Origin of the sequence: Sphingomonas lenta (assembly GCF_002288825.1) — a bacterium.
Lineage (GTDB): Bacteria > Pseudomonadota > Alphaproteobacteria > Sphingomonadales > Sphingomonadaceae > Sphingomonas > Sphingomonas lenta.
On sequence record NZ_NSLI01000002.1, the window covers coordinates 388,752 to 443,522 of the forward strand.

General features: G+C 70.3%; 54 protein-coding genes and 1 tRNA gene (1 of these 55 cut by a window edge). 23 read left to right on the forward strand and 32 right to left on the reverse strand.

What is annotated here, in order from left to right; translation table 11 throughout:
* The 4 genes from CKY28_RS05110 to CKY28_RS05125 form a co-directional block, all read right to left on the reverse strand.
* Positions 1-450, reverse strand: the 5' portion of a protein-coding gene (locus tag CKY28_RS05110; RefSeq protein WP_245841607.1) for an RcnB family protein. 477 nt of this gene lie to the left of the window's left edge; the window shows 450 of its 927 coding nt (coding positions 1-450); its start codon is at positions 448-450; the stop codon falls past the left edge of the window.
* Between the two features lie 103 nt (positions 451-553).
* On the reverse strand, positions 554-1,036 hold the full coding sequence (locus CKY28_RS05115; protein ID WP_095997254.1) for a GAF domain-containing protein: 483 nt from the start codon (positions 1,034-1,036) through the stop codon (positions 554-556).
* Positions 1,037-1,435: an alternative ribosome rescue aminoacyl-tRNA hydrolase ArfB gene (gene arfB, locus CKY28_RS05120; RefSeq protein ID WP_095997255.1), complete on the reverse strand. Its 399-nt coding sequence runs from the start codon at positions 1,433-1,435 to the stop codon at positions 1,037-1,039. It lies immediately after the preceding gene.
* On the reverse strand, positions 1,432-2,076 hold the full coding sequence (locus tag CKY28_RS05125) for an RluA family pseudouridine synthase (protein ID WP_095997256.1): 645 nt from the start codon (positions 2,074-2,076) through the stop codon (positions 1,432-1,434). Before CKY28_RS05125 ends, arfB begins: the two co-directional genes overlap by 4 nt.
* On the opposite strand from CKY28_RS05125, the gene CKY28_RS05130 reads away from it, so the two are divergent.
* Positions 2,071-2,841: a M15 family metallopeptidase gene (locus tag CKY28_RS05130; RefSeq protein WP_245841609.1), complete on the forward strand. Its 771-nt coding sequence runs from the start codon at positions 2,071-2,073 to the stop codon at positions 2,839-2,841. The genes CKY28_RS05125 and CKY28_RS05130 overlap by 6 nt on opposite strands.
* A gap of 147 nt (positions 2,842-2,988) precedes the next feature.
* On the opposite strand, the gene wrbA is transcribed toward CKY28_RS05130, so the two are convergent.
* Positions 2,989-3,591: an NAD(P)H:quinone oxidoreductase gene (wrbA, locus tag CKY28_RS05135; RefSeq protein WP_095997257.1), complete on the reverse strand. Its 603-nt coding sequence runs from the start codon at positions 3,589-3,591 to the stop codon at positions 2,989-2,991.
* 114 nt (positions 3,592-3,705) lie between these two features.
* Positions 3,706-4,425, reverse strand: coding sequence for a pirin family protein (locus tag CKY28_RS05140; protein ID WP_095997644.1), 720 nt, complete (start codon positions 4,423-4,425; stop codon positions 3,706-3,708).
* Between the two features lie 121 nt (positions 4,426-4,546).
* Between CKY28_RS05140 and CKY28_RS05145 the strand changes: the two genes are divergently transcribed.
* The 3 genes from CKY28_RS05145 to ctrA all read left to right on the forward strand — a co-directional run bounded on the left by CKY28_RS05145 (position 4,547) and on the right by ctrA (position 7,530).
* On the forward strand, positions 4,547-5,440 hold the full coding sequence (locus tag CKY28_RS05145; RefSeq protein WP_095997258.1) for a LysR family transcriptional regulator: 894 nt from the start codon (positions 4,547-4,549) through the stop codon (positions 5,438-5,440).
* A 215-nt stretch (positions 5,441-5,655) separates the two neighbouring features.
* A complete protein-coding gene (locus CKY28_RS05150; protein ID WP_095997259.1) occupies positions 5,656-6,741 on the forward strand; it encodes an AI-2E family transporter in 1,086 nt (361 codons plus the stop codon).
* Between the two features lie 84 nt (positions 6,742-6,825).
* A complete protein-coding gene (gene ctrA / locus CKY28_RS05155; RefSeq protein WP_095997260.1) occupies positions 6,826-7,530 on the forward strand; it encodes a response regulator transcription factor CtrA in 705 nt (234 codons plus the stop codon).
* 198 nt (positions 7,531-7,728) lie between these two features.
* Here the strand turns inward: ctrA and CKY28_RS05160 are convergent, their stop codons facing one another.
* A complete protein-coding gene (locus CKY28_RS05160) occupies positions 7,729-9,375 on the reverse strand; it encodes an amidohydrolase (protein ID WP_425442484.1) in 1,647 nt (548 codons plus the stop codon).
* A 1-nt stretch (position 9,376) separates the two neighbouring features.
* On the reverse strand, positions 9,377-10,237 hold the full coding sequence (locus CKY28_RS05165; RefSeq protein ID WP_095997262.1) for an NAD(P)-dependent oxidoreductase: 861 nt from the start codon (positions 10,235-10,237) through the stop codon (positions 9,377-9,379).
* Positions 10,238-10,293: 56 nt separating this feature from the next.
* Between CKY28_RS05165 and CKY28_RS05170 the strand changes: the two genes are divergently transcribed.
* Both CKY28_RS05170 and CKY28_RS05175 read left to right on the forward strand, forming a co-directional pair.
* On the forward strand, positions 10,294-11,541 hold the full coding sequence (locus CKY28_RS05170; protein WP_095997263.1) for a threonine ammonia-lyase: 1,248 nt from the start codon (positions 10,294-10,296) through the stop codon (positions 11,539-11,541).
* Between the two features lie 294 nt (positions 11,542-11,835).
* Positions 11,836-12,615 carry an arginyltransferase gene (locus CKY28_RS05175; protein ID WP_095997264.1) on the forward strand — a complete coding sequence of 260 codons (780 nt, stop codon included), beginning with the start codon at positions 11,836-11,838 and terminating at the stop codon, positions 12,613-12,615.
* A 153-nt stretch (positions 12,616-12,768) separates the two neighbouring features.
* Here CKY28_RS05175 and CKY28_RS05180 read toward each other — a convergent pair whose 3' ends face one another.
* Both CKY28_RS05180 and CKY28_RS05185 read right to left on the reverse strand, forming a co-directional pair.
* Entirely contained in the window at positions 12,769-13,374 is a 606-nt protein-coding gene (locus CKY28_RS05180) for a thioredoxin family protein (RefSeq protein WP_095997265.1), read from the reverse strand.
* 17 nt (positions 13,375-13,391) lie between these two features.
* A complete protein-coding gene (locus CKY28_RS05185) occupies positions 13,392-15,416 on the reverse strand; it encodes a protein-disulfide reductase DsbD family protein (RefSeq protein WP_095997266.1) in 2,025 nt (674 codons plus the stop codon).
* A 147-nt stretch (positions 15,417-15,563) separates the two neighbouring features.
* On the opposite strand from CKY28_RS05185, the gene CKY28_RS05190 reads away from it, so the two are divergent.
* On the forward strand, positions 15,564-17,201 hold the full coding sequence (locus CKY28_RS05190) for an alkaline phosphatase family protein (RefSeq protein ID WP_095997267.1): 1,638 nt from the start codon (positions 15,564-15,566) through the stop codon (positions 17,199-17,201).
* A 1-nt stretch (position 17,202) separates the two neighbouring features.
* Here the strand turns inward: CKY28_RS05190 and metH are convergent, their stop codons facing one another.
* From metH to CKY28_RS05210, 4 genes are all read right to left on the reverse strand, one after another.
* On the reverse strand, positions 17,203-19,788 hold the full coding sequence (gene metH, locus CKY28_RS05195; protein WP_095997268.1) for a methionine synthase: 2,586 nt from the start codon (positions 19,786-19,788) through the stop codon (positions 17,203-17,205).
* A 121-nt stretch (positions 19,789-19,909) separates the two neighbouring features.
* Entirely contained in the window at positions 19,910-20,956 is a 1,047-nt protein-coding gene (locus CKY28_RS05200; RefSeq protein ID WP_095997269.1) for a homocysteine S-methyltransferase family protein, read from the reverse strand.
* The gene (gene metF, locus CKY28_RS05205; RefSeq protein WP_095997270.1) at positions 20,956-21,897 is read right to left on the reverse strand and encodes a methylenetetrahydrofolate reductase; all 942 of its coding nucleotides are present in this window, start codon (positions 21,895-21,897) and stop codon (positions 20,956-20,958) included. Before metF ends, CKY28_RS05200 begins: the two co-directional genes overlap by 1 nt.
* The gene (locus CKY28_RS05210; RefSeq protein ID WP_095997271.1) at positions 21,894-22,847 is read right to left on the reverse strand and encodes an ArsR/SmtB family transcription factor; all 954 of its coding nucleotides are present in this window, start codon (positions 22,845-22,847) and stop codon (positions 21,894-21,896) included. Before CKY28_RS05210 ends, metF begins: the two co-directional genes overlap by 4 nt.
* A 125-nt stretch (positions 22,848-22,972) precedes the next feature.
* Between CKY28_RS05210 and CKY28_RS05215 the strand changes: the two genes are divergently transcribed.
* From CKY28_RS05215 to CKY28_RS05225, 4 genes are all read left to right on the forward strand, one after another.
* Entirely contained in the window at positions 22,973-23,299 is a 327-nt protein-coding gene (locus CKY28_RS05215; protein WP_095997272.1) for a hypothetical protein, read from the forward strand.
* Positions 23,300-23,455: 156 nt separating this feature from the next.
* Positions 23,456-23,629, forward strand: coding sequence for a hypothetical protein (locus tag CKY28_RS18550; protein WP_176472960.1), 174 nt, complete (start codon positions 23,456-23,458; stop codon positions 23,627-23,629).
* Positions 23,626-24,579 carry an aldo/keto reductase gene (locus tag CKY28_RS05220; protein ID WP_095997273.1) on the forward strand — a complete coding sequence of 318 codons (954 nt, stop codon included), beginning with the start codon at positions 23,626-23,628 and terminating at the stop codon, positions 24,577-24,579. The genes CKY28_RS18550 and CKY28_RS05220 overlap by 4 nt, the downstream gene beginning before the upstream one ends.
* Before the next feature lie 58 nt (positions 24,580-24,637).
* A complete protein-coding gene (locus CKY28_RS05225; protein ID WP_095997274.1) occupies positions 24,638-26,701 on the forward strand; it encodes a putative bifunctional diguanylate cyclase/phosphodiesterase in 2,064 nt (687 codons plus the stop codon).
* Between the two features lie 7 nt (positions 26,702-26,708).
* Here CKY28_RS05225 and CKY28_RS05230 read toward each other — a convergent pair whose 3' ends face one another.
* The 5 genes from CKY28_RS05230 to CKY28_RS05250 all read right to left on the reverse strand — a co-directional run bounded on the left by CKY28_RS05230 (position 26,709) and on the right by CKY28_RS05250 (position 30,963).
* On the reverse strand, positions 26,709-27,272 hold the full coding sequence (locus CKY28_RS05230) for an EF-hand domain-containing protein (RefSeq protein ID WP_095997275.1): 564 nt from the start codon (positions 27,270-27,272) through the stop codon (positions 26,709-26,711).
* 61 nt (positions 27,273-27,333) lie between these two features.
* A complete protein-coding gene (locus CKY28_RS05235) occupies positions 27,334-28,605 on the reverse strand; it encodes an amidohydrolase family protein (RefSeq protein ID WP_141243850.1) in 1,272 nt (423 codons plus the stop codon).
* Positions 28,606-28,710: 105 nt separating this feature from the next.
* Complete coding sequence (locus CKY28_RS05240) at positions 28,711-28,857, reverse strand: LytTR family DNA-binding domain-containing protein (RefSeq protein ID WP_176472961.1); 147 nt, start codon at positions 28,855-28,857, stop codon at positions 28,711-28,713.
* A gap of 382 nt (positions 28,858-29,239) precedes the next feature.
* On the reverse strand, positions 29,240-29,548 hold the full coding sequence (locus CKY28_RS05245; protein WP_176472962.1) for a hypothetical protein: 309 nt from the start codon (positions 29,546-29,548) through the stop codon (positions 29,240-29,242).
* Positions 29,549-29,580: 32 nt separating this feature from the next.
* Positions 29,581-30,963, reverse strand: a complete 1,383-nt coding sequence (locus CKY28_RS05250; protein WP_095997279.1) for a helix-turn-helix domain-containing protein — start codon at positions 30,961-30,963, stop codon at positions 29,581-29,583.
* A gap of 273 nt (positions 30,964-31,236) precedes the next feature.
* Here CKY28_RS05250 and aceA point away from each other — a divergent pair, with 273 nt between their 5' ends.
* Both aceA and CKY28_RS18555 read left to right on the forward strand, forming a co-directional pair.
* Positions 31,237-32,517: an isocitrate lyase gene (gene aceA, locus CKY28_RS05255; protein WP_095997280.1), complete on the forward strand. Its 1,281-nt coding sequence runs from the start codon at positions 31,237-31,239 to the stop codon at positions 32,515-32,517.
* A gap of 13 nt (positions 32,518-32,530) precedes the next feature.
* Positions 32,531-32,683, forward strand: a complete 153-nt coding sequence (locus CKY28_RS18555) for a hypothetical protein (RefSeq protein WP_176472963.1) — start codon at positions 32,531-32,533, stop codon at positions 32,681-32,683.
* Positions 32,684-33,344: 661 nt separating this feature from the next.
* Here CKY28_RS18555 and CKY28_RS19050 read toward each other — a convergent pair.
* Together CKY28_RS19050 and CKY28_RS05265 are read right to left on the reverse strand one after the other, a co-directional pair.
* Positions 33,345-33,989: a DUF4893 domain-containing protein gene (locus CKY28_RS19050; protein WP_095997281.1), complete on the reverse strand. Its 645-nt coding sequence runs from the start codon at positions 33,987-33,989 to the stop codon at positions 33,345-33,347.
* Between the two features lie 2 nt (positions 33,990-33,991).
* Positions 33,992-34,777 (reverse strand): 3-hydroxybutyrate dehydrogenase, encoded by a 786-nt coding sequence (locus CKY28_RS05265; protein WP_095997282.1) that lies wholly within the window; start codon positions 34,775-34,777, stop codon positions 33,992-33,994.
* A 74-nt stretch (positions 34,778-34,851) separates the two neighbouring features.
* Between CKY28_RS05265 and ypfJ the strand changes: the two genes are divergently transcribed.
* Positions 34,852-35,775, forward strand: a complete 924-nt coding sequence (ypfJ, locus tag CKY28_RS05270) for a KPN_02809 family neutral zinc metallopeptidase (RefSeq protein WP_095997283.1) — start codon at positions 34,852-34,854, stop codon at positions 35,773-35,775.
* A 253-nt stretch (positions 35,776-36,028) separates the two neighbouring features.
* On the opposite strand, the gene CKY28_RS05275 is transcribed toward ypfJ, so the two are convergent.
* Positions 36,029-36,859, reverse strand: coding sequence for an SAM-dependent methyltransferase (locus CKY28_RS05275; RefSeq protein ID WP_141243852.1), 831 nt, complete (start codon positions 36,857-36,859; stop codon positions 36,029-36,031).
* Between the two features lie 218 nt (positions 36,860-37,077).
* Here CKY28_RS05275 and CKY28_RS05280 point away from each other — a divergent pair, with 218 nt between their 5' ends.
* Positions 37,078-37,809, forward strand: a complete 732-nt coding sequence (locus CKY28_RS05280) for a S8 family peptidase (protein WP_095997285.1) — start codon at positions 37,078-37,080, stop codon at positions 37,807-37,809.
* Between the two features lie 115 nt (positions 37,810-37,924).
* Positions 37,925-39,475 (forward strand): magnesium-protoporphyrin IX monomethyl ester anaerobic oxidative cyclase, encoded by a 1,551-nt coding sequence (gene bchE / locus CKY28_RS05285; protein WP_095997286.1) that lies wholly within the window; start codon positions 37,925-37,927, stop codon positions 39,473-39,475.
* Here bchE and CKY28_RS05290 read toward each other — a convergent pair.
* From CKY28_RS05290 to CKY28_RS05310, 5 genes are all read right to left on the reverse strand, one after another.
* Positions 39,472-40,434 carry an SDR family oxidoreductase gene (locus CKY28_RS05290; RefSeq protein ID WP_095997287.1) on the reverse strand — a complete coding sequence of 321 codons (963 nt, stop codon included), beginning with the start codon at positions 40,432-40,434 and terminating at the stop codon, positions 39,472-39,474. The two genes, bchE and CKY28_RS05290, sit on opposite strands and share 4 nt — an antisense overlap.
* A 176-nt stretch (positions 40,435-40,610) precedes the next feature.
* The gene (locus CKY28_RS05295; RefSeq protein WP_095997288.1) at positions 40,611-41,912 is read right to left on the reverse strand and encodes an amidohydrolase family protein; all 1,302 of its coding nucleotides are present in this window, start codon (positions 41,910-41,912) and stop codon (positions 40,611-40,613) included.
* Positions 41,909-43,336: an amidohydrolase gene (locus CKY28_RS05300; protein WP_095997289.1), complete on the reverse strand. Its 1,428-nt coding sequence runs from the start codon at positions 43,334-43,336 to the stop codon at positions 41,909-41,911. Before CKY28_RS05300 ends, CKY28_RS05295 begins: the two co-directional genes overlap by 4 nt.
* Positions 43,337-43,390: 54 nt before the next feature.
* The gene (locus CKY28_RS05305; RefSeq protein WP_095997290.1) at positions 43,391-44,380 is read right to left on the reverse strand and encodes an NADP-dependent oxidoreductase; all 990 of its coding nucleotides are present in this window, start codon (positions 44,378-44,380) and stop codon (positions 43,391-43,393) included.
* Positions 44,381-44,578: 198 nt separating this feature from the next.
* Positions 44,579-45,697 carry a DUF2171 domain-containing protein gene (locus CKY28_RS05310; RefSeq protein ID WP_095997291.1) on the reverse strand — a complete coding sequence of 373 codons (1,119 nt, stop codon included), beginning with the start codon at positions 45,695-45,697 and terminating at the stop codon, positions 44,579-44,581.
* Between the two features lie 186 nt (positions 45,698-45,883).
* On the opposite strand from CKY28_RS05310, the gene CKY28_RS05315 reads away from it, so the two are divergent.
* From CKY28_RS05315 to CKY28_RS05325, 3 genes are all read left to right on the forward strand, one after another.
* A tRNA-Ala gene (locus CKY28_RS05315) sits at positions 45,884-45,959 on the forward strand.
* A gap of 277 nt (positions 45,960-46,236) precedes the next feature.
* The gene (locus CKY28_RS05320) at positions 46,237-46,992 is read left to right on the forward strand and encodes an NUDIX hydrolase (RefSeq protein WP_095997292.1); all 756 of its coding nucleotides are present in this window, start codon (positions 46,237-46,239) and stop codon (positions 46,990-46,992) included.
* On the forward strand, positions 46,992-47,723 hold the full coding sequence (locus tag CKY28_RS05325; protein WP_095997293.1) for an extensin-like domain-containing protein: 732 nt from the start codon (positions 46,992-46,994) through the stop codon (positions 47,721-47,723). Before CKY28_RS05320 ends, CKY28_RS05325 begins: the two co-directional genes overlap by 1 nt.
* Positions 47,724-47,869: 146 nt before the next feature.
* Here CKY28_RS05325 and CKY28_RS05330 read toward each other — a convergent pair whose 3' ends face one another.
* The 3 genes from CKY28_RS05330 to CKY28_RS05340 all read right to left on the reverse strand — a co-directional run bounded on the left by CKY28_RS05330 (position 47,870) and on the right by CKY28_RS05340 (position 49,774).
* Positions 47,870-48,421 (reverse strand): hypothetical protein, encoded by a 552-nt coding sequence (locus CKY28_RS05330; RefSeq protein ID WP_095997294.1) that lies wholly within the window; start codon positions 48,419-48,421, stop codon positions 47,870-47,872.
* A 189-nt stretch (positions 48,422-48,610) separates the two neighbouring features.
* The gene (locus tag CKY28_RS05335; protein ID WP_095997295.1) at positions 48,611-48,910 is read right to left on the reverse strand and encodes a hypothetical protein; all 300 of its coding nucleotides are present in this window, start codon (positions 48,908-48,910) and stop codon (positions 48,611-48,613) included.
* Between the two features lie 126 nt (positions 48,911-49,036).
* Positions 49,037-49,774: a Bax inhibitor-1/YccA family protein gene (locus tag CKY28_RS05340; protein ID WP_095997296.1), complete on the reverse strand. Its 738-nt coding sequence runs from the start codon at positions 49,772-49,774 to the stop codon at positions 49,037-49,039.
* A 127-nt stretch (positions 49,775-49,901) separates the two neighbouring features.
* On the opposite strand from CKY28_RS05340, the gene thpR reads away from it, so the two are divergent.
* Positions 49,902-50,447: an RNA 2',3'-cyclic phosphodiesterase gene (gene thpR, locus CKY28_RS05345; protein WP_095997297.1), complete on the forward strand. Its 546-nt coding sequence runs from the start codon at positions 49,902-49,904 to the stop codon at positions 50,445-50,447.
* On the opposite strand, the gene CKY28_RS05350 is transcribed toward thpR, so the two are convergent.
* Positions 50,444-50,974, reverse strand: a complete 531-nt coding sequence (locus CKY28_RS05350) for a superoxide dismutase family protein (RefSeq protein ID WP_095997298.1) — start codon at positions 50,972-50,974, stop codon at positions 50,444-50,446. The two genes, thpR and CKY28_RS05350, sit on opposite strands and share 4 nt — an antisense overlap.
* An 83-nt stretch (positions 50,975-51,057) precedes the next feature.
* Between CKY28_RS05350 and hemW the strand changes: the two genes are divergently transcribed.
* Positions 51,058-52,215, forward strand: coding sequence for a radical SAM family heme chaperone HemW (gene hemW / locus CKY28_RS05355; RefSeq protein WP_095997645.1), 1,158 nt, complete (start codon positions 51,058-51,060; stop codon positions 52,213-52,215).
* A gap of 147 nt (positions 52,216-52,362) precedes the next feature.
* On the opposite strand, the gene CKY28_RS05360 is transcribed toward hemW, so the two are convergent.
* Positions 52,363-53,559 carry a penicillin-binding protein activator gene (locus CKY28_RS05360; protein ID WP_095997299.1) on the reverse strand — a complete coding sequence of 399 codons (1,197 nt, stop codon included), beginning with the start codon at positions 53,557-53,559 and terminating at the stop codon, positions 52,363-52,365.
* 10 nt (positions 53,560-53,569) lie between these two features.
* Here CKY28_RS05360 and rsmI point away from each other — a divergent pair, with 10 nt between their 5' ends.
* Together rsmI and CKY28_RS05370 are read left to right on the forward strand one after the other, a co-directional pair.
* Positions 53,570-54,400: a 16S rRNA (cytidine(1402)-2'-O)-methyltransferase gene (rsmI, locus tag CKY28_RS05365; RefSeq protein ID WP_095997300.1), complete on the forward strand. Its 831-nt coding sequence runs from the start codon at positions 53,570-53,572 to the stop codon at positions 54,398-54,400.
* Positions 54,397-54,765, forward strand: coding sequence for a YraN family protein (locus CKY28_RS05370; RefSeq protein ID WP_095997301.1), 369 nt, complete (start codon positions 54,397-54,399; stop codon positions 54,763-54,765). The genes rsmI and CKY28_RS05370 overlap by 4 nt, the downstream gene beginning before the upstream one ends.
* Positions 54,766-54,771 lie beyond the last annotated feature (6 nt).

Genomic DNA, 54,771 nt, shown 5'->3' on the forward strand with positions numbered 1-54,771 from the left:
CGGGTCGAAATTGCCCTGCGGATAGGGTGCGGGCGGATAAGGAGCGGCGTCGGCGTAATACTGGTCCTGCGCGTAGGTCCAGTTCACGCCCGACTGGACGTCGAACACCGTGCCGCGCGCGTCGATCAGCACCGCGTCGTCGTGGTAGCGGACCCAGTTATACCCGACCGGCGGCTGCGGCAGACCGTAGCTCGCCCAGTCGAACACGTAATGTTGCGGCGTGTTGTAGGCGGGCGGCACGAACTGCCCGCGCGCCAGCCGCCGATAGGGCGCGTGCGCGACCGGCGCCGGCCCGTGATGCACGACGGGCGGCGGCGCCTGGTGCGTCGTCACCGTCGTTCCCGGCACCGGGTAGCGGGCGCCCGGCCCGTGAACGACGACGCGGTCCTGCGCGAGCGCCCCGCCCGACAGTCCGACCAGACACACTCCCGCGATCAACATCGCCCGCATCGTGACCTCCCGAATATGGCGTGCAGCGCCAACGCCCGACATGCTTACCACGTTGCTTACGTCTCGCGGAAGTCGGTGCGCGCCCGCAACGACCTGTCCCGAATCAGGTCAGCCGCTCGGCCAGCATCGCCGCCAGCGCCTCGCACCCGCGCGCATCCTCCTGGTCGAAGCGGGCGGGCTCCGGGCTGTCGAGGTCGAGCACGCCCAGCACCTCGCCGCCGCGGATCAGCGGCACGACCAGCTCCGACCGGCTCGCCGCGTCGCAGGCGATGTGGCCGGGAAAGGCGTGCACGTCCTCGACCAGTTGCGTCGCCCGCTCGGCGACCGCCGTGCCGCACACGCCGCGGCCGACGGGGATGCGGATGCACGCCGCCTTGCCCTGGAACGGCCCGAGCACGAGCTCGCCGCCCACCATGCGGTAGAAGCCCGCCCAGTTCAGGTCCGGCAGATACTCCCACAGGAGCGCCGCCGCGTTCGCCATGTTGGCGACCGCGTCCCGCTCGTCGGCGGTGAGCGCGTCGAGTGCGGAGAGCAGGTCGCGATAGAGCTCCGCCTTGGAGCCAGCGGCGATGTCGAACTGGTACACTTAGTCTAGCCTTACTCTGCTCCGCCCGGCTTTCACCTGGGAACGGCCCTTCTTCTCGTCCACCCGCTTCGCCTTGGCGGCGCGCGTGGGCTTGGTCTTGATGCGCCGCGCCTCGCGCTTCTCTGCCTCGGCGAGCAGCTCGGCCAGGCGCGTCCGTGCGTCCAGCCGGTTCGCCTCCTGCGTCCGGTGGCGCTTGGCGGTGATCACCAGCGTGCCGCCCGCCGTCAGCTTCGAGCCCGCGACCAGCTTCAGCCGTCGGTACGTCTCCGGGTGCAGCCCGAGCCGGAACACGTCCACGCGCAGCTGGCACGCGGTCGCGACCTTGTTGACGTTCTGCCCGCCCGGCCCGGTGGCGGCGAGGAAGCGCTCCTCGATCGCGTCCTCCGGCACGTCGATCACGGCATCGCATCCGCGAAGCGCTCCGGCGTCGGCGCCTCCGCCTCGACCGGCGGCTTGCCGTCGCGAGGGATCCGCAGCCCCGCCGCGTGCAGCATCATGCCCTCGCGCATCGCCCGCCCGTACACCGGATCGCCCAGCACCGCCGCGCCCAGGCCCGTGGCGGCGTGGACCCTGATCTGGTGCGTCCGCCCCGTCTCCGGCCGGAACTCGACGAGCGACCGTCCGCCGCGCGTCTCGAGCAGCCGCCATCGCGTCCGCGCGACCTTTCCCTTGGGGTCGGCGACGATGCGCCAGCCCGACTGCGGCGAACTCACCTTGGCCAGCGGCAGGTCGATCACGCCCTCTTCCCCGTCCGGCACGCCGTCGAGTATCGCGAGGTAGCGTTTCTCGACCGCGCCCGCTTCGAACGCCCGCTGAAACCGGGCATGGGCGCGATCGTTGCGCGACAGGAGCAGGCATCCGCTCGTGTCCCGGTCCAGCCGGTGCACCGCGCGGGGGAGCCGGCGAAATCCGAAGGTGAGCGACTGTAGGTGGTTTTCCAGACTGAGCGACCCGTCGCGCGGGGGATTGACGGGCAGCCCGGCGGGCTTGTCGATCACCAGGGCCTCGCCGTCGAGGAACAGGACGCGGTCGGGGTGCACGGGCGCGCCCGTGCCACGTTCGCACGGGTGGGCGCAACAACGCTGCTCCTGCTCGCCAGCCCGGCCTGGGCGCAGTGCGGCGGCGAGGCCGCGCCGATCGGGGCCGACGGACGCATGCTCGGCCACCTGCCCTACGGCGACGCGGCGGAGTACGACCTAGCGGACGCGCCGACCGGCTTCGCGCTCAATCGCTGCCGCGTCCGGCGCGAGGTGCTGCCCGACCTCCAGCGTCTGCTCGCCGCGGCGGCCGCCGACCCGCGCACGGGCGGCGTGATCCGCGGGCTGTCCTGCCACCGGCCGATCAGCCACCAGCGCGAGGTCTTCTGCCGCGAGCGCGGCACCGACCGCGAGTGGCGCGCCATCTCCGCGGCACCCCCGGGCCATAGCGAGCACGCGACGGGCTACGCGATCGACTTCGCGATCCGCCCCTCGCCCAACTGCCCGGACGTGGAGGCGTGCATGGCGGCGCTGCCCGCCGCCCACTGGCTGCGCGAGAACGCGACGCGCTTCGGTTTCGAGCAGAGCTTCCCCACCGCCAACGGCCAGCGCGTGAAGTGGGAGCCCTGGCACTGGCGCTGGGTCGGCACGAGCCGGACCGCGCCCGGCGCCGCGCGGGCGCGATTCGCTTTCGCCCGGGCGCGCAAGGAGTTCCCGGCCGACCCGGGCCTGGTCGACCCGCCGCCCGTGGTCCGCACCATCGCGGAACCCCCGCCGCCCCCGTCCGCGCCGGTAGAGGACAAGCGCAAACGGAAGCGCCGCCGCTAAATCCTCCCCCGCTTACAGCGGGGGAGGGGGACCGCGCCCATAGGGCGTGGTGGTGGGGGTACCGGGCGATGCCGCATCCCGTAGCTCCCCCTCCACCAGCTTCGCTGGTCCCCCTCCCCCGCCGTGGGCGGGGGAGGAATTTGGACGTTAGCCGAACAGCTTCGCCGCGGTCTGCGCGACCCTCCGGCCCTGATACCGCGCGCCGCCCAGGTCGGCCTCGCTCGGCTGGCGCGTGCCCTGATTGTCGGCGATCGTGGTCGCGCCATAGGGCGAGCCGCCCTTGACCTCCTCGACACCCATCTGCGCGCCGTAGCCGTAGTCGAGCCCCACGATCGTCAGCCCATGGTGCAGGAGGTTCGTGATGACGGAGAAGAGCGTCGTCTCCTGCCCGCCATGCTGACTGGCCGTCGAGGTGAACGCCGCGCCGACCTTGCCGATCAGCGCGCCCTTGGCCCAGAGCCCGCCGGTCGTGTCCCAGAAGGTCGCCATCTGGCTCGGCATGCGGCCGAAGCGCGTGGGCGCGCCAACGATGATCGCGTCATACTCCGTCAGCTTGTCGACTGACTCGATCTCCGGGTGCGAGTGGTCAGTCTTGAAGTGCGCCTGCGCGATCACCTCGGTGGGGGCGGTCTCGCGCACCCGGCGCACGTCCACCTCCGCGCCGGCCTCGCGCGCGCCCTCCGCCACGGCGTCCGCCATCTGCGAGATGTGGCCGTAGGACGAATAGTAGAGCACCAGGACCTTGGTCATTCTTCACTCCCTTCTCTAGTTTCGTCACCCCAGCGAAAGCTGGGGTCGCGGGCCAGGAGCGCACCCGGCCCGAACCACGCGATCCCAGCGTGCGCTGGGATGACGAGTTAAGACTTATTCCGCGTCGACCAGCACGATCTCCGCGTCCTCCAACGCCTCGATCGCGACCGTCTGCCCGCCGCTCAGCGCGACGCCGTCGCGCGCGTCCACCGGCTCGCCGCCGACGAGGAGCTTGCCCGTCGCGGGAACGAGATAGGCGTGCCGCCCCTCGCCGACTTTGTGCTCGACGCGCTCGCCCGCCCGGAGCGTCGCGCCCATGACGCGCGCGTCGGCCCGGATCGGCAGCGCCTCCGGATCGTCCCGGTATCCGCTCGCCAGCGCTACGAACCGGCCCGAGCGCTCGCCCTTGGGAAAGGGCTTGGCGCCCCAGCTCGGGTTACCGCCGGACGTGCGCGGCATGATCCAGATCTGGAAGATGCGCGTCGTCTCGGGCTCCAGATTGTACTCGGCGTGGCGCACGCCCGAGCCCGCGCTCATCACCTGCACGTCGCCCGCCTCTGTGCGGCCCTTGTTGCCCATCGAGTCTGCGTGCGTGATCGCGCCCGAGCGGACATAGGTGATGATCTCCATGTCGCGGTGCGGGTGCGGCGGGAAGCCGCTATTGGCGGCGATCTCGTCGTCGTTCCACACGCGGATCGCGCCCCAGCCCATGCGGTCCGGATCGTAATAGTTCGCGAACGAGAAATGATGCCGCGCGTTGAGCCAGCCATGGTCGGCATGGCCCAGCGTCTCGAACGGGCGGCGGTCGATCTTGGTCAGGGTATCGGTGGTCATCGCAACCTCCATGATGTTGACCGCAACATAGGGGCCGCGAGGGTGCGGAAAATAGAAACGCTGGAAACCGATCGTTTCTCATTCTAAATTCCTCCCCCGCTCACAGCGGGGAGGAATTGCGATGACGACCCGCCTGCCCGATCTCGAAGCCTGGGCGATCTTCGCCGCGGTCGCGGAGAACCGGTCCTTCTCCGCCGCCGCGCAGGCGCTGGGCCTGAGCAAGGCCACCGTGTCCAAGGCCGTGTCCCGCCTGGAGGCGCAGATCGGCCAGTCGCTGTTCCACCGCACCTCGCGCCGCCTCGCACTCACGGAGGCGGGCCGGCCGCTCGCCGAGCGCGCCGCGCGCATGCTGGCCGAAGCGCGCGGCGCGGAGGAGGAGGCGAACGACGCCGCCTCCTCGCCCGCGGGCCGCGTCCGCGTCGCGGCGCCCATGAGCTTCGGCGTGCTCAACATCGCCCCCGTACTCGCGAGCTTCCTGGAGGCGCATCCGGGCGTGGAGATCGACCTGCACCTGTCGGACGCGCGCGTCGACATCGTCGCCGAAGGGTTCGACGTCGCGCTGCGCATCGCCGACCTGCCCGACAGCTCCTTGCGTGCCCGCAAGCTCTGCTCGATCCAGGTGCACATCGTCGCGTCGCCGGCCTACCTCCAGCGCCACGGGCGGCCGCTCCACGCGGGCGACCTCGCGAACCACCGGCTGCTCGGCTACAGCAACGTGACCGGCCCCTGGCGCTTCCGGCACCGCGACGGGACGGAGGTCGCGGTCGAGTGCCGCGGGCCGCTCACCGCCAATAGCGGCGACGCGCTCGTCCCCGCGCTGCTCGCCGGGCTGGGCGTGACGCGTCTGCCGGGGTTCATCGTCGGCCCGTTCATCGAGTCGGGCGCGTTGGAGGCGATCCTGCCCGAATGGACCCCGCCGCCGATCGCGCTCCACCTGCTGACCCCGCCCGGCACGCTCCGGCCCGCGCGGGTGGAGGCGCTGATCGAGTGGCTGGCCAAGCACTTGCGGGATTGATGCAAGTGGCTGTCGCGCGGGCGTGAAACCTGCCAGCGTGGGCGGGTGAACGTGATTCGCCCTCAGTTCCTCCCCTGCAAGGGGAGGGGGACCAGCCGAAGGCTGGTGGAGGGGTGTCCCCCTCCGGTCGGACGGGGACACCCCTCCGTCACGCCTACGGCGCGCCACCTCCCCTTACAGGGGAGGATCGAGATATCGTCCTTCAGCTCAGCATTATGAACCGCCTCCGCCCCGACGCGGACGACGTGCGGTTCGTTCGCCGGCTCGTCCTCGCCATCCTCGTCGTCGCGGTCGCGGCCGCGCTTTACCGCGCCGCCGACCTGCTCATCCTGGCGTTCGGCGCCGTGCTCGGCGCGATCGCGATCCACGCCGTCGCCGACCTGCTCGAGGACCGCGCGAACGTCCCGGAGAAGCCCGCGCTCGGTCTCGCCATCGCCGTCCTGCTCGGCCTCGGCTTCGCGATCGTGTGGCTGTTCGCCGTCGGCTTCCGCGAGCAGGTGGAGGTGCTCGTCACGCGCCTGCCCGGCATCGTCGACCAGTTCGCGGCCTATCTCTCCACCTCGCCCGTCGGCGCGCGCGTCGTCCAGGCGGTGGAGGCCGCCTTCGCCGGCAGCCGCATCGCGCGCGACATAGGCGGGCTCGCCACCGGGGCGGGCGAGCTGGCGCTCAACACGCTGCTCGTGCTCGTCGGCTCCGTCTTCTTCGCCGCCAATCCGGGCGTGTATCAGCGCGGGTTCCTCTTGATGGTGCCCCCGGCCAAGCGCCCCGCCTTCGACGACGCGCTCTACGACACCGCCGCGACGCTCAGGCTGTGGCTCCGCGCACAGCTCATCCAGATGACGAGCATGGGCGTGCTCGTCGGGCTGGGCCTATGGCTCGGCGGCGTGCCGTCGGCGGCGATGCTGGGGCTGCTCACCGGCCTGTCGGAGTTCATCCCCTATGTCGGCCCCGTCGCGGCGATGCTGCCCGCGCTCGGTCTCGCCGCGACCCAGGGGACGGACGCGATCGTCTGGACGGTCGCGACCTTCGCGATCGTGCGGCTCGTCCAAACCAACCTCATCACGCCCTACGTCACCGGCCGCGTCGTCAAGATCCCACCCGCGGTGACGCTGTTCGCGATCCTGGCGATCGGCACGGTGTTCGGCGTCTTCGGCCTGTTCTTCTCCGCCGCGCTGCTGGTCGTCGCCTACACGCTGATCCGCGCGCTCTACTTGCGCGAGGTGCTGGGTGAGCCGATTCCCAAGGCCGAGCACGAAACGTTGATTTTTGATCGACGGTCCAAGCGCATAACCAGAAATTAACCTTTTGCGTTCAGATGTCGTTTGGTTAATGAATTCCGGGTCGGCCAGGGGTGGATACGGGGCCGCGAACGGGGGGACAAACTGATGCGCGTTCTGCTGATCGAAGACGAACCGACGACCGCCAAGGCGATCGAGCTGATGCTCACGACCGAGGGGTTCAACGTCTACACGACGGACCTGGGCGAAGAGGGCTTGGACCTCGGCAAGCTCTACGACTACGATATCATCCTGCTCGACCTGAACCTGCCGGACATGCACGGCTACGACGTGCTGAAGAAGCTCCGCGTCGCCCGCGTGCAGACGCCGGTGCTGATCCTGTCGGGCGTCAACGAGATGGACTCGAAGGTCCGCTCCTTCGGCTTCGGCGCCGACGATTACGTCACCAAGCCTTTCCACCGCGAGGAGCTGGTGGCGCGCATCCACGCCGTGGTGCGCCGCTCCAAGGGCCACTCGCAGTCGGTCATCCGCACGGGCAAGCTCGCGGTCAACCTCGACGCCAAAACGGTCGAGGTCGACGGTGCCCGCGTGCACCTGACCGGCAAGGAATATGCGATGCTGGAGCTGCTCTCGCTCCGCAAGGGCACGACGCTGACGAAGGAGATGTTCCTGAACCATCTCTACGGCGGCATGGACGAGCCCGAGCTCAAGATCATCGACGTCTTCATCTGCAAGCTGCGCAAGAAGCTCAGCCTGGCCTGCGACGGCGAGAACTACATCGAGACCGTCTGGGGCCGCGGCTACGTGCTCCGCGAACCCGACGAGATCGCGCCCGCCCAGCAGGTGGCGTAAGCTTTCCCGTCCAAGGGCAAAGGAGCCGCGGCGTCGGGGGGCGCCGCGGCTCTTTTCGTTGGACGATGGCCGCAACATCATCCCCCATGCGTCACCCCGGACTTGTTCCGGGGTCCATCGTCGTGCGGACGATCCGGCCGGAGTGCGCGTACAGCCATGGACCCCGGAACAAGTCCGGGGTGACAACGGGATTGGGCCTTAACGCCGCTCCCAAACCTTCTGCCCGCCGACCCAGGTCTGCAGCACCTGCGTCGCGCGGAGCTCGGTCGGGCTCGCCAGCGTGGGGTCGCGGTCGACGATGATGAAGTCGGCCGCCATGCCGGGCGCGAGGCGGCCGAACTTGTCCTCCGCGAAGCCGGCGTAAGCCGCGTCGGTCGTAAACCCGCGCCAGGCCTCCTCGCGCGTTACGCGCTCCTGCGCCTGCCAACCGCCGAAGGGCTGGCCCGCCTCGTCCTGGCGCGTGAACGCCGCCGCCCAGCCGGCGAAGGGGTCGGGCTTCTCGACCGGATAGTCCGACCCGAACGCGAGACGCCCGCCGGCCGCGAGCACCGAACGCCAGGCATAGGCTCCTTGCAAGCGGTTCGGCCCCAGCCGCGCCTCCGCCATGGTGCGGTCGCTCGTCTGGTGGACGGGCTGCATGGAGGCGATGATGCCGTTCCGCCCGAGCCTGCGGAGGTCGACGGGGTCCACCACCTGCGCGTGCTCGATGCGCCAGCGGCGGTCGCCCTTGTAGGTGTCGACCAGCTCCTCGATCGCGCCGAGCACCTGCTCGTTGGCGCGGTCGCCGATCGCGTGGACGGCGATCTGGTAGCCGTCCATCGACGCGCGCACCATCAGGTTGCGGATCAGCGTGTCGGACATGAAGCCCAGCCCGCGCTCGTTCGGCGCGTCGTGATAGGGCGCCTTGAGCCACGCGCCGCGCGAGCCCAGCGCGCCGTCGCCGTACAGCTTGACGCCCACCAGCTTGAGCTTGTCGCCGTAGAGCCAGGGCGTCGGCCCCGTGCCGCCGATGCGGATCGTGTCGTCGAGGCCCGCGCCGTAGCTCATGATGCGGACGCGCAGGCCATTGAGGTCACCCAGGCGGCGATAGGTCTGCCACGCGTCCATGTCGGTGCCCATGTCGGCGGTCGCGGTGATCCCGCTCGATAACAGAAGCTCCTGCGCCTTCAGGAAGGCGGCATTCATGTCCTTGGCGCTCGGCTTGGGCACGGACTTCTCGACGAGCGCCTCCGCCGCGTCGACGAAGACGCCGGACGGCTGGCCGCCCGCCATCTCGATGCGACCGCCCGGCGGCGACACGCTCTTAGCCGTCACGCCGGCCGCACGCATCGCGGCGGTGTTGGCCCAGCTCGCATGGCCGTCGGCGCGCTGGAGCCAGACGGGCCGGTCGGGCACCGCCTGGTCGAGCTCGGCGGCGGTCGGGAAGCGGCCCAGCGCCCAGCGCTCCTGGTTCCACCCCCGCCCGACGATCCAGGCGCGTTCCGGATTGGTGCGGGCGTACGCCGCGATCTTCGCCTGCGCTTCGGCGAGCGAGCGCGTGTCCGACAGGTCGAGGGTCAGCGCGTTGAGCCCCAGCCCCATCACGTGCCCGTGCGCGTCGACGAAGCCGGGCACCATCACCCGCCCCTTCATGTCCGCGCGCCAGTCGAGCTTCTCCGGCCGCTTATCGCGCCCCTGCAGCAGCCGCGTGACCTTGCCGTCCGCGGACACGAGCAGCCCCGTGAACCGCTGCACCCGCCCGTCCTTGTCGAGCGTCACGCCCGTGACGTTGTCGATCAATCCGTCCGCCCATGCGGGCGCGGGCAGCAGCGCGGCCGCCGCCAGGAATACGCTACGCAACCTCACGCTATCGCAACCTCCGCACGAGCGCGCTGGTATCCTGGCGCCCTCCGCCCATCTTCTGCACCTCGGCGTAGAACTGGTCCACCAGCGCCGAGACCGGCAGCGTCGACCCGTTCCGCCGCGCCTCGTCGAGCGCCAGCCCCAGATCCTTGCGCATCCAGTCGATCGCGAAGCCGAAGTCGAACTCGCCCCGCGCCATGGTCGGCCAGCGGTTCACCATCTGCCAGCTCTGCGCCGCGCCGCCCGACACGGCGTCGAGCACCTTGTCCAGGTCGAGCCCGCTGGCTTGCGCGAACCGCAGCGCCTCCGACAGCCCGCCCAGCACGCCCGCGATGCAGATCTGGTTGACCATCTTGGTCTGCTGCCCCGCGCCCGGCCCGCCGATATGGACGATCCTCGCCGAATAGGCCTGCATGGTTGGCTCGGCCGCCGCGAACGCTTGCGGGCAGCCGCCGCACATGACGGACAGCTTGCCGTTCTCCGCACCCGCCTGCCCGCCGCTCACCGGCGCGTCGAGCACGAGCAATCCCTTGTTCGCGCCCTCTCCCGCCAGCCGCCGCGCGATGTCGGCCGAAACCGTCGTGTGGTCCACGAACAGCGCACCCTCGCGCATCGCCGCGAACGCGCCGTCCGGCCCCAGCGTCACCTGCGCCAGGTCGTCGTCGTTGCCCACGCAGGCGAATACCGCGTCCGCCCCGTCCGCCGCCGCCGCGGGCGTGTCCGCGACCGCGCCGCCGTGCTCCTCCGCCCAGGCCTCCGCCTTGGCGCGCGTGCGATTGTAAGCGACGACCTCGTGTCCCGCCCGGACCAGGTGCCCCGCCATCGGCGCGCCCATCACGCCCGTGCCCAACCATGCGACCTTCATGGGTGTCGCGCATAGGAGGTGTTCCCCACCCGCGCCAGATGGTCTAGCCCGCGTCCATGGCCACCCAGCGCGTCGCGTCCGTCCCGTCCGACCTCCCCGTCAGCCTCGCCGACGTGCGCGCCGCGCATGAGCGCATCCGCGACGCGATCGTGCGCACGCCCACGCTGGTCAGCCGCACGCTGTCGCAGATCACGGGCGCGACCGTGTACCTGAAGTTCGAGAACCTCCAGTTCACCGCAGCCTACAAGGAGCGCGGCGCGCTCAACACGCTGCTCCAGCTGTCGGACGAGGCCAAGGCCAAGGGCGTCATCGCCGCATCGGCAGGCAACCACGCCCAGGGCCTCGCCTACCACGCCAACCGCCTGGGCGTGCCCGCCACCGTGGTCATGCCCCGCACCGCGCCCATCACCAAGGTGACGCAGACCGAAGGCCACGGCGCGACCGTGGTGCTGCACGGCGAGACGTTCGACGCCGCCTTCGCCCATGCCCGCGAGCTGGAGGCGCGCCACGGCTACACCTTCGTCCACCCCTTCGACGACCCGCGCATCATCGCCGGCCAGGGCACCGTCGCGGCGGAGATGCTGGACGACGTGCCCGCGATCGACACGCTGGTGACCCCCATCGGCGGCGGCGGGCTCATCAGCGGCATGGGCGTCGTCGCCCGCGCGTCCGGCCGCCCGATCGAGGTCGTCGGCGTCGAGGCCGAGCTCTACCCGTCCATGTACAACCGCCTCCACGGCACCGACATGCCCTGCGCCGGCGACACGCTGGCGGAGGGCATCGCCGTCAAGGAGCCGGGCGGCGTGACCTCGGTGATGGTGCGCGAGCTGGTCGACGAGATCCTGCTCGTCTCCGAGCGCAACCTGGAGGAGGCGGTCAGCCTGCTCCTCCAGATCGAGAAGACGGTGGTCGAGGGCGCGGGCGCGGCGGGCCTCGCCGCGCTGCTCGCCTATCCCGAGCGCTTCCGCGGCCGCACGGTCGGCGTCGTGCTGTGCGGCGGCAACATCGACACGCGCCTTCTCGCCAACGTGCTGCTCCGCGACCTCGCCCGCTCCGGCCGCCTCGCGCGCCTGCGCATCCGGCTCCAGGACCAGCCCGGCCAGCTATTCGGCGCAATCAGGCTGTTCGATCAGGAGCGGGTGAACATCATCGAGGTCTACCACCAGCGCGTCTTCACCAAGCTCCCCGCCAAGGGCCTGATCGCCGAGATCGAGTGCGAGACCCGCGACCGCGCGCACCTCGACCGCCTGATCGCCGCGCTGCGGGGCGCGGGGTACGAAGTGGGGCTGGTAGAACCGGGCTAAGCAATTTCCTCCCCCGCAACGCAGTTGCGGGGGAGGGGGACCGCTCGCGTAGCGAGTGGTGGAGGGGGAGCGACGGGATGCGGCATCGCCCAGTACCCCCTCCACCAGCCTGCGGCTGGTCCCCCTCCCCCGCTGTGAGCGGGGGAGGATTTTCATTCGCGCGGAATCGCTTTTCAGCGACCCCCGACCGCATTAACCCTCTTTCGTGGTAAAGCCGCTTTTCACGGCGGCCCAGCCGATTCATATACGCCCAAGCACCCGCTTTCCGCGGCCAAACAGAGAGGTTCGACGGCGGTGACCGCGCCATTCCGTTTCCCGCGCTTCTTCGTCACCAGCCCGTCCCCCTGCCCCTATCTGCCGGGCAAGCAGGAGCGGAAGGTGTTCACGGAGCTGACCGGCCCGCACGCCGGCGAGCTCAACGACGCGCTGGGCCGGATCGGCTTCCGCAGGAGCCAGGGCGTCGCCTATCGCCCGTCCTGCGCGGGCTGCAACGCCTGCGTTTCCGTCCGCGTCGTCACGCCCGAGTTCAAGCCCAACGGCAGCCAGCGCAAGCTCCTGAAGCGCCACGCCGACTTGGCGGTCGCCGCCTGCCGCGCCTGGGCCACCGACGAGCAGTACCAGCTGCTCCGCCGCTATTTAAAGGCGCGCCATCCCACCGGCGGCATGGCGGGGATGGACGAGGACGATTACGCCGACATGGTCGAGCACTCGCCCGTCAACTCGCTCATTATCGAGTATCGCGAGCCCTCGCCCACCGGCCGCGGCCGGCTCGTCGCCGCGTGCCTCACCGACCGCCAGGCGGACGGGCTGTCGATGATCTACAGCTTCTTCGCCGCCGACGACCCCAACCGGCCGGGGCTCGGCAACTTCGTCATCATGGACCACATCCTGCGCGCCCGCGACGCGGGGCTGCCGTACGTGTACCTGGGCTATTGGGTGAAGGGCTCGCCCCGCATGGCGTACAAAACGCGCTACCGCCCGATTGAGGTACTGGGCCCGGCGGGCTGGCGGCTGCTGGACGACGACGCCGAACCGGCGGCGGGCACGCCGGTTCGGATGACGGTGCGGGCCTGATCCCTTAGTTCCTCCCCGGCACGGGGAGGGGGACCGCCGGCCCTCTTGGGCCGGTGGTGGAGGGGCCTCTCGACGGGAGCGCCCGTCGCAACCGCCCCTCCACCACTCGCTACGCGAGCGGCCCCCCTCCCCAGCTAGCTGGGGAGGATCGGGTCACCCCGCGTACTTCACGCTGCACCCGTAGGGCCGCGTCTCCGCCACCGACACGGGCTTGCCCGCCCGCATCTCGCTCAGCGCCGCCAGTACGTGATTGCGCGCGCCCTTGACGTCCGCCTGGTCCGCGGTCGGCTTGTCGTCGATCCCGCCCTGGTAGCGCAGCACGCCGCGGCCATCGATCACGTACATGTGCGGCGTCGTCTTGGCGGCGTAGCCCTTGCCGACGCGGCCCTCGGGGTCGAGCAGGTACGCCGTCGGCTGCGCCTTGGCCTGCGCCACGAACGCCCGCGCCTCCGGACCCGTCATGTATCCCTGCTTGCCCGGTGCGCCCGAGTTGATCGTCAGCCACACCGCGCCCTGCCGCTTCGCGGCCGCCTGGGCGCTCTGCATGTTTCCGCTGTCGTAATGCTTCTTCACATAAGGGCAGCCGGGGTTGTTCCACTCGAGCACGACGGTGCGGCCCTTGAAATCGGACAAGGTCACCGGCTTGCCGTTCGCGTCCATCAGGCGGAAATTGCCCGCGGGCTGGCCCGTCTGCTGCTGGGCCATGGCGGGGCCGACCGCGACGGCGGCGGCGAGTGCGGCGAAGACGATCGGACGCATATCTGTTCTCCCTCTCACTAGCCCCGCCGTTCCCCGGCCAGGGCGGTCAATGTCGCGGGCGTCAGCACCTGCGGCAGCACGCGGGGCGACGCTTCACCCGGCGCGTACCATAGGTAGAGCGGCACGCCCGCCCGGTTGTGCCGCTCGATGAAGCGGCCCAGTTCCGCGTCGCCGTCGGTCCAGTCGCCGACGAGCACGGCTACCTTCTTGCTGGCGAACTCGTCGCGCACCGCGGAGCGGTTGATCGCGCCCGCCTCGTTGACCTTGCACGTCAGGCACCAGTCGGCGGTGAAATAGGCGAAGACCGGCCGCCCCTCCGCGCGCAGGCTCGCCAGCTTCGCCTCGGTGAAAGGCTCGTCGGCACCGGCGACCGTCTCCTGCGCGGGCGCGGCGCGGGGCACGGTTAGCGCGCCGCCGATCGTCAGCGCCGCGGCGGCGCTCATCGCCAGCGCGACGCCCCTGCCCCGCCGCTGCCGCGCGCCCGCGAACCACAGCGCGAAGCCGACGAGCAGCGCCGCGCCCAGCCCCCAGGTGATCGCACTGTTGCCCGCCATCTCGCCGAGCAGCCAGGCGAGCGCCAGAGCCGTCAGCCACATCGGGATCGCCAGGATGCGCCGGAACCGCTCCATCCACGCGCCAGGCTTGGGCAGCCGATTGCGCAACGCCGGTACGAAACCGAGCAGCAGGAACGGCAGCGCCAGCCCGAGCCCCAGCCCGGCGAACACCGCGAGCGCGGCCGCGGGCGGCAGCACGAGCGCCGCGCCCAGCGCCGCACCCATGAACGGCCCCGTGCACGGCGTCGCGACGAACGCCGCCAGCGCGCCCGTCGCGAACGCGCCGCCGCTGCCGCCATGGCCGACGAACTGCGGCGTCGGCACCTCGAACAGTCCCGACAGGTTGAGCGCGATCGCCACCGTAAGTGCCAGCAGCACCACGATCACGCGCGGGTCCTGCAGCTGGAACGCCCAGCCCACGGCCGAACCGCCCGCGCGCAGCGCCAGGATCGCCGCGCCCAGCCCCAGGCACACGAGCACCACGCCGGCCGTGTAGGCCAGCGCCTCGCCCCGCGCCGTCCGCGCGTCCGCGCCCGACCGCGCCAGGCTCAGCGCCTTGAGGCTCAGGATCGGGAACACGCAGGGCATGATGTTGAGCAGCAGCCCGCCCAACACCGCGCCACCGAAGGCGAGCAGCGCCCCCGACCAGGCTGCGTCGCCCGACGCCTGCTCGGCGGCGACGGCCACCGGACCCGGCTTGGCCGTCAGCGCGAAGCCCTGCCCTTCGCCCGTCGCCAGCACGCCCTCGATCACGCCCGGCGGCGTGCCGACCGCCGCGGCCGCGGTCTCGATGAGCAGCCGATCGCCCGAGCGCCAGACTTTCTGCGGCGCGGCGAAGTCGATCGCGCCCTGCTGGAGCGGGAAGAAGTACGCCTCGCCGAGCGCGGCGTCCGCCGGGAACGGCACCGCCATTCGGAAGCGCTTGTCGGCGACCGCGAATCTCGCCTCGCTCCCGAGCGGCTTGGGGAAGGTCCGCCGCCACCCGTCGAACCGCGCCCGCGTCGCCGGCTCGATCGCGCCGTCGCCGACCGTCAGCTCGGTCCGCAGGCTCGCCTTTTCCGGTACGCAGATCTCGACGGTGCAGACGAGATAGTCGGCCTGAACCTGCACCGGCAGCTTGCTGCCCGGCGCGAGCCCGGCGGGAACGGCCACATCCACGAACTGCACCCAGGGCCGCTCATAGACATAGTTCATCAGGCCCGACACGAGCAGCCGGCTCGGCACCGGATATTGCAGCGGCCCCGCGGTGACGCCCTGCGGCAACGACCATTTGAGCGTCGTCTCCACGCCCGCGTCGCCGCCGTTCTTCCAGTAACCGTGCCAGCCCGGCTCCGGCGTCGACACGAAGGCGAGCGTGACGGTGCCGCCCGCCGCCGGCCGCGCGGTCTCCGGCACCAGCTCCATCGCGACGTGCCGGTCGCCCGGCGCCTGCGCCAGCACGGGGGCGGCGATCAGCGTCAGCAATAAGCACAAGAGCGCCCGGATCATGGCCGAAGCATGCCGGGGCGCGGGCCGGGGGCGCAACAACGGTTCGACGGACGGTCGTTCGTCGGCGCGCGACGCAACGCGCGGATCATTGCCGAAACCTCATGCGCAATACATAGCGCGCCGCAACGACCTCCCCAAGGACCCCGCATGAAAGCGCTCCTCGCCGCCCTGCTCGTCTCCGCCACCGCGCCGCTCGCCGCGCGGACCGCGCCCGCTGCCGAACCGGCGCCCGCCCCTCGAACCCCGCCCAAACTGATCGTCGCAGTCTCGGTCGACCAGCTCTCCGGCGACCTGTTCCAACAATATCGCGAGCACTTCACCGGCGGCTTCGCGCGCCTACTGCAGGGCGCGGTGTTCCCCTCCGCTTACCAGGGCCACGCCGCGTCGGAGACCTGCCCCGGCCACTCCACGATTCTGACGGGCACGCACCCGGCGCGGAACGGTATCATCGCCAATACCTGGGTCGACCAGAACGCGCCGCGCCCCGACAAGCTCGTCTACTGCGCCGAGGACGAGCGCGCGCCGGGCACCGACCATTCCAAGAACTACGTCTCCTCCGTCGCGCACTTGAAGGTGCCGACACTGGGCGACCTCATGAAGACGCGCGACCCGCGCAGCCGCGTCGTGTCGGTGGCGGGCAAGGACCGCGCCGCGCTGATGATGGGCGGGCGGCGCACCGACGAGATCTGGTTCTGGAAGAACGACCGGTTCGAGACCGTCCAGGGCCGCCTCACACCGCCCGTCGTCGAGCGGGCGCAAGCCGCCGTCGCCGATCTGATCGCCCGCCCGCAGGCTGCGTTGCCGCTCCCCACTCACTGCCGCCCGCTCGACCGCGCGATCCGCATCGGCGAGCAGACGCTCGGCCGCGGTCGCTTCGAGCGCAAGGCGGGCGACGCCCGCGCGTTTCGCGCCTCGCCCGCCGCCGACGCCGCGATGCTCTCGCTCGCCGCAGGTTTCGCGCAGGAGCTGAACCTGGGCCGCGGCCCCGCGACCGACCTCCTGATCGTGGGCGCGTCGGCGACCGATTATGTCGGCCACAGCTTCGGCACCCAGGGCACGGAGATGTGCATCCAGATGGCGGAGCTCGACCGCGCGCTCGGCTCCTTCTTCGACGTGCTCGACCGCACGGGCGTCGATTACCAGGTGGTGCTCACCGCTGACCACGGCGCGCACGACGCGACCGAGCGCCAGCAGGTCCGCGCCATGCCGATGGCGTCGCGCATCGTCCCCGAGCTGTCGACCAAGGCCATGGCGGCGGGCATCGCGCGCGACCTGAAGCTGTCCGGCCCCGTGCTGCTTGCGGCCGAGGGCGACGTCTATGTCGACCGCGCGCTCCCGCCCGCGACCCGCGCGCGCGTGCTCGCCGAGGCGAAGCGCCGCTACCTCGCCCAGCCGCAGGTCGCCGCCGCCTACACCCGCGCGGAGATCGCCGCGACGCCGCTGCCCACGACTCCGCCCGAAACCTGGTCGCTGCTCGAGCGCGCCCGCGCCAGCTTCGACCCCGAGCGCTCGGGCGACCTGCTCGTCATGCACAAGCCGCGCGTGACCCCGATCGACCGCCCCGGCCCCGGCTACGTCGAGACGCATGGCAGCCCCTGGGACTATGACCGCCGCGTCCCCCTTCTCTTCTGGCGCCGCGGCCAGCCCGCCTTCGAGCAGCCGCTCTCGGTGCAGACGGTGGACATCCTCCCCACCCTCGCCGCGCCGCTCCGGCTCGGCACGCCGGGCATCGACGGCCGCTGCCTCGACCTCGACCCGGGTGAGGCCGACACCTGCCGGCTCTGAGCTAGTCCAGGTTCGGGCGGAGCCAGCGCTCCGCCTGCTCCACGCTGACGCCGCGGCGCTGGGCATAGTCTTCGACCTGGTCGCGCCCGATGCGCGCCACGCCGAAATACTCGGCCTGCGCGTGCCCGAAATAGAAGCCGCTGACCGCCGCCGTCGGCAGCATCGCGAAGCTGTCGGTCAGCGTCAGGCCTGCGGCCCCCTCCGCGTCCAGCAGCTCGAACAACGTGCGCTTGAGCGAATGCTCCGGGCACGCCGGATAGCCCGGCGCGGGCCGGATGCCGCGATACTGCTCGCGGATCAGCGCTTCATTCGTCAGCTGCTCGTCGGGCGCGTAGCCCCACAGCGTCGTGCGGACATGCCGGTGCAGCGCCTCCGCGAACGCCTCCGCAAGTCTGTCCGCCAAGGCTTTGAGAAGGATGTCGTTATAGTCGTCGTGGTTCGCCTTGTAGCGCTCCAGATGCGGCTCGATCCCGTGGATCCCGACCGCGAACCCGCCCATCCAGTCGCCCGCGGGATCGACGAAGTCGGCCAGGCACATATTCGCCCGCCCCTCGCGCTTGTTGATCTGCTGGCGAAGGAACGGGAAGCGCTCGCCCGAGCCGAGCACGACGTCGTCCCCCTCGCGCCGGCACGGCCACAGCGCCGCGACGCCGCGCGCGGTGAGCCACTTCTCGCCCACGATCCGGTCGAGCATTCCTTGCGCGTCCGCGTAGAGGTTGGTCGCGCTCTCGCCCACCACCTCGTCCTGCAGGATCGCGGGGTACGTCCCCGCCAGCTCCCACGCGCGGAAAAACGGCGTCCAGTCGATATGGCCGCGCAGGTCCTCGAGCGGCCAATCATCAAAACGATGCACCCCCGGCCTCGCCGCCGCCGGCGCCTTGAGCGCCATGTCGGCCGCGAACCCCCGCGCGCGCGCCTCGGCGAGCGGCAGCAGCTCGTTCGCGCCCTTGCCTGCGCGGCTATCGCGCACCGCCTGGTAGTCGGCGGCGACGTTGGCGACATAGGCGTCGCGCCCCGTCTCGCTCACCAGCGTGGTCGCCACGCCCACGGCTCGCGAAGCGTCGAGCACGTGCACCACAGGCCCGTCATAGGCCGGCGCGATGCGGAGCGCCGTGTGTACCTTGGACGTCGTGGCGCCGCCGATCAGCAGCGGCATCGTCATCTTGGCGCGGCTCATCTCCTCCGCGACGGTGACCATCTCGTCGAGCGACGGCGTGATCAGGCCGGACAGGCCGATCATGTCCGCGTCGTTCTCGTTCGCCGCCTCCAGGATCTTCGCCCAGGGCACCATCACGCCCAGGTCCACCACCTCGAAGCCGTTGCACTGAAGCACCACGCCGACGATGTTCTTGCCGATGTCGTGGACGTCGCCCTTAACGGTCGCCATCACGATCCGGCCCTTGGACCGCGCGCCCGCGCTCTTCTCCGCCTCGATATAAGGCAGGAGATGCGCCACCGCCTTTTTCATGACGCGAGCGCTCTTAACGACTTGCGGCAGGAACATCTTACCCGATCCGAAGAGATCGCCGACGACGTTCATGCCGTCCATCAGCGGTCCCTCGATCACCTCGATCGGGCGGGCGTGCGCCTGACGCGCCTCCTCCGTGTCGTCGACGATGTGCGCGTCGATGCCCTTGACCAGCGCGTGCTCCAAGCGCTTGCGCACGTCCCAGCCGCGCCACTCCTGCGCCGCCTTTTCCGCGACCGCGTCGCCGCCCTTGAACTTCTCGGCGAGCGCGATGAGCCGCTCGGTGGCGCCCAGGTCGCGGTTGAGGATCACGTCCTCGCAGCCCTGACGCAGCTCGGGGTCGATCGTGTCGTACACGTCGAGCTGGCCGGCGTTGACGATCGCCATGTCCATCCCCGCCGGGATGGCATGGTAGAGGAACACCGAGTGCATCGCGCGGCGCACGGGCTCGTTGCCGCGGAAGGAGAAGCTCAGGTTCGAGAGCCCGCCCGAGATATGGACGTGCGGGCAAGCGGCCTTGATGTCGCGGCACGCCTCGATAAAGTCGACGGCGTAGTTGTTGTGCTCCTCGATCCCCGTCGCCACCGCGAAGATGTTGGGATCGAAGATGATGTCCTCGGGCGGAAAGCCGATGCCACACAACAGCTTATAGGCTCTCGTGCAGATCTCGACCTTACGTTCGCGCGTATCCGCTTGGCCGACCTCGTCGAACGCCATGACGACGACCGCCGCGCCATAGGCCATGCAGCGCCGCGCCTGGTCGAGGAAGGGCTCCTCCCCTTCCTTCATGCTGATCGAGTTGACGATCGGCTTGCCCGACACGCATTTCAGCCCCGCCTCGATCACGCTCCACTTGGAGCTGTCGACCATCACGGGCACGCGCGCGATGTCGGGCTCGGCGGCGATGAGCTTGAGGAAGGTCGTCATCGCCGCCTCGGCGTCGAGCAGGCCTTCGTCCATGTTGACGTCGATGACCTGCGCGCCCGCCTCCACCTGCTGGCGCGCGACCTCGACCGCTTGCGCGTAGTCGCCCGCCATGACGAGCTTCTTGAACTTGGCGGAGCCGGTGACGTTGGTCCGCTCGCCGATGTTGACGAACTGGGCGGTGGAAGCAGTCATCTGTCTTTCTCTCCCTCTCCCCTTTGGGGAGAGGGCCGGGGAGAGGGGCTGAGCAGGGGAAGGCGCTTGGAACAGCCCCTCTCCCCAACCCTCTCCCCGGAGGGGAGAGGGAGCAGGACGGTCAAGCCGCCATCGTGAACGGCTCCAACCCGGCGAGCCTGGTCCGCACCTCCGGCCGGCACACGCGCCTGGGCTCCAGCCCCGCGACCTTGTCGGCGATCGCCTTGATGTGCGCCGGCGTCGAGCCGCAGCAGCCGCCGAGCACGTTGACCTGCCCCGCGACCGCCCACTCGCCGACCAGCCCCGCCGTGGTCGCCGGCGCCTCGTCGTACGCGCCGAGCTCGTTGGGCAGCCCGGCGTTCGGATAGACCATGATCAGCGTGTCGGCGACTTGAGACAGCGTGCGAACATGCGGCCGCAACTGCTCGGCCCCGAATGAACAATTCAGCCCGATGGTGATCGGCCGCGCGTGTCGCACCGCGTGCCAGAACGCTTCCACGGTATGCCCCGACAGGTTGCGCCCCGACAGGTCGGTCAGCGTCATCGACAACATGATCGGCAGGTCGCGATGCGCGGCCCAGCCCGCTTCCAGCGCGGCCATGATCCCCGCCTTGGCGTTGAGCGTGTCGAACACCGTCTCGATCAGGACGAAGTCCGCCCCACCCTCGACCAGCGCGTCGATCTGCTCGCGGTACACGCCCTTCAGATAGTCGAAATCGATCTCGCGATAGCCGGGATCGTTGACGTCGGGGCTCAACGACAGCGTCTTGTTCGTCGGCCCGATCGCACCCGCCACGAAGCGCGGCCGCCCGTCCTTGGCTTCGAACTCGTCCGCCAGCTCCCGCGCGATCCGCGCCGAGGCGACGTTGATCTCACGCACGAGATGCTCGGCGGCATAGTCCGCCTGGCTGATCCGGTTTGCGGAGAAAGTGTTGGTCGACACGATGTCCGACCCCGCCTCCAGGTACGCGCGCGTGATCGCCTCGGGCACCTCAGGCTTGGTGATCGCCAGGATGTCGTTATTGCCCTTCTGGTCGTGGCTGAGGCCGAGGTCGCCGGCGTACGCCGCCTCGTCCAAACGCCAGTTCTGAATCTCCGTCCCGAACGCGCCGTCGGTCAGCAGGATGCGCTTCTCGGCCTCGGTCAGCAACTTAGCCCGGATACCCATCACGCCGCCTCCGCTTGCGCGACCGCTTTGGGCCGCACGCCCAGCAGGTGGCAGATCGCATAGGCCAGCTCCGCCCGGTTGAGCGTGTAGAAGTGGAACTCGCGCACGCCGCCCGCATAGAGCTTGCGGCACAGCTCGGCCGCGATCGTCGCCGACACGAGCTGGCGCGCGGCCGGGTGGTCGTCCAATCCCTCGAACAGCCGGTCCATCCAGTCGGGGATGCTCGCCCCGCACTGGCCGGCGAACTTGCGCACCTGCGCGACGCTCATCACCGGCAGGATGCCCGGCACGATCTCCGCGTCGACGCCCGCCGCCACCGCGCGGTCGCGGAAGCGGAAATAGGTCTCGGGCGAGAAGAAGAATTGGGTGATCGCCCGGTTCGCGCCCGCGTCGATCTTGCGCTTGAGGTTGTCGATGTCCGACTGGTCGCACGGAGAGTCCGGGTGCCGCTCAGGGTATGCCGCCACCGAGATCTCGAACGGGTGCAGCTTGCGCAGGCCCGCCACCAGGTCGGCCGCGTTCTCGTAACCGCCCGGATGCGTCGCATAGGGCGTGCCCGGCGTCGGCGAGTCGCCGCGCAACGCCACGATGTGCCGCACGCCCGCCGCCCAATACTCGTTCGCGACCGCGTCTATCTCCTCGCGCGTCGCCTCCACGCAGGTCAGGTGCGCGGCCGCCGCCATCGGCGTCTCGCGCTGAATGCGCGCCACCGTCGCGTGCGTGCGCTCGCGCGTCGATCCACCCGCGCCATAGGTCACCGACACGAAGCGGGGGCCGAGCGGCTCCAGCGTCCGGATCGACGACCAGAGCGTCTCCTCCATCTTCTCGTTCTTAGGAGGAAAGAACTCGAACGAGACCGCCATGTCGCCGGCCAGGTCCGCGAACAGCGGCGCGTCGAGCGCGCGCCGCGCCTCTTCGAGCTGGGGAACCGATAACGTCATGCCGCCTTCACCTCTTTGAGCCGCGCGCCCTGCTTGCGCCCGAGCCATAGTTTCACCGTGAGTTCGCCCCCCTCGAGCGTCTCCGTCCGGGCAAGCTGGAGCCCCGCCGCCTCGTACCAGTGCCGCACCTGCTCGTCGGAGAAGCCCAGGCGCGCATGCGCGTCGCGCGTGCGCAGCTCCTCGCGCCCGTGCGGCGCGAAGTCGGCGATCAGCAGCCGCCCGCCCGGCCCGAGCACCCGCGCAGCCTCGCCGATGGCGAGCTCCGGCGCCTCGGCGAAGTGCAGCACGTGGTGCAGGATCGCGAGGTCCGCCTCGCCGTCGCCGAGCGGCAGCCGATACAGGTCCGCCTGGCGAAGCTCGGTATTGGCGCGGTCGTGCAGCTTGGCGCGCGCCAGGCGCAGCATCTCGGACGAGCGGTCGACGCCCAACGCCTGCGCCGCCCGGCCGCCGAACAGCTCCAGCATGCGCCCGGTGCCGGTGCCGATGTCGACGAGCACGCCGACCGGAGCCTCGCCCAGCACCGCCGCCATCGCCGCCTCGACCTCGCTTTCCGCCACGTGCAGCGACCGGATCGCGTCCCACTCGCCCGCATGCGTCTGGAACCAGGCGGCCGCCGCGGCGGTGCGGTCGGCGCGGACCGCCTGCAGCCGCGCCAGATCGGCCTCGGCCCAGCGATCGACCGTGCCGCCGCCCCACGCGTCGAGCGCGGCCGCGAGCGGCTCCACCACCGACGGCGCACCAAGCGCCACGAACACCCAGCTGCCTTCCTTGCGGCGCTCCACCAGCCCGGCATCGGTCAGGATCTTGACGTGCCTGGACACGCGCGGCTGGCTCTGGCCCAGCACCTGCGCCAGCTCGCCCACCGACAGCTCCATGCGCCGGACCAGCGCCAGGATGCGCAGCCGCGTCGCGTCGGCGAGCGCGCGGAAGATGTCGAGCGGCTCCGTCACGCATAAGGATATAAAGATATCTTTATATGAGGTCAACGGACTAGCCGGACGGACCCGAAATGACCAAAGCGCGTTTGCGCCCATCGGCAACGACAAATGTCGGCAAACAACCAAGAGGAACGCCCATGAAGAAGTTCGTGATCCCCGCCCCCCTAATCCTTGGCGCCGCCCTCGCGCTCGCCGCTTGCGGCCAGAACGCGCAGAACGAGACCGTGGAGGCCGCCAACGCCACCGCCGCCGACGTGGACGCCACCACGGAGAACGCCGTCGATGACGTCGACGTCGCGACCGAGAACGCGCTGGGCTCGGCCGAGCAGTCGCTCGACCAGGCGGGCGAGTCGATCGAGAACGGCGCGGAAGCGACTGGCGCCGCCGTCAGCAACGCCGCCGACACCGCCGCGGACGCCACCGGCAACGCGCTGAGCAAGGCCGGCAAGGCGATCCAGGACTAAATCATTCCCCTCTCCCGCTTTCGCGGGAGAGGGACAGCGGCGCAGCCGCAGGGTGAGGGCCTGTTCATCGGGATACGCCCTGACCAAGCCCTCACCCTGGCCCTGCGGGCCTGTCACTCTCCCGCGAAAGCGGGAGAGGGCTTAGTAAGGCACCCCATGCGCCCCCTCCTCCCTCTACTCCTCCTCGCCGCCTGCTCCGTCGAACCCGAACAGCCCGGCCAAGTCTCCGCCGACGAGGCGCGCGAGCTGAACGAGGCGGCCGAGATGCTCGACGCCAACAGCATCGACCTGAACGAGGTTGAGGAAGACGCCGAAGGAAACGAGGCATGACCCCCACCAGACGCCTCGGCGCGACCGACCTCATGATCGCGCCGCTGGTGCTGGGCGGCAACGTGTTCGGCTGGACCGCCGACCGCGACGCCAGCTTCGCCGTGCTCGACGCTTTCGTCGCGGCCGGCGGCACGATGATCGACACCGCCGACGTCTACTCCGCCTGGGTCCCCGGCCATCGCGGCGGCGAGTCCGAGACGCTCATCGGCGAATGGCTCGCCCGCTCGGGCAAGCGCGACCAGGTCCAGATCGCGACCAAGGTCGGCATGCTGCCCGGAGAAGGCGGCGAGAAGCTCGCCCCCGCGCGCATCGCCGCCGCCTGCGAAGCGTCGCTGAAGCGCTTGGGCGTCGACACGATCGACCTCTACTACGCGCACCAGGACGACGACGCGACGCCGCAAGAGGCGTATCTCGAGGCGTTCGGCCGGCTCCACGAACAGGGCAAGTTCCGCGTGCTGGGCGTCAGCAACTTCCGCGCCCTGCGGCTCAAGTCCGCGGTCGATCTCGGCAAGCATCGGGATGGCCTGCCGCGCGTCCACGTGCTCCAACCCGAATACAACCTCGTCTCGCGCCATAAGTTCGAGGGCGAGCTCCAGGACTATTGCGTCCAGGAGAATATCGGGGTGCTGCCCTATTACGGGCTCGCCTCCGGCTTCCTCACCGGCAAATACCGTTCGCCCGACGACCTGGGCAAAAGCGTGCGCGGCCAACGCATGGCCGAACTCCTGGAAGGCCGCGGCCGCGCGGTGCTTGACGTCATGGACGCGGTCGCCGCGGAGACGGGCGCCGACCTCGCCCCCATCGCGCTCGCCTGGCTCCTGGCGCAGCCCGGCGTCACCGCGCCGATCGCGTCCGCGACGAGCGTCGAGCAGCTCGAACGGCTCATGCCCGCGATGACGCTGCAGCTCTCCGAAGACCAGCTCGCGCGCCTCTCCAACGCGGGCGCGTGAACACGCGTTAACCCTGCTCCGCAACCTAGGCATAAGCGGGTCGCGTCTAACCAGGGTTATGAACACCCGCCCTCAGACCGCGCGATCGTCGAAGCTGCGCCGTCTGTTCGCGTCCGACGAACGCGCGGGTGATCGCTCGGAACTGGAGCGCGGGCAGCTGGCGCTGACGCTGGTGCGCGAGTTCGAGGCGCAGGGCGCGGGCTGGTTCTGGCGCACCGACCGCGACGGCCAGATCCTCTACCTCTCCGACAAGGTCGCGGGCGTGATTGCGGGCGGCGATGCGGCGGGCGCGCCTTTCTCGCGCCTTTTCCACACCGACGATGACGGCCAGAACAAGCGCACGCTCGCCTTCCACCTATCGTCGCGCACCGCCTTCGCCGACCTGTCGGTGCGCACGCCGGGGCCGGAGGAGGACCGCTGGTGGTCGATCTCCGGCCGCCCGCTCGTCGACGAGCTCGGCCATTTCCAGGGCTTCGTCGGCCACGGAAGCGACCTGTCGGAGAAGCGCCGCTCGGAAGCCGAGATCACCCGCCTCGCACTCTACGACGGCCTGACGGGGCTCGCCAACCGCGAGCGGATGCGCGTGTCGCTCGACCAGACCCTGTCCGCCGCGCGCACCGCCTACCGCGCCAACGCGCTGATGCTGCTCGACCTGGATCGCTTCAAGCAGGTCAACGACACGCTCGGCCACCAAACGGGCGACGCGCTGCTCCAGCAGGTCGGCCAGCGGCTGATGCGCTGCGTCGGCGACACCGGCCTGATCGGGCGGCTGGGCGGCGACGAGTTCCAGGTCCTCCTGTCGAACGAGGGCAGCCGCGACCGCGTCGCAGAGGTCGCGCAGGCGATCATCAACTCGCTTTCCCAGCCCTACTTCATCAGCGGCTCCAGCATCTCCATCGGCTGCTCCATCGGCGTCGCCATCGCGCCGGAAGACGGCTCGGACGCCGACACGCTGACGCGCAATGCCGATCTGGCGCTTTACGCCGCCAAAGCGGACGGCCGGGGCGTTCATCGTTTCTACCGCCCGGAAATGCTCGCGGATGCCCAAGGCCGCAAGCGGTTGGAGGACGATCTTCGTATCGCGTTGCAACACGACCAAATGCACGTGTGCTACCAACCAGTTGTCTCCGCCGAAACCGCCCGCATCGTAGGCTTTGAGGCGCTGGTACGCTGGGAGCATCCCAAGCGCGGCCCCGTATCGCCCGCCGATTTCATCCCCATCGCCGAGGAGTGCGGGCTGATCGAGGCGATCGGCGAGCGCGTGCTGCGCGCCGCCACGCGCGATGCGGCGGGCTGGCCGGAGGACGTGCGTGTCGCCGTCAACGTGTCGCCCATCCAGTTCGCCAATCCGGCGCTGCCCGTGCTCGTCGCCAACGCGCTCGCCAGCGCCGGCCTCGCGCCTTCGCGCCTCGAGCTGGAGATCACCGAGTCGGTGTTCCTGACCGACTCCGCCCAATCCGACCGCATGTTCGCGGCGCTGAAAGGTCTGGGCGTTCGCTTGGCGCTGGACGACTTCGGCACGGGCTATTCGTCGCTCGGCTATCTGCGTTCGGCGCCGTTCGACAAGATCAAGGTCGACCAGAGCTTCGTGCGCGGCGCGGCGATGCCGGGCGGGCGCAACGCGGCGATTATTCAGGCGATCGTCACGCTCGCCACCGCGCTCGGCATGGAGACCACCGCCGAAGGTGTCGAAATCCAGGACGAGATCGAGCTCGTCCGCCGCTTGGGCTGCAGCCATATCCAGGGCTACGTCTATGGCCGGCCCATGCTGGGCGCGCAGGCGGCCGAGGCGCTCGCAGCCAACCAGGGACGCGCATCACCCGTCGGCCACAAGGTCAGCCGCGCTCCCCGATCGCGCATGCTCCGGCGCGCGCGGCTCGACATACGCGGCGACAGCCTGATTGTGCGCATCCGCAACTTGTCGGCGACGGGCGCCATGATCGACGGTGCGGATCTGTCGGCCCACCCCGCCGGCACCCCCGTGCTGATCGAACTGGTCGACGACCAGATGTTCGCCGGCCATCTCCGCTGGGCAGTCGACGGCCGGGCGGGCGTGCAGTTCGCCGATAGCTTCAGCCTGGAGCGCTTGAGCGTCGGCGCGGCGCGACCGCCCGCGCGCTAACCGCGGCTCAGCCGCGCGCCCCGCGGGCGGCGCGGCGCTCCTCGCGCGTGACCCGCCCGTCGCGGTTCGCGTCGACCCGCTCGAACGCCCGCGCCCGCACGGTCAGCACCTCGGCCAGCGATACGCGTCCGTCCCGGTTCGCGTCGATGCGCGCGAAGCGCTTGCCGCCGAGGCGCAATAGGCCGCGGCGTTCCGCCAACCGCTCGCGCCGCTCCGCCCGACGCTCGGCGCGGCGCTCGCGACGGTCGCCGCGTTCCGCCCTACCCTCGCGTTCCAGGAACTCGGTCCGGCTGATCATCCCGTCGCGATTGGCGTCGAGGCGCGTGAACGCCTGCTCGCGCCGCTCCTGGCGATCTCCGGCACGCTCGCCGCGCCGGGACGCCCGCACCGCACGAGCCTCGTCCTGGGTGACGTAACCGTCGCGGTTCGCGTCTACGCGCGCGAAGTCGGCCCGCACGCGGGCTTCCATATCGGCGCGTGTCGACCCGACACCCGCTTGCGGCGCGACTTGCGCCGACACAGGCACGGCGACCACCGCCGCGGCGAGAAGTCCGGCCAGCAACTTGTTCATCAGGTTACTCCTTTTGTACCGGCTCGACTTGCCACGGCGACGCTGACGCGAACGTGAACCACTACGGCGCGACGGGAATGCGCCTCCCCGCCTTGACCCGGTCCGTGATCAGCCGGAGCGCCTTCACGTCCCGCGTCGGGTCGCCGCCCAAGACCAGAAAGTCCGCCTCGCAACCCGCTCGGAAGCAGCCGATCCGCCGCTCGGGAAAGAGCAACGCGCCCGTACCCAGCACGATGCGCGTCGCCTCGTCGGGCGTGAACGCGCCGATGGTGACCCAGTGCTCCGCCTCTTCGAAGATCGGGCCCCATGTATCCGTGCCCATCAGCAATGTCGCGCCCGCCTGCTTCAGCCGCTGCATGTTTCCACGCTGGCGCTCGAACACGCGCCGGCGCAGCGCGGAATCGGGCGCGGGTTTGCCCGGCTCCGCAGCGAGCTCACCCGCTGCAAGCGCATAGGTCGGCACGAGCTTCATGCCCGCCCGGACGACCGCGCGTGCGTCCTCGTCGGTGAGCGTCACCTTCGCTTCGCCTTCTTCGCCCGACCGCGAGTGATAGCCTGGCACATGGGCCGCCACCGCCACCCCTGCCGCGGCCGCGACGCGCAGGTCGGCGGCGGTATCCAGGTGCGCGGCCACCCACAGGCCCCGCTTGCGCGCCGCCCGGACGAGATGGCGCATGTTGCGCGGATCCAGCCCGCGCTGCCCATAGAAGCTCGCATCGCCACGCCTCCTCTCCCAGTCCTTCGAGTGAAGCAGGTAGGCCTTGACGAAGTCGGCGCCTTGACCGCGCAACCGGTCAAGCGCCGCATCGATCTCGGCGGGCGTCGATCCATAGTGGAACGCGTTGCCGACGAACCAGGCTCGGTCGCGGCCCTTGTAGACATACCGCGTCAGGTAATCGACGTAGAGCCGTTCGGGATGACCGCCCGGCTCGGTAATCCCGCCTTGGGCGATCTTGACGTCGTAGGTGTCCGGCCGGGCGAAGAACGCCTTTGCCTCGACGGACAGGGTGACCGTGTTCGGGTTCCACACGTATAAGACCCCGTCCTTGAGGTAACGCGTGCTGGCCGCCGGCGTCGGGTCCGTGATGTGCGCGTGCGCGTTGCCGTAGGCCGGCACAACCCATCGCCCGCCCAGGTCTACGCGCGCCGCGTCGCGCCCGGCTCCACGCGGATCGACGAAGCGTCCGCCGCTCACGGCCAGCATACGGGGCACGAAGCCGTCGCCCGTCCATACTCGCCCGTTCTCGTACAGGGTGACAGGCTCGCCCCCACCCTTTCCGCCGCTCGTAGTCGTGCATCCCGCGACCGCTAGCGCCACCCATAGCCAACGCATTCGAAACCTCCCGGACCGATTCGGCCCGGCGATACGCGGCCTCTCAGGCGGGGCCGCTCGATTTTCCGCCAACGGGCATCGCCGGTCGGCGAACGGACACGCGCGTCAGAGCAGCTGCTCGCGAACCAGCTTAGCGCCCGCCCGGCTCGCCTGGACGACCCCGCCCGCCTCCATGTGCAGGAGCAGGCGTCCGCCGCCTGCAGGCTCGGCGCGAACGACACGATCCAGGTTGACGATCGCCGAACGGTGCACGCAGGAAGCGCCCGGGATCGAGCATGTCCGTGAACTCCGCCAGCGTGGTCCGGACCAGATGCCGGCCCGTGCATGTGGTCAGCTCGGCATAATCGTCGGCGCCCGTGATCGCGACGATCTCGCCCGGATCTACCGCCATCATCTCGTCGCCCGCTCGCACCAGCAACCTTGCCGGCTTGGCGGGCGCGAAAGGCTCGGCCTCCGCTGCCACCTGCCGCACGGGCCGCGCTTCCAATTCCGCCAGGGCGGCCAACGTCGCGTAGGCGAACACGCCTTGTAGCAATTGCCACGCGGCGGCCTCGCCGAACAGGAAGCGCTTAACCGTGAATTGCGTCGGCGACGTGCCGTTGAACAGGCCTCCGACGACGGTCAGCAGCCAGAATCAGCCGAGCGTGAAGCAACCGGCGAGCACCGCATGAAGGAGGATCTGACGCGGAACTGATCGACCTGCCGCAAACCGCAGCATCAGCGCCCGCGCCGCGCCGGCCAGCAATAGCAGCGGCGCGACGTTGCGCAGCGTGTACACGACCCAGCGCTCCGGCCCGCCGGGCCGCGTGGTCGCGAAAACGATGAAGTATGCGAGCGTGACGCCCGAGCCCAATATGAGCCACCATCGCGTCGAACGCGACAGGGAAGGCCATCGCATGCTCGCCCCCGCCGACCCGATCACGCTCCGCGCCACGTCACTCATGCCCCGTTGTAACCGCGCCGCGCGGCCATCGGCTAGTCGCCCACGAAGGTCAGCGCGCTCGCCCGGCGCTCCCGCTCGTTGATCAGCAGCGCCCGCCCCGCGGGTGGCGCGGACCGCTGCGGGCAGTCGGGACGAAGGCAGGCGCGGCAGCCTAGACCGACCGGCGTCGCCTCTCCGGTCAGGTCCAGCCCTCGCGCGGCGGCGAGCACGCCCGCCAGGCTCGCCTCGACGCCCAGGCCGACTACGAACTCGGCCGGGACGCCGCCGTAGCGGCGGCTCTGCGGCGTCACGGTCCGTGCGATCGTGAACCAGCGTGACCCATTCTCCAGTTCCATCAGATGCGTCACCAAGGCTCCCGGCCTGTCGAAGGCCGCATGCAGCCGCCAAAGGGGGCAGCGCCCGTCCGCCTCGACCAACGCCGCGCCGCTCGCGCCCGCGTAACGCTTGGACGCCTGCCCGGCGCGATCGATGCGGATCATGAAGAAGGGCAAGCCCCGCGCGCCGACGCGTTGCAGCGTCGTCAGCCGGTGCGCAACCTGCTCGAACCCCGCGCCGAAACGTCGCTGCAGCAGCTCGACATCATAGCCCGTCGCCTCGCACGCGCGCAGGAAGCGGGCGTAAGGCATCATCAGCGCCGCCGCCCAGTAGCTTATGAGGTGTCGGCGATAGAGCCGCTCGGCGGTGCGGTCCGCGAACGCCGCGCCGCGGACCAGCGCGTCGATCTCGCCCCGCGCCTCCAGCGCCGCGAGCTGGAAGGCGACCGCGAAGCTGCGCGACGCCGGGTCGAGCAATTCGCTCAGCTGAAGCTGCCGCGCGTGGTAATCCACGCGGCGGAGCACGTCGGGCATGACGTCGACCGGCAGCACACGGATGGAGAGCCCGTGCTTAACGCGCAGCCGCTCGCCCGCCGCGCCGTACAGGTCGGGCGACCGCGTCCGGAGCTCGTCCGCCAGGGCCTCGGCATGCGCGTCTAGGTCGGCGAAGTGGTTGCGCCAGCGCTCCACCTCCTTGCGGACGAGGACGAGCGGGTCGTCCGATGCCGCTGCGCCCTGCCCGCCGCCGAGCCGGTCGTAGACGCGCGCGAACGCCTCCGCCCCGCCCGGTGCGGCCGCCAGCCACTCGACCAGCTCCGCGCGGTCGATCTCCAGGTCCGCGAACATCGGATCCGCGAGCCGCTTGCGCATCGCTTCCGCGCCACCGCCCGGCTCCGCCCCCGACAGCGCGCGTGGATCGAACCCGAACCGTTCGACGAGCCGGACGATCAGCGCGGCCGACACGGGCCGCTGGTTGCGCTCGATCAGGTTCTGGTAGCTGGCGCTGATCCCGAGCGCCTCCGCAAAGGCCCCCTGCCCCAGCCCGAGCTGCAACCTGAGCTTCCGCACCGCGTGCCCGGCGAAGACCTTGCGTTCGGCCATGTCCTACAAGCTCCGTTTCGTGTCACGCTCCAAGTCGTGACCGTCACCCTGGCCCCATTCTCCGCCGCATCGTTATCGACTTGGGGCGACGAGGAGTCCGCGACCAAGCTGCCCCGCCTTATCCGAGCTGTAAAGACTTCACATCAATACACGCGTTCAGCCGTAAGTACCCGTACAACGGTCCCGTCTGAACTCGAAACAACCACGTGTTCCGTATTAAACTCGTCAAAGTCACACGTACAACCGGCCCGAACGGTAAAGGGGAGATCACGAGTGACGATCGGTTTCGAGGATTTGGTTCCAGCGCCCACCGGCCGGTTCGACGGGATCACCCGCCCCTACACCGCCGACGATGTGGCTCGCCTGAGGGGTTCGGTGGCCGTCGAGCACACGCTCGCCAAGCGCGGCGCGCTGAAGCTGTGGGAGCTGCTCCAGACCGAAGACTACGTCCACTCACTCGGCGCGATGACCGGAAACCAGGCGATGCAGATGGTCCGCGCGGGGCTGAAGGCGATCTACCTGTCCGGCTGGCAGGTCGCCGCCGACGCCAACACGGCGGGCGCGATGTATCCCGACCAGTCGCTCTATCCCGCCAACGCCGGACCGGAGCTCTGCCGCCGCATCAATGCGACGCTCCAGCGTGCCGACCAGATCGAGCACTCCGAAGGCGGCGCGATGCGCGACTGGTTCGTCCCTATCGTCGCCGACGCGGAGGCCGGGTTCGGCGGCCCGCTCAGCTGCTTCGAGATCATGAAGGCGTACATCGCCGCCGGCGCCGCGGGCGTGCACTATGAGGACCAGCTCGCTTCCGAGAAGAAGTGCGGGCACCTGGGCGGCAAGGTCTTGATCCCCACCCAGGCGCATATCCGCAATCTCGACGTGGCGCGCCTAGCCGCCGACGTATGCGGCGTGCCGACGGTGCTCGTCGCGCGTACCGACGCGGAGAGCGCTAAGCTGATCACGTCGGATGTGGACGAGCGCGACCGCGAGTTCCTGACCGGCGAGCGCACCGCCGAGGGCTTCTTCCGCCTGCGCGAGGGGACGGGCGTCGACCACTGCATCAAGCGCGGGCTCGCCTTCGCCGAGCACGCCGACCTGCTCTGGTGGGAGACGTCGCACCCCAACATGGCCGACGCGCGTCGCTTCGCCGAGGCGATCAAGCGCGAGCACCCCGGCAAGATGCTCGCCTACAATTGCTCGCCTTCGTTTAACTGGGAGAAGAACCTGGATCGCGACGACATCGCCAAGTTCCAGCGCGAGCTGGGCGCGATGGGGTACAAGTATCAGTTCGTGACCTTGGCCGGCTTCCACCAGCTCAACTACGGCATGTTCGAGCTCGCCTCCGGATACCGCGACCGCGGCATGGCCGCTTATTCCGAGCTCCAGCAAGCCGAGTTCGCCGCGGAGCCGCGCGGCTACACCGCGACGCGCCACCAACGCGAGGTGGGCACCGGCTACTTCGACCTCGTCGCGCAGACGATCGCCGGCGGCGAGAGCTCCACCACCGCGCTCGCCGAGTCGACCGAGACCGCCCAGTTCCAGCACGCAGCATAGAAGGAGAGAGAGGATGCAGACCCAACCCCAACGCAGCCGCGCCGTCTTCTCGACGGAAGACTTCCAGCTCTTGAAAGAAGCGGTGGGCGACTACGTCCGTAAGATCGCCGACGAACCGCGCTCCGCCAAATTCTCGAACCTCTACCATCGCTTGGGCCGCCTCTAGACCCGCCGCCTTCCTGGGGAGGAAGGATGCCCGCCGCCGGTGCGCCGACGGCGGGCATTCCCGTCCATTTTGGGGCTGTCCCGCACGTCCGGTTTGAGCCAAAGCGGCCTCGCTAATCGGACGAGAGGCCCATGCGTTTCCTCCTCAAGCCCCTAGCCGCGCTGCTGTTCTGGCTCGGCTCCGCGCTTCCCGCCCATGCGGCGGTCACCATCATCTTCTGGAGCCACGAGTTCGGCAACGACTTCCCGCACGCCTTTATCCAGCTGCGGGGCGTGCCGGACGCGGGCGGGCCGCCGGTCGACATCAACTACGGCTACACCGCCAAGACGATCACGCCCGCGATCCTGTTCGGCGCGGTGCCGGCGCGGATCGACATCGCCAAGCCCGGTTACCTGCGCGGCAGCGACGCGCAGTTCTCGATGGTGCTGACCGACGCGCAATATCGCGAGATGCTGTCGCTGGTGGCGGAATGGGCGCACCCCGACGTCGACTACAAGCTGAACAGCCGCAATTGCGTCCACTTCGTCAAGGAGGCGGCGCGGCGCCTGGGCCTGACCGGGATCGACCATCCCGAGCTGATGAAGAAGCCGCGCAGCTATGTAAAAGCAGTCGCCGATGCTAACCGCGGCCGCGTCACGGTGATCGGCATGGACGGTGAGGACTATCTCGTCTCGCTGCCGCCGCTGCCAGCACCAGCCGTGGCTCCGGCGCCCGCCGTCGTGCCCCCGCCCGTGGTGCCGACGCTGACAGGCACGAGCTCAATCACGTCGAGCAGCGACTCGAACCGGGGGTAAGGAAAGACCATTCGCCAGCGCCGATCGCCGACGCGCTCGACGAACGCCGCCATGTCGCGGTTGCGGTCGCGGCCGTAGCGAATCACGCGGCGCTCGTCGCCCAGGCTCAGCGTGCCCAGGAACACCGCGCGGCCCGACGTGTGCGCGTGGATCGCGCCGACCGGCCGCTGCGAGCCGTCGACCTTGGCGAAGGCACCATCCGCGCCGACGCGGCAGCGGAACCAGGAGTAGGCGATGAAGTCCAGCCCCGCCGGGCCCTGCGAGCCGAGTTTGAAGGTGCGGCACCGATAATCGCCGGCGGGCGGCGTCGGGCCGCGGAGGTTGCGGTCGGGATTGAACAGCGGGCCCTCGGCTGCGATCACGGCCGCGCCTCCGCCCCGCCGCGCTCGGGGCAGCGCCGCCATCCAGGCGTCGCGCCAGCTGCGCAGGCGACGGCGGTCGTCCTCGGTGGCGAGGTCCCGCCAATCCGCCGCCGGTGCGACGAGTGCGATGATGCCGAAGAGTAGCGACATTGTCAGGTTGCCGTCCAGCCGCCGTCGACAGACAGGTTCGCGCCGGTGATCGACTTGGCCTCGTCGCGGCACAGGAATAGCGCGAGTTCGGCGACCTCCTCCGGCGTGACGAACTGCTTGGTCGGCTGGGCGGCGAGCAGCACGTCGTCGATCACCTGCTCCCGCGTCAGGCCGCGGGTGCGCATGGTGTCGGGGATCTGGTTTTCGACCAGCGGAGTCCAGACATAGCCCGGCGAGATGCAGTTGACGGTAATGCCTTCCTTGGCCGTCTCCAGCGCCACCGTCTTGGTCAGGCCGATCAGCCCGTGCTTGGCGGCGACGTAGGCGGACTTGTTCGGGCTGGCGACGAGTGAATGGGCGGAGGCGGTGGAGATGATCCGGCCCCAGCCTTGAATGCGCATGTGCGGCACCGCCGCACGGGTCGTGTGGAAGCAGGAGGTGAGATTGATCGCGATGATCGCGTCCCACTTTTCCGACGGGAAGTCGGCGATAGGCGAGACGTGCTGGACGCCGGCGTTGTTGACCAGCACGTCGATGCGGCCCGTCCGCTCGACCGCGCGTTCGACTAAGCCGACCACCTCGTCGCCCTTCGCCATGTCGGCGGGGTCGTAGAAGGCGTCGGCACCGCTGGCCCCGGCGAGCTCAGCGCGGGCAGCCTCGATCGCGGCCTCGTCGCCGAAGCCGTTAATCACTACCGTCGCGCCCTCGCGGGCGAAAGCGCGGGCGTAGGCCAGCCCGATGCCCGAGGTGGAGCCGGTGACGACCGCGGTCTTGCCCTTCAGGAACATGCCCAATCCCATGCCGATGCAACTTGGAGCAACCCCTACGCATTCCTGCCGGCACGGCAACGAGGGAAAGCGCGATGCGGCTCGACGACTTCGATCCCAACATCAACGTCGAGGACCAGCGCGGATCGGGCGGCGGGTTCGGCGGGTTCGGCGGCGGGGGCGGCGTCGGCGGGTTCCTGCCGCTGATCCTGGGCATGGTCGGGAGCCGCTTCGGCTGCGGCGGGATCGTGGTCGTGCTGCTCCTGTTCGCGGTGTTCGGCGGGCTGGGCAATCTCGGCGGATTGGTGGGCGGCGGCGGGCAGGTCGCGGGACCGTCGGGCCAGAGCGTACAGCGGAGCGACGGCAGCGTGCAGGGCGCGTGCACGCTCAACACGATCAGCCGCGCGACCTGCGCCGCGTACAGCTCGACGGAGAACACCTGGGAGGCGCTGTTCCGCGCGCAGGGCCAGACGTTCGACCCGCCCAAACTCGTCTTCTTCTCCGGTACCGGCCAGTCGGGATGCGGCGTGGCGCAGTCGGCGATGGGGCCGTTCTACTGCCCGCCCGACCAGGGCATCTACATCGACACGAGCTTCTTCGACGAGCTCGCCAACCGGTTCGGCGCGAGCGGCGACTTCGCGCAATATTACGTCGTGGCGCACGAGATGGGGCACCACATCCAGAACATCACCGGCACGTCCGACCAGGTGCGGCGCGCCCAGGCGCGGGCGTCGGAGACGGAGGGCAACCAGCTGTCAGTCCGGCTCGAGCTGCAAGCGGACTGCTATGCGGGCGTCTGGGCGGCGCAAAACCGCGAGCGGCTGGAGCCCGGCGACGTGGAGGAGGGCCTACGCGCGGCGCAGGCCATCGGCGACGACGCGCTGCAGCGCCAGGCGCAGGGCCGCGTCGTGCCCGACAGCTTCACGCACGGCAGCTCCGAACAGCGCATGCGCTGGCTGCGCGTCGGGCTGGAGACGGGCGATCCGGCGCGGTGCGACACCTTCTCCGGAGCGGTATGAGGCGCGGAAGTTTACGAAGGTGCCGCGCTTTCGTACCTTTTTCGGGTGACTAATCGGGTATTCGCAATTTTGGTTCAGTGACTTAGCTCGCTTTTCACCCGATTCGAACGTGCGGCGAATCGGAGAAAACGGCACCTTTACGCAGCTTTTCGCAACACTTCGCGGTGTCTCGCGGGCGTCAGAGCGGCACCTGCCGCCTTTTCAGGTCGCAAGCGGGGCGTGATCGACGATGAGAAAGAGCGAGCGTCAAGCCTTAGCGCGTCGCTATTTTGTAGGACAGGTCTGCGCGCTCGGCGCGCCAGCCGGGGCCGGTGATCGCGTCGCCCGCCACCTTACCTTCCCAGCTGCGCCCGCCGGCGGTAAGGCGGATGCGCGGGCCGTCCACCCTGCCTTCCAGCCGCTCGGTCCCGAGCGCGCCGCCGACGAGCTGGTAGCGTTGAGTGAGCACGAGGTCGGCGGGCGGACGGCCCGGCTCGATCAGCCGCCAGCAGCCGGCGACGGAGGCCGGGACGCGCCATAGGTAGACGCGCGCGCCGCCGGCGCGGCCGCGGGCGTCGGGCGGCCAGTCGCCCATGTCGAAGGCGTGGCTGACGACGCGCGCGCCGGGCCGCATGTCGGACAGGATGCGCGGGCGGAGCTTTAGGTTGACCTCGGGCAGCAGGAACATGGCGAGCACATCGGCGTTGCCCAGCGGCGTGCGGAACAGGTCCTCGACGCGAAACCGGGCGCGGTCGGCGAGCCCGCGGCGTTCAGCCTCGCCGCGCGCCTCCTCGACCAGCACGGGATCGATGTCGACGCCCAACCCCGTCGCGCCCCGCTCGGCCGCGGCGAGCAGCACGCGGCCGTCGCCCGTGCCGAGGTCGACGACGCGGTCGCCTGGCCGGACGGCGGCCATGTCCATCATGAGCTTCACCACTTCCAGCCGCGTCCGGGCATAAGGCACGTCGAGCGCGGGCGCGTCGCCCGTGAGCGAGGCGATCGAGCACTGCGCCTCCGTCGCGGAGGCGCAACGCGCGCCGAGCGCGACGCCGCCGGTCAGCAGCAGCGCCAGCGCCACGGCCGCGATCCGGTGCGCGCCGCTCACCGCGGCACCCACCCGTGTCCAACCCGCAACTTGATTTCAAGCGTTACGCTCGCGTAAGCAATATTCATTTCGTCGCGTTCGAATAACCGGCCCTAAAATGTCAGATTGACAGCCGCCCGGCTTCGCGCAAGCTTTGTTGCCGGGCGGATCGTGGGGGTTCGTTGGGACCGGGGGGTCCGGAGTTGAAACGACTGAAATGGGCCGCGGCAGTGGCGGCCATGTTCTCGTTCGCGAGCGTCGCGGAGGCCCGCCCAGTAGTGGCGGTGATCGACAGCGGCGTCGCCATGACCGACGAGCTGAAACCCTATTTGCGTGGCGAATTCGACATGGCGGCCGACCGCGCGCGCGCCGCGTTCCGGCCCCGCTACGACCATGGCACGATGGTCGCGACCATCCTGACGCGCGCGGCGCACGGCCAGGTGGACATCGTCTCGTTCCGCATCGACGACCCGGCGGGCTGCCCGGAGGCGCTGAACCCGCCCTGCCAGCCGTCCGCCGCGCCGATCGCGCGGGCGATCCGCAAGGCGATCGAGCTGCGCGTCGACGGCATCAACATCTCGTTGGCGCTGAAGCACGATCCCGAGATCACCGCCGCCGTGCGCGAGGCGACGCGCCGCGGCATCTTGGTCGTCATGGCCGCGGGCAACGCCGGCCGCGACGCGCCCGACAATCTCGACATGGCGATCGCCGGATTCCCCTTCGCGACGCTGGTCGGCGCGCTGGACCCGTCCGGCCAGCCCTGGACGGGCACGAACCGGCCGGAGGAGAAACCATCAGGTCGGTACAACTATGTCTGGCGACCGGGCGTAGACGTTCCCTCCTCCATTGCGGACGGCCACGCAGCGCACGGCACGGGCACGTCATTCGCCGCGCCGATCGAGGCGGGGTTGTTGTTCTATCGTGCGGTGGTGCCTGTGGAGACGGCGGGGCCGGTGACCGGGGCGCGGTGATCGGGCGCGACCGAGCCTGACTTCGCGCGCGAACTGCATCGTTTCTCCTCGCTTCCTTCATCCCGTCTCCAAACCGGTCTGCGAAGCGTCAGCCAGCTGATCGAGGGCCGGACCATTGCGCATCGTCATCGTAAACATCCCCCATCCGGCGATCGGGAGCCGCATCCCGAAGGAGCAGCTGCCGCCCCTGGGTCTCCTATGCATTGGCGGGCCGCTGATCGATGACGGGCACGACGTCCAGCTGGTCGACGGCGAGTTCGGGCCCATGACGATCGACGCGCTCACGGACGCGGTAGTCGCGCGCGCGCCCGATGCGGTGCTGTTCGGTCATTCAGGGTCCTCTTCCGCGCAGCCGATCATCAGTCGAGTGGCGGCCGCGGTCGCCGGGCGCCTGCCCTCGGCGAAGATCGTCTATGGCGGCGTCCACCCCACCTATTTCTGGCGCGAGATCTTGGCGGCGGAGCCCCATGTCCACGCAATCGTGCGCGGCGAGGGCGAGGAAACGGCGCGGCGGCTGATGCGCGCGTTCGAGCGCGGCGAGGCGCTGGACGCGATTCCCGGCATCGCGTTCCGGCGCGACGGCGAGGTCGTCGGCACGCCGCCCGCGCCCGTCATCATCGACCTAGATGCGTATCGGATCGGCTGGGAGCTCATCGATCACCGCCGCTACAGCTATTGGGGCGGCAAGCGCGCGGTGGTCATCCAGTTCTCACGCGGGTGTCCGCACCTGTGCAACTATTGCGGGCAGCGCGGCTTCTGGACGCGCTGGCGGCACCGCGACCCGGTCAGGTTGGCGCGCGAGATCGCGCACCTGCACCGCGAGCACGGCGTTGAGGTGTTTAACTTCGCCGACGAGAATCCGAGCGCCGGGCGAAAGCCTTGGCGCGCGTTCCTAGAGGCGCTGATCGCGGAGGACGTGTCGGTGACGCTGGTCGGATCGACGCGCGCCGACGACATCGTCCGCGACGCCGACATCCTGCACCTTTACAAGCGGGCGGGGTTCGAGCGCTTCCTTCTCGGCATGGAGAATACGGACGAGGCGACGCTCAAGCTGATCCGTAAGGGCGGCGCGACGACGACCGACCGCGAGGCGATCAGGCTGCTGCGGCAGCACGGCATCTTGTCGATGGTGACCTGGGTCGCCGGGTTCGATGATCAGACCGACGTCGATCTGTGGCGAGGCCTGAAGCAGCTGGTATCGTATGACGCGGACCAGATCCAGGCGCTGTATGTCACACCGCATCGCTGGACACCGTTCTACCGCCTCGCGGCCGACCGCCCCGTCGTACAGGCGGACAAGACCAAGTGGGACTATAAGCACCAGGTGCTCGGCATGCAGCGTATGCCGCCCTGGCGGCTGTTCCTGTGGGTCAAGTTGATCGAGGCGGTGGCGCAGCTCCGCCCGCGCGCGCTGCTGCGCTGGGTCTGGCATCCCGACCCGAAGATCCGCCACGCCATCCGCTGGTACTATCGCATGGGTCGACGTGTGTGGGTGCATGAGGTGCTGAGCTTCCTATTCCGCGACCGTCATGCACGGGACGGGCTTACCGTCGCGGATCATCTGGGCGACGCGCAGGATCATGAGGAGGAAGCATTGAGGGTCGTCCGGCGCGGGTCCCCAGCTGCTCCGCGTGCTGTAACCGCCGGTGCGCGGACGGCCGGCTAGCTGCGCCGTCTCGCGAGCAGCGCGCCGCCGATCAGCGCGGCCAAGCCTATGCCGATAACGGCCGCTTTCCGCCCGCGCTTGGGGTCGCGGAAGCCACCGTCGATCTCGCCGTCGTCCGTGGGTGGGTCGAACAGGTTGCCGTCGGTCTCGGGCGCAGGGTCGGCGCGGCGAGAGTAGGTGTCCATGAAGCCGTTCATGATCGCCGCCGTGACATTGGGCGTGAAGAACTCGCTGAGCTTCATGAACAAGGCGGGCGCGCCGACGGCGGTGGTGTTGCGGGGGTGGTCGGCGAGGCGGACGACTGCCTTAGCCACACTGCGCGGGTCGAGGACGCCGGGGGGCACGGAGGTCGCGCCGCCCGTGTAGTTGCCGGCGTGGCGGATAGCAGGCGTATCGACGAAAGTCGGGTAGACGTCGCAGATATGGATGTGGGGGTGGAGCGACAGCTCGCCGCGGAGCGCCTGGCTCATGCCGCGAAGACCGAACTTGCTGGCGGCGTAGGCGACGGCCCAGGGCGCCGCCAGATAGCCACCGATCGAAATCATGTTTACGAACGTGCCGCGGCCCTGTTCGAGGAAGATGGGCAGCACCGCGTGCGCGTCGTGGAGGTGGCCGATGAGGTTGGCCTCGATCACCTGGCGGTGCGCCTCGATCGGGACCTCGTGGAACTTGCCGACGACGCCGACGCCCACGTCGCTGAACCAGAGGTCGACGCCGCCCATGTGGTCGCGGGCGCGGGTCGCGAGGCGCTTGACCGCATCGACGTCGGTGACGTCGGTGGGGACAACGAGCGCTTCGCCGCCGGCGTCGCGGCAGAGGGCGGCGATCTTATCGAGTGCGGCCTCGTCGCGGGCGGCGAGGACGAGGCGGGCGCCGGTAGCGGCGAAGGCTTCGGCAGTCGCGGCGCCGATGCCGCTGGAGGCGCCGGTGATGACGACGCGCTTGGGTGTGGTAGTCATGGCCGGCGTAACGCGTGGGGGGCGGGTTAGGCCCCCCAACCTCTCCTCCTGTCATGCCGGACTTGATCCGGCATCCACGCGCGTCCACCGTTTACGGGTGCCTCTCCCGCAGACACGGACGCGCATGGACCCCGGATCAAGTCCGGGGTGACGGATGGAAGTGGGAAGCGGCTTCCCTAGTCGTACGCCTTGGGGAGCGCGCCTTCGGTAGGCGTCAGGTAGCGGTCGCGGAGGCGGCGTTGGCGGGAGGTCTGGGGCTGCTGGCGGCCGTCGATCCAGACCGCCTCGGGCGAGGAGGAGAGCTCGAGGGGATCGCCGCTCCAGATCACCACGTCGGCGCGGCGGCCGGGGCGGAGCGAGCCGATCTCGGCGTCCATGCCCATTGCCTGGGCGGGGCGCGAGGTGATTGCGGCGAACGCCTCGCCCCAGGTCAGGCCCGTTTTGCCGGGCACCTTGGCGATGGCGACGAGGTTGCCGGCATACTGATGGACGACGTGCTCGCCGGGCGCGGTATTGAGGCCGACCGTTGAGATGGCGGTGACGACGCCCGCGCGGGTCAGGCGGCCGACATTCGACTCGGTGGCGGCGACCTGCTCGAAGCTGGCGGGCAGGTCGGCGAGCGCGGAGGCGATCACGGGAACGCGCGCGCGGGCGATCTCGTCGGCGACCATCCAGCCCTCCGACGCGCCGAGCAGCACGAGGCGCAGCTTCGGGTACTCGCGGGGGAGCGCCAGGACGGCGCGAATATCGCTCGCGCGCTCGGCGTGGACAAGGAGCGGCGTGCGGCCGTCGAGCACGTCGAGCAGCGCCTGCGCGTCGGCGCGTTTGAGGAGCGCGTCGCGGCCGCGGCCGTCGAAGCCGGACGGATTGCGGCGATAATCCTGCGCCTGGGCGAAGGCGTCGCGAAGCGCGGCGTAGGTCGCCGGGCGGCTGCCGCCGGAGATCACCGCGCCGCGCTCGCCGAGCTCGACGAACTGAAAGGCGCGCGCGCGGGTGATCGGGTCGGGGTCGTTCCCGAGGTCGATTACGGCGCCCTGCCCGCCGAAGATGCTGTCGTCGGGCCGCGGCGCGACGAAGGCGCGGGTGACGCCGCCCAGCCGCTCGTTGCCGATCGGCACGGAGGCGGGGTTGATCGCGGGCGCGACGTCGAGCGACGCGCCGAACGGCGTGCTCGCGGCGCTGGCGTCGTTGCTCTCCGGCACGCCGTAGCCGCCGTCGACCAGCCCTAGGTCGGTGAAGGCGGCGACGGTGCCGGCGACGACCCACTTGCCCCGAGCGTCGACGACGGTCGCACCCGTCGGCGCGGAGACGCCCGCGCCCGCGGCGACGATGCGGCCGTCGCGGAAGACGACGGTGCCGTTCGGGACGGGATCGGACCCGTCGCCGAGCGCGACGGTGCCGTTCACGATGGCGACGGTCTGGGCGGTCGCGGGAGCCGCGACGAAGGCGGCGGCGAGGAGCAGGAGCGCGCGCTTCACCGGGCGTTCTCCCGGCCGGGCTGGCCCAGTTCGAAGTCGCTCATCGGGCGTCGCCTCGGGTCGTTCGCGTCATAGAGGAGCGCGCCGTCGACCCAGACCTTCTCCGGCCGGGTGTAGACGCTCAACGGGTTGCCGTTCCACAGGACGGCGTCGGCCATCTTGCCGGGCTTGAGGCTGCCCGTCTTGTCGGCGATGCCGAGCGCGGTGGCGGGGCCGATGGCGAGCCAGCGCCAGGCCTGCTCGTCGGAGATCTGGATGCCGGCGCGGCGGCCGGCGGCGAGCGCCTTGGCGACCTCCTGGTTGAGGCGCTGGATGCCGTTCTCGTCGTCGGAGTGGATGAAGCCGCAGGCGCCCTCCTTCTGGAGCAGCGCGAGGTTCTCGCCGATGCCGTCGTAGCTCTCCATCTTGAAGCCGTACCAGTCGGCCCAGACGGCGGCGCAAGTGTTGTTCGCCTTGAGGAGGTCGGCGATCTTGTACGCCTCGACCGCGTGGTGGAACGCGGTCACGCGGTAGCCGAACTCCTTGGCCATATCCATGACGATCGCCATCTCGTCGGCGCGGTAGCAGTGGTTTTGGACGAGGATCTCGCCCGCGAGCACGCCGCGCGCGGTGTCGTAGCCGATGTCGCGGTCGGGGGCCGCGCCGCCGTCGTCCTCGTACTTGTCCCACTTGCGCTTGTAAGCGACGGCCTTGGCCCAATAGTCGCGGTCGGCGGCGACGTTGCCCATGCGCGTCGACGGCTTGCGGCCCTTGCCGCCATAGACGCGCTTGGGGTTCTCGCCGCACGCCATCTTGAGGCCGTAGGGCGCGCCGGGGAACTTCATGGCCTGCATGGTGCGGGCGTAAACATTCTTGAGAACCACGGTGCGGCCGCCGAACAGGTTGGCGGAGCCGGGCAGGATCTGGAGCGTGGTGACGCCGCCGTTCGCGAGCGCGCGGCCGAAGCCCGGGTCCTGCGGCCAGACGCCGTGCTCGGCCCAGACGTCGGCGGTGACGGGCGCGGTCGCCTCGTTCACGTCGTCGTGCGCGTCGACCTGGGGGCTCGGGCCGTTGCCGAGGTGCGAGTGGATGTCGATGACGCCGGGGGTGAGCCACTTGCCCGCGCCGTCGATCACGGTGGCGTTCGCGGGCGCGTCGACCGTCTGGCCGACCGCGACCACCTTGCCGTCGGCGAACAGCGCCGCGCCGTTGTCGATACGGCCGCCCTCGCCGTCATAGATGGTGACGTTGCGCACGAGCGTGGGCACGCCGGGGTACGGCTTGTAGGTCGAGGGGAACGGGTCGTGCGAATAGCCCTTGTTACGGCCGGGGCCCTTGCCCTTGGTCGCCGGCGCTTCCGCCGACGCGCTCTGGGGGCGCGCGTTCGAGCATGCGGCCAGCATCAACGCCGCCGCCACGGCGGTTCCCACACCCGATCTCAGCATCTCGCTCCCCGAACAGTCGTTTGCGGATTCGGTAAGCGGGATCAGGGAGTTCGTCTATAGCTTCACCAGCATCTTGCCTGTGTTGCCGCCTGTAAACAGGTCCATGAAGGCCTGAGGCGTCGCTTCCAGGCCTTCGCGGACGGTCTCGTCGCGCTTGAGCCGGCCTTGCGCGAGCCAGCCCGCCATGTCGCGGTAGAACTCGCCGGCGCGGGGCAAGTAGTCGCTCACGATGAAGCCGCGCACCGTGATGCGCGCGCCGATGACGCGGGCGAGGTAGCGGAGTTCGGTCGGCTTCACGTCGTTGTAGATGTCGATCATGCCGCAGATCGCGAAGCGCGCGTGGGAACGGGCGGCGGCGAAGGCAGCGTCGAGATGGTCGCCGCCGACATTGTCGAAATAGACATCGATCCCGCCCGGCGCTTCCGCCGCGAGCGCGCGGACGACGGAGCCTACCGACTTGTAGTCGATTACGGCGTCCGCGCCGAGCTCGCGGACGTAGGCCGCCTTGTCCGCGCCACCTGCCGAGCCGATCACGGTCATGCCACGGGCCTTGGCAATCTGGACCACCGTCGAGCCGACCGCGCCGGCGGCGGCGGAGACGAACACGACGTCGCCCTCCTTTGCCGCGGCGACGTCGAGCAGGCCGAAATAGGCGGTCATGCCGGGCATGCCGAACTGGCCCAGGAACGCCTGCGGCTCGACGGGGAGGTCGGGGAGCTTGTGCGCCTCGGCGGCGGGGAGCACGGCCTCGTCGCGCCAGCCGCTCATGTGCTGGACGAGGTCGCCCTCGCGGAGACCGGGGTCGCGGCTCTCGACCACCTCGCCCACCGCGCCGCCGGACATGGGCTCGCCGAGCTGGAAAGGCGGGACGTAGCTCTTCACGTCGTTCATGCGGCCGCGCATGTACGGGTCGACGGAAAGCCACAGGTTGCGGACGCGGATCTCGCCGGGGGCGAGGTCGTGCGCGGGAACATCGATCAGGGCGAAGTCGGTGGGCTTGGGCGCGCCCTGGGGGCGGGCGGCGAGCGTCCAGGCTCGGGGCATGGGGGTTCTCCCTTGTGAGTGGCGGGAGGGGTAGCGGGACGTTCACCAAAGCAAAACCCCTCTCCCGTCGGGAGAGGGGCAAGCCGCGAAGCGGCGCGGGGTGAGGGTGACGTGCACTACGCCGCGTAGGTCACCCTCACCCTTCCGCCCTGCTACGCAGGGCTCCCTCCCTCTCCCGGTGGGAGAGGGAGAGTAAGGTCACTTCTTCTCGTCGTACGTTCCCGCGAAGCTGCGGTTGAGCATGCGGCCCTGGTTGTCGCGGGCCTGGAGGTCGTCCGAGCGGTTCTCGCCGCCCGTGCCGCCCTGGCCGTAGCTCGACTCCATGTTGCGCTCCTCGTCGCGCCACATCGTTTTCGCTTCGATTGACGACTTGTTGAGCGTGACGCGGTTGCCCTCGACCGACTGGAGCCAGCCGCACGGGATCGAGTGGTGGCGGCCGCCGGCCTCGGGGTCGTTCTTGGTCAGCTTGATGCGGTCGCCCTCTACCTTGTCGACGGTGCCGACCTTTTCGCCGTCGGAGCCGTACACCTCGGCATGCTCCTGGACCTGGCCGACCATCTGGCGCTGGCCCTGGCGCGTGGTGCGCCACGAGCTGAACTCGTTCTCGAACTTGGAACGGTTCTCGCGGCGGTACTCGTCATAGTCGCGGTCGAGCTGCGCCATCTGGCCCTGGCGCCACTCGTGATAGTCGCGGTCGCGGTGGTCGTGGACGCGGTCGCCCTGCCAGTTGCCGGAGACGCGGCGGCCGCCCTGGACGTCGCCGCGATAGCCGCGGCGGCGATCGTCGTCGTCATCGCCGCCGAACCAGGACTTCACCTCGTCGGCGGCGCGGTCGAAGAAGCCGCGATCGTCGTCGCGCCCGCCGCCGCGGCCGTAGGAGCGATTGCGGTCGTAATCGCGGTCGCGGTCATAGCCGCCCGTGAAGCCGCCCATCATGCCGCCGCGGCGGCCCTGGTCGCGGTCATAGTCCCGATCGTCGTCGTCGCGATCGTACTCGGTGAAGCGCCGGCCGTCGCTGGCATAGGAGCCGCGATACTGGTCGCCGCCGCCGTAATAGCCCGAGCTGCGGTCGTCGAAGCCGCGGCCGCGGTTCTGGCCGTATCCGGGGCCGCCATACATGCGCTCGCGGTCCTGATAGCCGCGGTTGCCATAGTCACGATCGCGGTCGCGGCCTCGCCCGCCGCCGAGCTCGCCGGCGGCCTGGTAGTCGCGCGCGCTGGAGAAGGTGTAATCGCGGCCCGAGCCGTAATCGCGGCCGTAATCCTGCTCTTCCGAACGGTTGTAGTAACCGCCTTCGCGGTTGCGGTCATATACCATCGGGTATCCTCCTGCCTTTGAAGGGCGGGGATCCGGGGCGCACCATACACCGGGCAGCCTCGTCCCGCCTGTTCCGAAGAACGGGCGTGCCGGGGCGGGGTTCCGGGGGCGAAACGGTGAAGCGGTGGCCGTGAAAGGCGTGTTGCATCGCGCGGCGGAGGCCGCTAGAGGCCCTCTCCACCGCGCGGGGCCGTAGCTCAGATGGGAGAGCGCTGCAATCGCACTGCAGAGGTCAGGGGTTCGATTCCCCTCGGCTCCACCACCGCGCCGGTGCGGCACGAGTATCGAAGCTACTCGCACCAGCACCAAGCGCGGCCGGCGGGTCGCTCCAGCGAACCCGTCCGACGACGCGGCTTAGCCGCGCCGCCGATCCACACACTTCCTTTCTTTGTCATGCCGGACTCGGTCCAGCATCGATCGGCGTGCGAGCAATCCGGCCGGCGCGCGGACGACGATGGACCCCGGAACAAGTCCGGGGTGACGGGGTGGGTTGTGCATGGCGGGTAGCGATCCGTCCCCCGCACGCTACATCGGCCGTGATGTCCATCTCCCACCCTATCCCCGCCGCGACGCTGGTCCTGTTCCGCGAGCGCGGCGACGGGCCACCCGAGCTCCTGATGGTCGAGCGCGCCAAGGCGATGGCGTTCGCGGGCGGGGCGATGGTGTTTCCCGGCGGGCGGATCGACCCCGGCGACGAGGCGCTCGCCGAGCTCCACCCCGACCTTCCCGACGCCGCAGCGCGGATCGCGGCGATACGGGAGACGGTGGAGGAGGCCGGGATCGCGGTCGGGATCGCGCCCCCGCCCCCGCCCTCGCCCGACCAGCTCGCCGCGCTACGCGCCAAGCTGCACGCGGGCGAGGCGTTCGGGCGGGCACTGGAGGAGGCGGGGCTGGCGCTCGACCTCACGGCGCTGACGCCGTTCGCGCGCTGGCTGCCCGCGCACCAACACCCGCGCATCTTCGACACGCTGTTCTTCCTCGCCCGCGCGCCGGAGGGAGCGGAGGCGACAGTGGACCGGACGGAGAATGTCCGCCTCGTCTGGACCAGTGCGCGAGCCATGCTCGACGAGGTCGACGCGGGCCGCGCGGCGGCGATCTTCCCGACGCGGCGCAACCTGGAGCGGCTGGCGCTGTTCGCGAGCTTCGACGACGCGGTGGTGGACGCGCGGGCGCACCCGATCCGGGCGGTGACGCCGTGGGTCGAGGAGCGCGAGGGTGCGGAGCATCTCTGCATCCCCGACGACCTCGGCTACCCGATCACGTCCGAGCCGCTGACCGCGGCGGTGCGCGGCTGATGCGCGCCGTCCGCCGGATCGCCGGCGGGCTGGTGGCGCTGCTGGTCGTCGGGCTGCTCGCGCTGCTCCTCTACGCCTTCGTGCGCGGGCGGCCGCAGGACCTGCCCTGGACGCCGCTCGACCTAGGCGAGCCGGTGGGGATGTTTACGGGGCGCAAGCTGACGGGGCTGACCGACGATCCGGGGGCGTGCCGGGCGCTGCTCGCCCGAGCGGGCGTGGAGTACACGGCGCTGCCGCCGCGGCGTGATGGCGAGCAGTGCGGCTACGCCGACGGGGTGCGCTTCCGACCCGGCGGGTCGCGGACGATCCGCTATGCGCCGGGCGATCTGGGCGTGAGCTGCCCGGTCGCGGCGTCGCTCGCGATGTGGGAGTGGAACGTGGTCCAGCCCGCGGCCGAGCGGCTGCTGGGCACGCGCGTCGCGCGGGTGGAGACGTTTGGGAGCTATAGCTGCCGTCGGCTGTACGGCCGCGACGAAGGCGCGTGGAGCGAGCATGCGACGGCAGATGCGGTGGACGTGGCCGGGTTCGTGCTGGCGGACGGGCGGCGGGTGACGGTGGTGCGGGACTGGGAGGGCGACGACGCGGCCGCGCGGTTCTTGCGGGCGGTGCGCGACGGGGCGTGCGACCTGTTCGCGACAACCTTGTCGCCGGACTATAACGCGGCGCACCAGGACCACCTGCACCTGGATCAGGCGGAGCGTGGCGCGATGGGGTGGCGGGCTTGCCGATAAATTCCCTCTCCCAATGGGAGAGGGAGGGAGCCGCACGAAGTGCGGCGGAAGGGTAAGGGCGATTGGTCGAACGTGGTGCGCCTCACCCTCACCCCGCGCCTGCTACGCAGGCTTGCCCCTCTCCCGACGGGAGAGGGGTGGTCGGATCACGCCGTCGCGGCGCCCATATCGACCTTCTCGACCCAATATGGGAAGAAGGCGGGCTGGCGACTGGACCAGCCGGACGCGGTCGCGGCCGCCTCGCTGATCGACTGGAGCAGCTTGCGGCGCAGCTCCGGGTGCAGGTGCGGCAACGCGGCGGCGGCGCAGAAGGCGGACGGCAGCCAGGGCCGGACCTCGGCACCGACAAGACGCTCGTAGAGGAAGCGGAAAGCCGAGAAGCTGGTGATGCGCCCCTGCCCCAGATCGAACGCCGCCAGCGTGATCAGCGGGCCCAGGAAGGGCTCCACCGCTTCGAGGCCGCTCGCCTCCGGCACCATGGCGCGGATCTCGGGCAGGTTGCGATAGGTGCGCGCCTGCGCCCGGATGCTCGCGGACTCCACGGCGTCGCGCCCCCAGCGCGCCATGGCGTCCTCGCGATCCAGGCCGATGTCGAGCGAGCGCCGGATGTAGCGCTGCGTCGCGGCCGAAAAACTGGCGAACTCCTTCATTTCGGCGAGGGTCATCACGCCCTCGGCCGGCTTGGTCTTCCCGGTCATTTCCCAACCCCACTCTAGGACCCGCAAACAGGTCTACGCCCGGTTGGTTAACGCCAACCTTAACGCGCCCGTCCCCGGGAACTAGAAATGACGGAAAGTTCCCGGCCCGCAACGCAATATGCGACGAACCGAGTAGGAATTGCCGGAAAGGTGCCGAACTGCGCTATTTGCGCAACAAACGAGTCGCGGTCAGGGTTGGCCGTCGCGCAGGCGACGCTCCGCCTCCGGATCATATCCGGAGGACGCGGGCGGCTCGGCGGCCGAGGCGCCGGGCTGGATGATGGAGACGGGGTCCGACCCGTCCATCGTCTCGTCCAGCCCTTCGTCGAGCTTGGCGTCAACCGAGTGCGGGTTCTTCCGCAAGCGCTTCTCGATGGAACGGTCCTGGCCCGCGTCCTGCCGCGGGTCGCGTTCCGAGTTGTTGGACGCCTGGGGCGCGACCGACATGCTGTCCAGCGCCTCGTCCATGTTCCGCCTGTCGTCACTCATGGCTGCATTCCTTGCCCCTGTTTCGTGAGTAGAACGAGCGACGCAACCGCCCGTTCCGGCACGAAAAAAGGCCCGGCGGATCGCTCCGCCGGACCTCCCGTCCGATCCGCCCTGAGGGCTCCGCGGTTACTCGCGGTTGCCCAGGAACGAGAGCAGGAACTGGAACATGTTGACGAAGTCGAGATAGAGCGACAGCGCGCCCATGATCACGACCTTGCCCATCATGTCCGTGCCCTGGACATAGTCGTACATGCTCTTGATCCGCTGCGTGTCGTAGGCGGTCAGCCCTGCGAACAGCAGCACGCCCACCCCGCTGATCACCAGCGCGAACGGACCCGACTGGAAGAACAGGTTGAGCAGCGAGGCGACGAGCAGGCCGACCACGCCCATGATCAGGAACGTGCCGAAGCCCGACAGGTCTCGCTTCGTCGTGTAGCCGTAGAGGCTGAGCGCCAGGAACGCCGACGCCGCCGCGAAGAAGGTGAAGGCGATCGACGGGCCCGTGTAGACCAGGAAGATGGTCGACATGGACAGGCCCATGACGGTCGCAAACGCCCAGAAGGCGGCCTGCGCCGCGCCGGTGGACAGCCGGTGGATGCCGAAGCTGAGCACCAGGATGAACGCCAGCGGCGCGAACATGATCGCGTATTTCAGCAGACCGGGCTGCAGGAACACCTGCGCCGCCATGCCGCTCTGCGCGAACAGGAGGGCGACGATGCCCGTCAGCAGAACGCCGGACGCCATGTAGTTGTAGACGGAGAGCATGTACCGGCGGAGACCCGCGTCGTACGCCTCCGTGCGCACGCCCGTCCGCGGGGCCGTGAAGGCCGAAGCGGCGGGCCGAGGGTCGGACCAATTAGCCATGAGGAACCTAGCTCCTTTGCCCCGGCTCCAAACAACGCCGGGATGCCGTGAATATCGGGGGCGAAACGGTTCTTTTCAAGCGAAACCGGACGGCCCAACTGCACGCTGAAACGCTCGAGGTTACCGCATGATCCGCTTGTTCGTCGCGTTACGCCCGCCCGCCCCCATCCGGGACGCGCTCGCCGACATCCAGGACGGGGTCGCGGAGGCGCGCTGGCAGGACGACGAGCAGCTGCACATGACGCTGCGCTTCGTCGGCGAGGTGGAGCGCCCGCAGGCGGAGGACCTGGCGGACGCGATGCAGCGGCTGCGCTGCCCGGCGACCGAAGCGCGGCTTCAGGGCGTGGGCGCGTTCGGCGGGCGCGGCCGCGCGGGGGCGCTGTGGGCGGGCGTAACCCCGCGCGAGCCGATCGCGGCGCTGCACCGCAAGGTCGACCAGCTCTGCGTGCAGGTCGGCCTGGAGCCTGAGCGGCGCGCCTTCACGCCCCACGTCACGGTCGCACGGCTGCCGCGCGGCGCCGGCGTGGACGGGCCGGAGGTGGCGGCGTGGCGCGCGCGGCACTCGGCGTTCGCGACCGAGCCGTTCCTGCTCGACCGCGTGATCCTGTACCGCAGCCACCTGGGCCGCGCGGGCGCGAGCTACGAGCCGGTGGTCGAAACGCCGCTCGGCTAGCCTAGTTGAAACACGCCGCAGGCGATGCGGCCGCCGCTGTTGCCCGACGGGTCGGTGACGAGGTCGTCGGCGGCGGCGTGGACCATCATCGCCGCCCCGTCCGCGTCGAGCAGCGAGGCCATCGTCGCGCCCGGCATGGTCATGGCGATCGTGCCGCGGCCGTCCGCGCCGACCGTCAGGTTGGGCAGGTCGCCCAGGTGCGGACCCTGCGGGTTGTTGGACCCGTGCTTGGTGTTGGTCGGGTTCCAGTGCGGCCCCGCGCTCTCGAAGCCGGGCGGGTCGCAGCGGCCGGTCGTGTGGACGTGCGCGCCGTGCTGACCCGGCGGCAAGCCCCGCGCGTCGATGGTGAAGCGCACCCCGCCCGCCACCTCGCGCGCGGTCGCGCGGCCGGCGTCGGCGCCCGTCGAGGTACGCATCGCCGCCGTCGCCATCTGACCGCCGGCGACGGGCTCGCCGAGCGCGGGACCGCGGTTCTGACATCCCGCCAGCGCGAGCGCGGCGATGGCGAGGGTGAGGTTCACGCGCATAAGCTTCTCCGTTTCGGTCGGAGAACGGAAAGGCGGCGGGCGCGGTTCCGTCGAGGCGGATGCGGACCTATATGGCCGCGCTCATGACCGCCGCCGCCGACCTCGCGCTCTACGTTCATTGGCCGTTCTGCGTGTCTAAATGCCCCTATTGCGACTTCAACAGCCATGTCCGCGCGAGCGTGGACCAGGAGACTTGGCGTGCGGCGTTGCTGAGGGACTTGAGCCACGAGGCGGCGCTGCTGCCGGGGCGGCAATTGCGGTCGGTGTTCTTCGGGGGCGGCACGCCGTCGCTGATGCCGCCGGAGACGGTCGCGGCGGTGCTCGACGCGGCGGTCGCGGCATGGCCGGCGGCGGACGACCTGGAGATCACGCTGGAGGCGAACCCGTCCTCGGTCGAGGCGGCGCGCTTCGCCGACCTCGCGCGGGCGGGGGTGAACCGGGTGTCGCTGGGGCTGCAGTCGCTGGACGACGCGGCGCTCCGGTTTCTGGGCCGGGCGCACGGCGTCGAGGAGGGACTGGCGGCGCTGGACGTGGCGCAACGGGCGTTTCCGCGCGTCAGCTTCGACCTGATCTACGCACTACCCGGCCAGCTTGCGCGGTCTTGGGATGAAGAGCTCGCCCGTGCGCTATCGTTCGGGACGGAGCATCTGTCGCTCTACCAACTGACGATCGAGCCGGGGACGCGCTTCGCGACCGAGGCGGCGGCGGGGCGGCTGTCGATCCCCGACGGCGACGCGGCGGCCGACCTGTTCGAGCTCACGCGCGAGCGGACCGCGGCGGCGGGGCTGCCCGCCTATGAGACGTCGAACCACGCGCGGCCGGGCGCGGAGAGCCGGCACAACCTCGCCTATTGGCGATACGACGATTACGCGGGCGTCGGGCCCGGCGCGCATGGGCGGCGCGGCGGAGTGGCGACGCTGCGGCGGAGGAAGCCGGAGAACTGGCTCGCGGCCGTGGAGCGCAACGGGCACGGGATCGAGCGGGAGGACGTGCTCGACCCGACGACGCGGGGCGTCGAGGCGCTGCTGATGGGGTTGCGGTTGAGCGAGGGCGTGGCCCTCCGCCGCGTCGCCGCGCTCGCCGGGGGTGACGCGCCGGTCGATCTGGGCGCGGTGCGACGGTTGGAGCGGCAGGGACTAATCGTGCTCGAAGGCGAACGGCTGCGCGTCACCGAAGCGGGCGCGCTCCTGCTCGACGGGATCTTGGCGCAGGTGGTGCGGCCGAAGACCGTGGCGGTCTGAGGCTTACCCCTCTTTCCTCGTCACCCCGGACTTGATCCGGCATCCACGCGCGTCCGCCATTTACGGGCGCACCGCATGCAGACACGGACGCGCATGGACCCCGGATCAAGTCCGGGGTGACGAGGGTTGATGTGGAGATGGGAAAGTTTAGCGGCCGAACCCGCTCGGTGCCGGCGACACGACCACCGTCGTCCCGCCCCTGATCTCCTGCACCTCCAGAGCGCGTTCGGCTAGGTTGTCGCGGAAGCGGAAGGCACCGTCCAATCCCGCGAAACCGTCCGGGTCGCGCAGACGGCTCACCGGAAAATCGGAGCCGATGCGCCAGTCGCGGGCGATGCGGACGGTCAGGAGGACGGCGTCGTAGCCGAGGCTCGACAGCCGATAGGGTGCGGCGCCGAAGCGCTGGCGGTATTTGGCGGCGTATTGGCGGTAGAGCGTGTCGGAGACGCTGGCGAACCAGGCACCGTTGAGCTGCGGCCGCGCGGCGACGCCGGCCTCCGAGTTCCACAGCTCGGTGCCGAGCAGGCGCGTACCGGGTGAGGCGCGCTTCACGACGGGCGCGGCGACGGCGGCGGTGCCGCCCGCATCGGCGATGAGCACCGCGTCATAGGGCGCCTGACCGTTGAGGCGGGTCGCCGCTTGCGCGGCCGCGCCGGGGCGACGGTCGTAAGTCTGGAGCGAGACGACTTTGCCCCCCGCCCCCTCTACCGCGCGGAGGAAAGCTGTGGACGCGCGCTCTCCGTAGAGGCCGTTGGGCACGAGCCCGGCGAAGGTGCCCAGGCCACGGCTGCGCGAGAACTGGACCACGCGCTCGATCGACTGGGCGGGCAGATAGCCCATGAGGTATGCATTGCCGCCGGCGACGCTGGCGTCGTTGGAGAAGCTGATCACGGGCACGCGCGCCCGCGCCGCGACCGGGGCGACCGCGCGGACATCCTCGGCGAGCAGCGGCCCGAGGATGAGCTGCGCGCCGTCGGCGATGGCGCGGCTGGCGGCGGCGGCCGCGCCGGTCGCCGTGTCGTAGTTGGTGATGCGGACCTGCTGGTTCTGCGTATCGAGCAGCGCGAGCTGGGTGGCGTTGGCGATCGATTGGCCCACGCCGGCGTTGCCGCCCGACAGCGGCACCAACAGCGCGACGCGATGGCGCTGCACGTCGCGGATCGGGTCGTCGGTCGAGGGCTGCTGGACGGGCGGCGGCTGGTCGACGGGCCGCTGCTGGGGCGGCGGCGGCGCGGGGCCGCGCGGAACGACAGTCTGGCACGCGCCGAGCAGCAGCGCGCCGGCGAGCGCGAACCACTTGCCCACGCGAACGCGCGGTTGCTCCAGCAGGACGGCGTCCGCCATATACGCTCCCATGAACCCTCTCGAGCCCGGGCTCTACATCGTCGCGACCCCGATCGGCAATCTCGGTGATCTGTCGCCGCGCGCGGTCGACGTGCTGTCGCGCGCGGACGTGGTCGCGGTGGAGGACAGCCGGGTTACGGGCGGGCTGCTGCGCCATATCGGCGTGAAGCGGCCGATGACGCCGTACCACGACCACAACGCGGAAGGGGTGCGGCCGGGGCTGGTCGCGCGCATGAGTGTCGAGGCGGTGGCGCTCGTGTCGGATGCGGGGACGCCGCTCATCTCCGACCCCGGATACAAGCTGGTGCGCGACGCGCGGGCGGCGGGGCACAAGGTGGTCACGGTTCCGGGGCCGTGCGCGGCGGTGGCGGCGCTGACGTTGGCGGGGCTGCCGACGGACCGGTTCCTGTTCTTGGGTTTCCTGCCGTCCAAGGCGCATGCGCGTAGCGAGGCGATCGCCGAGGTGGCGGGCGTGCGGGCGACCTTGGTGCTGTACGAGTCGGGGCCGCGGCTGGCGGCGTGCCTGGCGGCGCTTGCGGAGGGCTTGGGCGACCGCGAGGCGGCGGTGGCGCGGGAGATCACCAAGCGGTTCGAAGAGGCGGTGACGGGTACGTTGTCCGAGCTCGCCGCCCGCTACGTCGATGCGCCGCCCAAGGGCGAGATTGTCGTGGTGGTCGCGCCGCCGGGCGAGGCCGTGCCCGCAACGCAGCTGGACGCCGACGTGGCACTACGCGAGGCGCTGACGCGCCTGCCCGCGTCCAAGGCGGCGGGCGAGGTGGCGAAGGCGACGGGACTCGACCGGCGGGCGCTCTACGCGCGGGCGATGGAGCTGAAGGGTTGAGGGCCAGAAATCCAGGCGAACGCAGGGCCGCGGAGGCGAGCGGGCGGCGCGGCGAGCGGCTGGCCGGGTGGTGGTTGCGGCTGAAGGGCTGGCGCATCCTCGACCGGCGCGTGCGGACGCCCGCGGGCGAGGTTGATCTGGTCGCGCGACGCGGCAACCTGGTCGCGTTCGTGGAGGTGAAGACGCGCAAGTCCGCGGACGAGCTGGACTTCGCAATCGACGAGCGTCGGCTGGCCCGCGTCGCTGCGGCGGCGGAGATGCTGATGGAGCGCTATGCCGGGCCGGGCGACGATATCCGGGTGGACGTGGTGCTGCTCGCGCCGGGGGTTCGGCCGCGGCACATCGAGAATGCCTGGATTGGATGACAAGCC

What these genes read in the sequence shown, in the direction of transcription:
- wrbA (WP_095997257.1), bottom strand. Translation starts at nt 3,591, where the DNA reads ATGACCAAGGTCCTGGTGCTCTACTATTCGTCCTACGGCCACATCTCG.
- CKY28_RS05140 (WP_095997644.1), bottom strand. Translation starts at nt 4,425, where the DNA reads ATGACCACCGATACCCTGACCAAGATCGACCGCCGCCCGTTCGAGACG.
- CKY28_RS05145 (WP_095997258.1), top strand. Translation starts at nt 4,547, where the DNA reads ATGACGACCCGCCTGCCCGATCTCGAAGCCTGGGCGATCTTCGCCGCG.
- CKY28_RS05150 (WP_095997259.1), top strand. Translation starts at nt 5,656, where the DNA reads ATGAACCGCCTCCGCCCCGACGCGGACGACGTGCGGTTCGTTCGCCGG.
- ctrA (WP_095997260.1), top strand. Translation starts at nt 6,826, where the DNA reads ATGCGCGTTCTGCTGATCGAAGACGAACCGACGACCGCCAAGGCGATC.
- CKY28_RS05165 (WP_095997262.1), bottom strand. Translation starts at nt 10,237, where the DNA reads ATGAAGGTCGCATGGTTGGGCACGGGCGTGATGGGCGCGCCGATGGCG.
- CKY28_RS05170 (WP_095997263.1), top strand. Translation starts at nt 10,294, where the DNA reads ATGGCCACCCAGCGCGTCGCGTCCGTCCCGTCCGACCTCCCCGTCAGC.
- CKY28_RS05180 (WP_095997265.1), bottom strand. Translation starts at nt 13,374, where the DNA reads ATGCGTCCGATCGTCTTCGCCGCACTCGCCGCCGCCGTCGCGGTCGGC.
- CKY28_RS05185 (WP_095997266.1), bottom strand. Translation starts at nt 15,416, where the DNA reads ATGATCCGGGCGCTCTTGTGCTTATTGCTGACGCTGATCGCCGCCCCC.
- CKY28_RS05190 (WP_095997267.1), top strand. Translation starts at nt 15,564, where the DNA reads ATGAAAGCGCTCCTCGCCGCCCTGCTCGTCTCCGCCACCGCGCCGCTC.
- metH (WP_095997268.1), bottom strand. Translation starts at nt 19,788, where the DNA reads ATGACTGCTTCCACCGCCCAGTTCGTCAACATCGGCGAGCGGACCAAC.
- CKY28_RS05200 (WP_095997269.1), bottom strand. Translation starts at nt 20,956, where the DNA reads ATGGGTATCCGGGCTAAGTTGCTGACCGAGGCCGAGAAGCGCATCCTG.
- metF (WP_095997270.1), bottom strand. Translation starts at nt 21,897, where the DNA reads ATGACGTTATCGGTTCCCCAGCTCGAAGAGGCGCGGCGCGCGCTCGAC.
- CKY28_RS05215 (WP_095997272.1), top strand. Translation starts at nt 22,973, where the DNA reads ATGAAGAAGTTCGTGATCCCCGCCCCCCTAATCCTTGGCGCCGCCCTC.
- CKY28_RS18550 (WP_176472960.1), top strand. Translation starts at nt 23,456, where the DNA reads ATGCGCCCCCTCCTCCCTCTACTCCTCCTCGCCGCCTGCTCCGTCGAA.
- CKY28_RS05220 (WP_095997273.1), top strand. Translation starts at nt 23,626, where the DNA reads ATGACCCCCACCAGACGCCTCGGCGCGACCGACCTCATGATCGCGCCG.
- CKY28_RS05225 (WP_095997274.1), top strand. Translation starts at nt 24,638, where the DNA reads ATGAACACCCGCCCTCAGACCGCGCGATCGTCGAAGCTGCGCCGTCTG.
- CKY28_RS05230 (WP_095997275.1), bottom strand. Translation starts at nt 27,272, where the DNA reads ATGAACAAGTTGCTGGCCGGACTTCTCGCCGCGGCGGTGGTCGCCGTG.
- CKY28_RS05235 (WP_141243850.1), bottom strand. Translation starts at nt 28,605, where the DNA reads ATGCGTTGGCTATGGGTGGCGCTAGCGGTCGCGGGATGCACGACTACG.
- CKY28_RS05245 (WP_176472962.1), bottom strand. Translation starts at nt 29,548, where the DNA reads ATGAGTGACGTGGCGCGGAGCGTGATCGGGTCGGCGGGGGCGAGCATG.
- CKY28_RS05250 (WP_095997279.1), bottom strand. Translation starts at nt 30,963, where the DNA reads ATGGCCGAACGCAAGGTCTTCGCCGGGCACGCGGTGCGGAAGCTCAGG.
- CKY28_RS18555 (WP_176472963.1), top strand. Translation starts at nt 32,531, where the DNA reads ATGCAGACCCAACCCCAACGCAGCCGCGCCGTCTTCTCGACGGAAGAC.
- CKY28_RS19050 (WP_095997281.1), bottom strand. Translation starts at nt 33,989, where the DNA reads ATGTCGCTACTCTTCGGCATCATCGCACTCGTCGCACCGGCGGCGGAT.
- CKY28_RS05265 (WP_095997282.1), bottom strand. Translation starts at nt 34,777, where the DNA reads ATGTTCCTGAAGGGCAAGACCGCGGTCGTCACCGGCTCCACCTCGGGC.
- ypfJ (WP_095997283.1), top strand. Translation starts at nt 34,852, where the DNA reads ATGCGGCTCGACGACTTCGATCCCAACATCAACGTCGAGGACCAGCGC.
- CKY28_RS05280 (WP_095997285.1), top strand. Translation starts at nt 37,078, where the DNA reads ATGTTCTCGTTCGCGAGCGTCGCGGAGGCCCGCCCAGTAGTGGCGGTG.
- CKY28_RS05290 (WP_095997287.1), bottom strand. Translation starts at nt 40,434, where the DNA reads ATGACTACCACACCCAAGCGCGTCGTCATCACCGGCGCCTCCAGCGGC.
- CKY28_RS05300 (WP_095997289.1), bottom strand. Translation starts at nt 43,336, where the DNA reads ATGCTGAGATCGGGTGTGGGAACCGCCGTGGCGGCGGCGTTGATGCTG.
- CKY28_RS05305 (WP_095997290.1), bottom strand. Translation starts at nt 44,380, where the DNA reads ATGCCCCGAGCCTGGACGCTCGCCGCCCGCCCCCAGGGCGCGCCCAAG.
- CKY28_RS05310 (WP_095997291.1), bottom strand. Translation starts at nt 45,697, where the DNA reads ATGGTATATGACCGCAACCGCGAAGGCGGTTACTACAACCGTTCGGAA.
- CKY28_RS05320 (WP_095997292.1), top strand. Translation starts at nt 46,237, where the DNA reads ATGTCCATCTCCCACCCTATCCCCGCCGCGACGCTGGTCCTGTTCCGC.
- CKY28_RS05325 (WP_095997293.1), top strand. Translation starts at nt 46,992, where the DNA reads ATGCGCGCCGTCCGCCGGATCGCCGGCGGGCTGGTGGCGCTGCTGGTC.
- CKY28_RS05330 (WP_095997294.1), bottom strand. Translation starts at nt 48,421, where the DNA reads ATGACCGGGAAGACCAAGCCGGCCGAGGGCGTGATGACCCTCGCCGAA.
- CKY28_RS05335 (WP_095997295.1), bottom strand. Translation starts at nt 48,910, where the DNA reads ATGAGTGACGACAGGCGGAACATGGACGAGGCGCTGGACAGCATGTCG.
- CKY28_RS05340 (WP_095997296.1), bottom strand. Translation starts at nt 49,774, where the DNA reads ATGGCTAATTGGTCCGACCCTCGGCCCGCCGCTTCGGCCTTCACGGCC.
- thpR (WP_095997297.1), top strand. Translation starts at nt 49,902, where the DNA reads ATGATCCGCTTGTTCGTCGCGTTACGCCCGCCCGCCCCCATCCGGGAC.
- CKY28_RS05350 (WP_095997298.1), bottom strand. Translation starts at nt 50,974, where the DNA reads ATGCGCGTGAACCTCACCCTCGCCATCGCCGCGCTCGCGCTGGCGGGA.
- hemW (WP_095997645.1), top strand. Translation starts at nt 51,058, where the DNA reads ATGACCGCCGCCGCCGACCTCGCGCTCTACGTTCATTGGCCGTTCTGC.
- CKY28_RS05360 (WP_095997299.1), bottom strand. Translation starts at nt 53,559, where the DNA reads ATGGCGGACGCCGTCCTGCTGGAGCAACCGCGCGTTCGCGTGGGCAAG.
- rsmI (WP_095997300.1), top strand. Translation starts at nt 53,570, where the DNA reads ATGAACCCTCTCGAGCCCGGGCTCTACATCGTCGCGACCCCGATCGGC.